We start from the raw sequence: 55,608 nt of genomic DNA on the forward strand, positions 1-55,608 counted from the left end.
CGCCGGTAACCCCGGAGGAACCTCGCCTTTACACGATCCAAACGACGACGGGCGTCCCTTTTTGCCGAGTTCGCTCATATTGGGGATCCCAGGTCACTGCCGACACGGAAAACAACCCTCTTATCGGTCTCCCCAACCAGCACATCGTGGGCTTAACTTATGTGCCATGACCTCCCCCCGCTCCACTTATGGTGGCGGCTACTACTCCGCCTCCTTCCCGGACACCCCGATCTACGACTCGCTCGTGGCCGAGCGTGGCACCCCGCAGATCGCCCCGATCCGGGTCCCCGCCGCCTACGACACGGGCAGCAGCCTGCCGGCCCTGCCGTCGGCTCTCCCCGCCCTCCCGGCGGCCCCGTCCGCGCAGGCCCCTGCCTACGGCTACCCGCAGGCGCAGCAGCCCGCACCGCTGCAGCACGCGCCCACGGCGTACATCCCGCAGCAGGCGAGCGCCCCGCGCGGCTACCCCGGACCGCAGGCCCCGCAGCAGCAGCGGCCGATGGCGGCGGGCAACGGGTACGAGGCCATGCGTCCGGCCGCGCCGCGGCCCGCGCCGGCTCCGTACCAGGATCCGTACAACAACCAGCAGTACCGCGGCTACTGATCGGCGCGCCCCCGGCCGTCGGTGCCACCTGGCACGATGGACGGCATGGGAAACGCCGAAGTGCAGTCGATCCACGTCCATCCGGTCAAGGCGTTCCGAGCCGTGTCGCTCCGGGAGGCCGTCGTGGAGCCCTGGGGCCTGGCCGGTGACCGACGCTGGACGCTGATCGACGACGGGGGAAAGGTCGTCACACAGCGCGAGCAGCCGCGCCTCGCGCTGGCCGCCGCCGAGCCTCTGGCCGGCGGCGGCGTCCGTCTGTCCGCGCCCGGCCGGGCGCCGCTGACGGTCGAGGTGCCGGATCCGGCGGAGACCCTGCCGATGACCGTGTTCGGCACGAAGGTGGAGGCGGTTCTGGCGGCCCCGGCCGCACACGCGTGGTGCAGCGCCTACCTGGGGGCCGAGGTCCGCCTGGTGCACATGGACGATCCGGCCGTCCGCCGCCCGATCGACCCCGAGCACGCCCTGCCCGGCGAGACGGTGAGCTTCGCCGACGGCTATCCCCTGCTGGCCACCACGGTGGCCTCGCTGGACGCGCTGAACTCCCTGATCGCCGGGGGGCGCAACGCCCACGAGGGCCCCCTTCCCATGAACCGGTTCCGGCCCAACCTCGTCATCGCCGGCACGGAGCCCTGGGCCGAGGACCACTGGACGCGGATCGCCGTCGGCGAGGTGGTCTTCCGGGTCCCCAAGCCGTGCGGCCGGTGTGTCGTGACCACCACCGACCAGGAGACCGCGGCACGCGGCCGGGAGCCGTTGCAGACCCTGGCACGCCACCGCAGGATCGACGGGAAGCTGCTGTTCGGGCAGAACCTGGTGCCCCTCTCCCCCGGCACGATCAGAGTCGGCGACCCGGTCCGGGTGCTGGACCGGCCCGCCGGCAGCACGCCGGCGGCGGACCGGCACTGATCCGCCGGACCGGGAACCGGTGGCCGTGGCCCGCTCGTTGAGGAAGCGTGTGGAATCCGTGACAGGCCGCGTACGCCGGACACCGCGGCGCGGGTGAGCCGCCTTCCCCGGGCCGGGCGGGCGAGAGCCGGTGCCGGGGTGGGTGACGGGCCGTGAGGGGGTGGGGGCGTGCGGGCACTGGGTGGGCTCTGGCGCTGGCGGCACAATCCGCTGCGCCGCACGACCGATCTGGCCGAGGCCTGGGTGGCTCTCGTCGCACTGCTCCTGATCACCGTGGCCGCACCGGTGACGGGCTGTCTGGTCGGCGCTTCCGCCCAGGACTCGCTCCAGCGGTCCGCACGGCAGCAGCGGCACACGCGCCATGCCGTCACGGCCACCGTCGTGAGGAAGCTGGGCGGCGCCCTGCCGGAGGCCGACCCCGTGACGACCTCCGGGCGCGAGGCCCACAGCCGTGTCCTCGCCCGCTGGACCGCACCGGACGGCACCCGGCGGCACGGGCCGGTCCTGGCGGACCTCCGGTCCCCGCACCGCGGGGACCGTTTCGAGCTCTGGACCGACCGGCACGGCCGAATAACGACCCGCCCGCTGGACTCCGCCACGGCGACGACGAACGCCGTGCTCGCCGGGATCGGCGCGGCCCTGCTGACCGCGGCCCTGGTCGAGACCGCCCGGCGCCTGACCGTCTGGCGCCTGGTCCGCCGGCGGTACGCGCGCTGGGACCAGGCGTGGGACCGGGCCGGCCCGGACTGGGGCAAGGCGGGCACCGGCAGCTGACGGCCTTCCGGCTCTGGTCAACCGAGCGTCCTGGCACGCGCTACGGTGGACCGGCCGAAGCGCTGCCGGCGACGACCCGCGGGTTCCTCTCTCCGGGAGCGAGCGTATTTTCCGGGAGCGCGGACGCGCTCACGCCCGGAGACCGAGCACGGTCGCGGTCCGGGCGCCGGCGGCAGCGCCCGACGGGCGGCGCGCCATCAGTACGACGAGGTGGGGGCACAGCAACGCCATGGCACAGGGCACGGTCCAGGTGACCCACACCGGTACCTCGCGGTGGCGGCGCCGCACGGGTGAGTACGCTTCGCTCGCCGCCGCCCTGGAGGCCGCCGCCGAAGGCGACGTCCTCACCATCGCCCCGGGCACGTACCGGGAGAACCTCGTCCTCCAGCGGGCGGTGACACTCCGTGGGCCCGAGGGCTCGCCCGGCTCGGTGCGGATCGCGCCCGTGGACGGGGTGCCGCTCGTCGTGCGGGCCTCGGCCGTGGTGCAGGACCTGCACGTGGAGGGCCAGGACGCGGCGGCGCCCGCACTGCTGGTCGAGGAGGGCACGCCCGAGCTGCTGGACCTGCGGATCGTCACCCGGTCCGCCGTCGGCATCGAGGTGCGCGGCGGCGCGCGTCCCACCGTGCGCCGGTGCACCGTCGACAACCCGGCCGGCATCGGCATCGCCGTACTCGACGGCGGCGGCGGGGTGTTCGAGGAGTGCGAGGTCGTCGCGGCCGGACAGGCGGGCGTGGCGGTCCGTGGCGGGGGCCGTCCGCGCCTGGAGCGCTGCCGGGTGCACCACGCCTCGGGCACCGGGCTCACCGCGACCGGAGAGAACTCCGCGCTGGAGGCCGTGGGGTGCGAGATCTACGAGGTGCGCGGCTCCGGGGTGCAGATCACTCAGCGCGCCACCGCGCACCTGACCGACTGCGATGTGCACCGCACCACCGCCGACGGCATCACCCTGGACACCGACGCGGTGCTCACGCTCGCCGACTGCCGCATCCACGACATCCCGGAGAACGCGGTCGACCTGCGTTCACGCTCGGTGCTCACGCTGACCCGGACGACGGTCCGTCAGTTCGGGCGCAACGGCCTGTCGGTGTGGGACCCGGGGACCCGGGTGGACGCCAACCAGTGCGAGATCTTCGACAGCACCGGCGACTACCCGGCGGTGTGGGTGAGCGACGGGGCCACCGCCGTCCTCGACTCCTGCCGGGTGCACGACGTGCCGGACGCGCTGTTCGTGCTGGACCGTGGTTCCCGCGTGGACGTCGTCGACAGCGACCTGTCGCAGGTGCGCAACACGGCGGTGTCGGTCAGCGACGGGGCGACGGCTCAGCTCGACGACTGCCGGATCAGGGAGGCCGCCACCGGTGCCTGGTTCCGCGACCACGGCAGCGGCGGCGCACTCGACAACTGCACTCTGGACGGCACCCAGACCGGAGTGATCGTCACCAAGGGCGCCGACCCGACCATCGAGCGCTGCACGGTCGACTCCCCCTCCGAGGCCGGTTTCTACGTCTCGGCGGGCGGCCGGGGCAGCTTCCTCGGCTGCCGGGTCACCGGTAGCGGTGGTTACGGCTTCCATGTGATCGACGGCTGCCGTACGACGCTGCGCAGGTGCCGTACGGAACGGTGCGCGCGCGGGGGGTACGAGTTCGCCGACGGCGGCCCCGACGCCGGTTCCGGGACGGGACCGGTCGTGGAGGACTGCACCAGCGACGAGAGCGGCGGCCCCCGGACGCCCGCGGCCCGGGAGGCGGCCGTGCAGACGGTGACGCAGTCCGCCGGCCTGCTGGGCGCGTTCCCCGGGCAGCGGGCGGCTGAGCAGGAGCCGCCCGTCGCCGTCGCGGAACCGGCGCCGCAGCGGACGTCGAAGGTCGTGCTCGGAGAACTCGACGCGCTGGTGGGCCTGGAGAGCGTCAAGCGCGAGGTGCGGGCGCTGACCGACATGATCGAGGTGGGCCGGCGCCGGCAGCGGGCGGGGCTGAAGGCGGCCTCCGTCAAGCGGCATCTGGTCTTCACCGGCTCCCCCGGTACGGGCAAGACGACGGTCGCCCGGCTCTACGGCGAGATCCTCGCCTCGCTGGCCGTGCTGGAGAAGGGCCACCTGGTGGAGGTGTCCCGGGTGGACCTGGTCGGCGAGCACATCGGTTCCACCGCGATCCGCACCCAGGAGGCCTTCGAGCGGGCGCGCGGCGGTGTGCTGTTCATCGACGAGGCGTACGCGCTGTCCCCGGAGGACGCCGGGCGGGACTTCGGCAAGGAGGCCATCGACACGCTGGTGAAGCTGATGGAGGACCACCGGGACGCGGTGGTGGTGATCGTCGCCGGGTACACCGCGGAGATGGAGCGCTTCCTCTCCGTCAACCCGGGCGTGGCCTCACGCTTCTCCCGCACGATCACCTTCGGCGACTACGGCCCCGAGGAGCTGCTGCGGATCGTGGAGCAGCAGGCCGACGAGCACGAGTACCGGCTGGCACCGGGCGCGTCCGAGGCGTTGCTGAAGTACTTCACGGCGATCCCGAAGGGTCCCGCGTTCGGCAACGGCCGCACCGCCCGGCAGACGTTCGAGGCCATGGTGGAGCGTCACGCGAGCCGTGTCGCCCAGCTCCCCGACCCGACCACCGACGACCTGACCCTGCTGTACGCGGAGGATCTGCCGGAGCTGCCCTGAGCGCCCGGGCAGCCCGGGCTGCCCGGGCAGCCCGGGCAGCCGCACCGGCTTCCCACTCCTCCGCGCCGCAGGTCCAGGGGGCCGCGGGGCTAGAGGTTGTCGCCCCAGCCGCCCTGGATCATCGTCTGGAACGCCCACTTACCGTCCCGCCGGAGCAGGATGTCGGCGTACCGGAGCCGCTGGGAGTGGCCGTCGACGGTCATGGTCGAGTCCGTGAAGACGACGGCCATGGCGGAGGACAGGAACACCGGTGTCCGGGTGGACTCGAACGCGATGTCCTGGCTTCCCTCGCCCATCACCTGGGTCATGGTCGCGACGAACCGCTCCCGGTCCCACTGCGCCGATCGGCCGTCGCCCGCGGAGTCGTCGCTCACGAGGTTGAGCGGGAAGACCGCCAGGTCCGCCATCCGCTCGACATCCCGCTTGCCGCTCGCCGCGTCGTACGCCGCGAACCAGGCGTCCAGGCTCGCGCGGTCCTCGTCGGTCGGGCTGTATCCGGTGTCGGGCAGGAAGGTCATACGGGCTCCTTCGGTGGGAGGGGAAGCCGAATCGGTCGAGCCAACTAGTCAAGTTTGCCTAGCGGACTCACGTTGTGAGAGTACACCTCTTCGCCTCACTGGTAAAACTTGATTAGTGAAGCCCTCGACGTGACGGGGTCACGTCCCCTGCTCCGGGCGCTGGCCGGGAAGTCCGGGGCACAGACGGGCGAGGAGCAACGCTCGTTCGCGGGTGAAGGCGGGGTCCGACTGGTAGTCGGAGTGGCCGAGGATCGGCGCCGGCAGCGGGTGGTCGGCGGTACGGCCGTAGGCGCGGGGGTCGGGCAGCGGCTCGTGGTCGACTTCCGGGGTCGCGTCGCCGGGGACGCGGACCGGGCCGCCGATGGGATCGGTACGCCGGTAGAGGTTGCGCCAGCAGGCGATGTCATGGTGCAGCGCGGCGAGCGCGGGCGGCCCGAAGTGGGCCGGGAACCAGCGGCCGTACAGGCGCTCCAGCGGGGAGCCGTAGGTGAGCAGGGCGACCCGGCCGCGTACGGACGGCGGCAGTTGCCAGGCCGCCGCGGCGGCGAGGACGCTGCCCTGGGAGTGCCCGGACAGGACCAGCCGGCCTCCGGTGCGCCGGGTCCAGGTGGCCATGCGCCAGGTCAGGTCGGGCACCGCGCGCTCGGCGTAGCAGGGCGGCGCGAAGGGGTGGGCGGCGCGCGGCCAGAAGGTGCCGACGTCCCAGAGGATGCCGATGGTCCGCCGTGCCGAGGCGTCCTTGTAGGCGCGTCTGCCCCAGGTCACGAAGAGCAGGAAGCCGAGTCCGACCAGCCAGGAGCCCAGTGCCTGGGAGGTCTCGGCCACGGCCCGGACGACATGGTGGGTGCGGTGGGCCGCGCCGTCGGGCGTCTTCCCGGTGGCCAGGGCACCGATCAGCGCACCGGTGCCCAGCAGCAGGGTGGTGACGGTGAGGACGGTGACGACGAGGGGCACCCGGTCGGTGAGGGCGGCCATGGCCCGGGCATGCGCGATGGCCCGGGTGCGGGACGGGTCCTCGGGCTCCCCGGGGTGCTCGTGGCGCACACGGTCACGTTCGGCGCGGGCCAGCCGGGCGGTGCGCAGCGCGAGCAGCACGGCCAGGACCGACAGGACCGCGAAGGTCGGCGGGATGGCGGACGCCTGCCAGGTCAGCAGCACGGGCGGCCCGGCCAGGAGGGCACGGGTTCCGTCCAGCCAGTCGGCGACGCGCTGGGCGATCCCGCCGGACATCACACCGCCCAGCGCGCAGGCGAGCAGCGTGACGGCGGGACCGCCGAGGCCCCGCATCCCGGCACGCGGGTCGGGGCGGCGCCGGTACAGGTCCCGGGCCACGGCGCCGAGGGCGACGACGAGCAGGCCCTGGACCAGCATGAGGGCACCGAAGGCCGGGTCGCCGGGCAGCCGTCCGGTGGACCGCCAGCCGGGCCGGGACCAGCCGGCGTACACCACGCTGAGCAGCAGCAGGACGAGCGCGACGAGCGGCAACGAGCGGACGAGGCGCCGGTCGAGCCGCCGGTCGAGCCGGTTCTCGCTGCGGCCCCGGCGGCAGACGACTCCCACCACCGCGACCGCCCAGACGAACAGGGCCGCGACCAGCGGTCGGCCGAGGGCCTCCAGGGCCGCGGGGCCGCCGGGCCGGTGGTCGAACCGGGCCGCCGGGGTGGCGACGGCGGCGGCCACCGTGAGCAGGCCTGCCGCGGTGTGCGCCGCACGGAGCCGGGCGACCAGACGGCGCCCGTACCAGAACCCGGGCCGGATCAGCGCACTGCCGTGCGCGCCCGACTCTGCCTCGTCACCGCCCGGTACAGGGTGGCGAGGACCCGCGCCGGGACCACCGGCACCCGCCCCACAACGGTGGGAACCCGGTCCGGCTCCGCCGCCGCCCGCTCCGGGGGCATCGCCGCCCGGCCCGGGCCCACGGGCGCACGACTCGGGATCGCAGGCAGGGGATCCGGGACCGCGCGCACCCGCGCCCGGGTCGTCGTTGTCCGGCTGAGGTCCTTCGGCGCCCGCCACCGCCCCGGGGTCCTCGGTGTCCGTTCCCGTGGCGGCGGACAGTGGCCGTTGGGACTCGTACGCGTTCCAGGTGCGGTGCGAGAGGTACCAGAGCAGACCGGTCAGCGCGGCCGGCAGCACCGCGGCGAGGGCCAGCCGGCGGCCGGGCGCGCTCCACCAGCCCCCGGACCCGGCGGGCGCTCCGGGGGCCGCGGGCGACAGGAAGCCGAGCCAGGAGTGGCGGCGGACGCAGGCCCGGCTCCCCGCGCACTGCCAGGCCACCAGGTCGAGGGCCACCTCGCAGGCGGCGGCCGCCAGCAGCACGGTCAGGGTGAGGGCCAAGAGCCGGACGAGGAGGCCGTAGAGCCGGACGGTTCGCGGGCGGCCGGGTCCGGCGGGGCGCATCCAGTGGGCGAGGTTGACGACCATGAACGGCAGTAACAACAGCCACAGGGCGCGGCTGCCGTCACCGGAGGTGAGGTTGCACCAGACGTACGCCTCCCGGACCGGCCCGCGCCCGCGCTCCTTCCCGAGGTCCGCCACAGGCGGCCGCCCAAGGTCTCCCCCGGGCTCCTCCCCACGGTCTCTCCCCGGCTCCGTCCTCCCCGGGTCGCTCCCGGGATCGCGCGCTGAACCGCTCTCGGCGCCGGCGTCCGGGGCGGGCCCGGCGTCCTCGGCGCGCCGGAAGACGGCGGCCGTGTCGTCGCCGGTGACCCGGACCGTGCGCGGGTCACCGAGCATCTTCTCGGGCGTGGTCCCGCCGACTCCGTGCACCAGCAGTTCCAGGTCGGCCCCCGGCTCCGTCGGCCGCCCCGTGACCCGCTCCTCATACCGCCCCGCGCGGCGGAGCCGTGCACGTTCCACTGGTTCTCGCACTTCCCCCGTGACGCCCTGACGTCTGTGTGCCGTGCGGGCTCCAGGATCTCCGGTCCGGCGGCCGTGTACACCTCTCGTCACGGAATCTCCCCGATCCGTGTGACGGCGGACGGGTCGGCCGACGGCCCGAGCCGGTGGTGTCCCGGGCCGGCAGGTGGTGGCGCAACCGGCACCGACCCGTGAAAGGATGGGACGCCCGCGCACTGCAGGACGGACGGAATTTCCTGGTCGGAGCCGGTGCGCCGGACGTGTCGGACGGTTGGGCGGCGAAAGGACCGGAGCGTACGTGAGTGAGAATCAGAACCTCCTCGCGGAGCAGCGCCGCGCCCTGATCCTGGACGAGGTCCGGCGCCGGGGCGGGGTGCGGGTCAACGAACTGACCCGCAAGCTCGGCGTCTCGGACATGACCGTGCGCCGCGATCTGGACGCGCTGGCCCGCCAGGGCGTGCTGGAGAAGGTGCACGGCGGTGCGGTGCCGGTGGTCGAGGCGAGCACCCACGAGCCGGGATTCGAGGCGAAGTCGGGGCTGGAGCTGACCGCCAAGGAGGACATCGCCCGCGCCGCGGCCCGCCTGGTCGTTCCGGGGGCGGCGATCGCCCTGTCCGGCGGTACCACGACGTACGCGCTCGCCCAGCAGTTGCTGGAGGTGCCGGACCTGACCGTGGTGACGAACTCGGTGCGGGTCGCGGACGTCTTCCACGCCGCGCAGCGCACGTCGGGGCAGCGCCAGGGCTCGGCCACGGTGGTGCTGACCGGCGGGGTCCGCACCCCGTCGGACTCGCTGGTCGGACCGGTGGCCGACCAGGCGATCGCCTCGCTCCACTTCGATCTGCTCTTCCTCGGCGTGCACGGCATATCGGTGGAGGCCGGTCTGTCCACGCCGAACCTCGCGGAGGCCGAGACCAACCGGCGGCTGGTGCACTCCGCGCGCCGGGTCGTGGTGGTCGCCGACCACACCAAGTGGGGCACGGTGGGCCTGAGTTCCTTCGCCGCGCTGGATCAGGTGGACACGCTGGTGACCGACGCGGGCCTGCCCGCCGAGGCGCGCGCGGAGATCTCCGAGCATCTGCGGGTGGTCGTGGCGGGAGAGCCCGGGGAAGACGCCGCAGACATCTGAGGCACCCTCAGCTATGGTGGCCGCCCGGTCGACCGCGCCACGGGAGTGGCACAAGGGGGTTACGTCCATGGCTCGTCGTCTGCGCCCGGTGGATCTCGGCTTCGTCGCGACCGCGCCGGTGCGGCTGGTCTTCGCGCGGGAGATCTCCGCGTCCCCCGAGCGGGTCTTCCACGCGCTCGCCGACGACGTGCCCGGCTGGCCGCAGTGGTTCTCTGCCGTGAAGCTCGCCCGGGTCACCGACGGCGGCGCCGGGCGGGAGATACGGCTCAGGGGCGGGACGCGCTTCGAGGAGACGGTGCTCGTGGCGAAGGAGCCCGAGGTGTACGCCTACCGTGTCGACACCACCAACGCGCCGGGCGCCCGCGCCCTGGTCGAGGAGTGGCGCCTCGCTCCCCGGGGCACCGGCACCCGGGTGCAGTGGACCTTCGCCGCCGACGGCACGGCACCGTTCCGGGCCGTCCTCGGCCTGGCCCGCCCGGGCCTGGGCCGCGCCTTCCGGGACGCGGTGACGTCCCTGGACCGGCGCGTGGGGGCGCTCTGATCAGCCGGTGCCGCGGGCCTGGTGCGACTCGGCCACGACAGCGGCCATGAGTTCCGCGTCCAGCACGGAGACGTCGGCCAGGCGGGAGGCGGCGGACAGCGAGTTGAGCAGCGTCTTGGTGACGCGCAGTGCGGCCGGGGGGCGGCGGACGATGGGCCGGGCCCAGTCGGCGACGGCCGCGTCGAGCTCATGAGCGGGGACGACCCGCTGCAGGATGGACAGGTACTGGGCCTCCGTCGCGGTGAAGGCGCGGCCGGTGAGGACGAGTTCGCGGACTCGTGCGGCACCGGCCTCGTTGATGAGGCGAGGCAGGAGGCCGCCCCAGGCGGTGGGCAGTCCGAGGGCGAGTTCGGGCAGCCGGAAGGTCGCGTCCTCGGATCCGACCCGCAGATCACAGGCGAGCGCCAGGGCCATGCCGGCGCCGATCACCTTGCCGTGGACACGGGCGATGGTGACGGCCGGGTTCGCGGTCAGGGCGTCGCAGACGCGCTGCGCCTTGATTCCCGACATGCGGATGCCGCTGCCCGTGGGATCGTGGGCGAGATGCCGGGTGAACTCGCCGCGGTCCCCGCCGAGGCAGAAGTCGTCGCCGCTCCCGGTGAGCACGACCACCCGGACCGCCGGGTCCTGGTCCTGCAGCACCGCCAGCAGGTCGTCCAGCATGGTGTCGGTGACCGCGTTGCCCTGCTCGGGGGTGTTCAGCTCGATGGTGAGAACGGGGCCCTCCCGGAAGGTCCGCAGGGTCTGCCGTACGGCACCGGCCGGGAGGGCTCCGAAGGAGAGGGCGGTCATGTCGTCACTTTCAGGGAGGTGATGCGCCGGAAGACCATCCGGTTCGCGTAGGCCGGGCACGCGGCGGGCCGCAGAGTGGGGAATCGGCGCAGCAGCTGGGTGAGCAGGAGGCGGGCCTCCATACGGGCCAGGGCCGTGCCGAGGCAGTAGTGGGCGCCACCGCCGAAGGTGAGGTGGCCGCCCTTGCGCCGGATGTCGAAGACGTGGGGCTCCGGGTTGCGGCGCGGGTCGTGGTTGGCGGCGCCGTAGAGGACGTGGACGGTGGTGTCCTTGGCGATGGGTACGCCGGCGAGGACGGTGTCGTCGGCGGCGAAGCGCGAGTTGAGGTGGATCGGCGGGTCGTAGCGCAACACCTCGTCGACCGCGTCGTCCATGTGGTCGGGGTGCCTGCGCAGCCAGTCGGCCCGGGCGGGATCCCGGGTCAGGAACCACACCGCGTTGGCCAGCATGGTCGCGGTGGTCTCCAGGGAGGCGATGGTGATGAACATCGTCAGGTCGTACAGCATCTGGTCCGCCGCCGCGCGGTCGTCGGGGTACTGGACGTCCCAGTAGCGGATCCATCCGCTGAGGACGTCGTCGCCCGGGTGGGCGCGCCGGTCTGCGACGAGGCCGGTGAAGAAGGCCCTCATCTCCAGCGTGGCCTCGGCCGAGATCGCCAGTTCGCTCTTGGTGGGGAGCAGTTCCTGGGCGTGGACCTGCCGGTGGGTGAAGTCCAGGATGTGCGGGAAGTGCTCGGCCGGGATGCCGAGCCAGTGCCCCACGGTCTGGATCGGCAGCTGGTCGCCGACCGTGGTGGCGAAGTCGGCCTCGCCGCGGAGGCGCAGCTGGAGATCGAGGTCGTCCAGGAGCCGGGTGACATGGGCGTCGACCTGCGGCCGCATGACCTCCAGGGTGTGGCGGTCGAAGAGATTGCCCAGGGCGCGGCGCTGGAAGGTGTGGACGGGCGGGTTGAGGCGGGAGAGCGTCCGCGTCATCTCCCGCGTCGCCGGATCCTGCCAGCGAGCCGCGTCGGGCCGGCGCTCCTGCCAGGCGAAGTCCGGCACGAGCCAGTCCCGGCCGCGGAGGATCTGACTGCAGGCCTCGAATCCCGTCACGAAGTACCCACCCCACGGAGCGGGGACCACTTCGCCGAGCGCGCGCAGATCGTCCCAGACGGGAAGAGGGTTGGCCTGTCCCTCCTGGGAACGGAGCCGGCGGAGGAGGGGGACGACCGCCCGGCGGTCGGTGGTACCGCGTATGACGCCGGCGGCGGTCACGCGAGGCTCCTTTGTGGATGGGTACTGCCGTTACCGCCGGAACCTACCCCTCCCCTCCCCTTGGTCATGCGCCTGACAGTGTTGCTCCCGTCACACACGGCACATCAGACCCGGAAGATGTCCAAAAACGTACTCCAGAAGCCCTTCTTCCTGGCCGGTTCCTGACGTGTCGCGGCGGCCGGAGACATGGGCAACGGCTGCTCCGGCGCCGCGGGGACGGTCCGGCCCTGCAGCGCGGCGGCCATGCGGGTCGCCGGTGTCGGGCTGAAGGCCACGGGCAGCGTGCCCAGCGCGCGGTGGAACGGTCCCGGCCGCCATTCCAGCTCCTTCTCATGGACGGCCAGCGTCAGGTCGGGCAGGGCGTTGAGGAGCTTCTCGATCGCGGTGACGGCGATGACCTGCGCCGGGTCCTTGGCCGGGCACGCGTGCGGGCCCGCTCCCCAGGCCAGGTGGGCGCCCTTGCTGTGCGTCCGGCGGGCCTCGGCCAGCGCGGGATCGCTGTTGGCCGCGGCGAAGCTGATGACGACCGGGGTGTTGGCCTCGGCCACCACCCCGCCGAGGTCCACGTCCTGCACCGGGTAGTGGGTGGCGTAGTTGGCGATCGGCGTCTGGTTCCACAGCACGTGATCGATCGCCTCCTCGATCAGCAGCCCTGAGTCGCGTCCGCTGGAGCCGGGTGACAGCAGCAGAAGCAGCGCGTTGCCGATCAGGTTGCGCTCCGGCTCCACGCCGGCGCCCATCAGCATGACCAACTGGTCCTTGAGTTCCTCGTCGGTCAGCCCCGCCGGGTGCTGGATCAGCCAGGAAGTGACGTCGTCACCGGGCCGGCGCCGCTTCAGGGCGATCAGTTCCATGAGGCAGCCGGTGAGCTCCTCGTTGGCGCGCAGGGCGTCCTTGCCGTCGAAGATCGCCGACATGGAGCTGGTGAGGGTGTCACCGATGTCCGCCGGGCAGCCGAAGAGCTTGTTGAACAACAGCAGCGGCAGCAGCTTGGCGTAGTCGTTGAGGAGGTCCGCCCGGCCGCGCTCGCTGAACTGGTCGATGAGGTAGTCGGCGATGGGCTCGACGTCCCGGCGGATGCGCGTGATGTTGAGCCGGGCGAGGCTGTCCGTGACGGCCTTGCGCAGCCGCAGGTGCACGGCGCCGTCGGTGAACAGGCAGTTGGGCCGGTACATCATCATCGGCAGCACCGGGTGGTCCAGCGCGACCCGTCCTTCGTTCAGCGCCTTCCAGCGGCGGGCGTCCCGGGCGAAGAGCGTGGAATTCTGCAGCACGCGCAGCGCCGTCTCGTGGCCGACGACCAGGGTGGCGTCTATGCCGGGCGCGAGTTCGACCGGCCCTGCCGGACCGTGGGCGCGCAACCGGTCGTACACCTGGTGGGGGTCGGCGGCGAACGAGGCGTCGTGCATGGGGCATCTGGCCCCGGCGGGGGTGGGGGCTGACTGGCGGTCCATGAGGTTCCTTCTGCTGGCACCGGGCCGGAGGTCCGGGCGGATGGGGGTGTCAGGCGGCTCGGGTGAGCAGGTGACGCACGAGCGCGATCAGCGCGTGGGCGGAGGACTGCCGGTCGCGGGCGTCGCAGTAGACGACGGGGGTGTCGGGGAGCAGGTCGAGCGCCTCGCGCACCTCCGCCTCCTCGTACACCGTGCTCGACTGGAAGCTGTTGACCGCGATGGCGTACTCCAGGCCGTACCGCTCGACGAGATCGATGACGGGGAAGGTCTCCTCCAGCCGTGCGGGGTCGACCAGCAGCAGCGCCCCCAGTGCGCCGCGGGCCATGTCCTCCCACAGCTGCATGAAGCGCTGCTGTCCGGGGGTGCCGAACAGGTACAGCACGAGGTCGTCGCTGAGCGTCAGGCGGCCGAAGTCCAGCGCGACGGTGGTCGTGCGCTTGTCCGTCACGCCTCTGAGGTCGTCCACATGGAGGGACGCCTGCGTCATCTTCTCCTCGGTGCGCAGCGGGGCGATCTCCGACAGCGAACCGATGAGCGTCGTCTTGCCCACGGCGAAGTGCCCGACGACCAGGATCTTGGCAGCGTTGGTCACCGCGCTGGAGACGTAGATGGATCCAGGGGGCGTCTCAGCCGATGAGGGATTGGAGTCCATTCAGAACCTTCTCCAGGGTCGCTCTGTCTACGTTCTGAGCCCGGGGCGGCTCGGCGCGGCGCAGGAGGTGTCCCTGCTCGGATAAGTCGGTCAGCAGCAGCCGTGCCACCCCCACCGGCAGTCCCACGTGTCCGGCCACCTCGGCGACCGACAGGTAGCCGCCCGCGCACAGGTTCCAGATGGACATCACCTCGGGACCGGCTCCCAGCGGAGGGGTCCGCTCGGGAGCCAGGGTGACCAGGGTGTGCAGCGCCAGGTCGTCCGCGTCCGGCAGGGTCCGGCCGCCGGTGATGACGTAGGAGCGGACGAAGTCGCTGGTGACGGAGGCTTCCTCGCCGGGCGTCATGCGTGGGCACCGTTGTCCGTGCGCGGTGCCACACTCATCGCCTTGCTCAGGGAGACCACCGTCTTCTGCATGCGGAAGGACATGGCCTCCATGTCGACGTCCAGGGCGGCCGAGACGGCGAGGTACGCGCCCTGGCCCGCGGCGATCAGGAAGATCCAGCCGCCGTCGTACTCCAGCAGCGTCTGCTTCCAGATACCGTGCCCCGCTCCCACGAACCCCGCGACGGCCCGGCTCAGCGACTGCATCGAGCTCATCGCGGCGGCGTTCGTCTCGGCGTCGTCCCGCCCGATGTCGTCCGAGCGCTGCAGCAGCAGGCCGTCGCCCGAGACGAGGATCGCGTGCCGGGCTCCGCGCACCTCGAGCACGTCGTTCAGCACCCAGGACAGGTCGGTCTTCACTGGTCGTCAGATCCTTCCATGGTGTTCGTGGTGCGCCCGAGCTGGGTCCCGCGGGCGAACGCCCCGAGCCGTGACGCCGTCACCTCGCTGGCCGGCTGAGAGGTCCCCTCCTGATCACCGGCGTCGAGCGCCGGGACCACCGTGACGGGGCCGTTGCGGCGCCGGCGCTTGGGCAGACCTCCCGTGGTCGTTCCCACCACGTGCGAGGGGCCCACGACCGGGACCGGCGCGAGGCGCTGGGGCGCGCTCTCCGGGGCCACGGTGCCCTGGGCGTCGGCCGCGGGGGAAGGAGCGTCGGCCGCGAGGAGACTTTCGGGCACACGAATCACTGCACGCACTCCGCCATAGGGGGATACGGAGCCGACGGAGACGGCGAAGCCGTAGCGGGCGGCGAGCATGCCGCACACGGCGAAGCCGAACCGCGGCGGATCGCCGAGCCCGGTGATGTCGACGGGACCGTCGACGGACAGCAGGGACGCCGCCCGGTCCTTGGTCTCCTGGTCCATGCCGAGGCCGGCGTCGTCCACGATGAAGCACACACCGGTCGGTACGGTCTGGATGTTGACCTCGACCGGCGTTCCGGGCGCGCTGTAGTTCGTGGCGTTGTCCAGCAGTTCGGCCAGTACGACGGCCACCGGCTCGACCGCCTTGCCCACGAGCGAGACGTTGACCTGCGAGTGGACGCCGACCCGGTCGAAGTCCCTGATCCTGCCCTGGGCGCTGCGGGCGACGTCGTAGACGGTGGCGGCACCGTCACGCCTGCCCAGCCAGCCGCCGCACAGCACGGAGATGCCCTTGGCGCGGCGGCCGAACTGGCTGCCGGTGTGGTCGACCGCCATCAGGTCGCCCAGGACGTCCGTGGTGTCGCCGTACTTCTTCAACAGGTCGTCGAGGAGTACCTGCTGCTCCTCGGCGAGTGACTGGAGCGTTCCCATGGCGGACTTCAGCACCGCCTTGGTCGCCGCCTCCGCGTCCGCCCGTACGTCGGCGAGGTCGCGCTGGTGCTGCGCGGTCAGCCCGGCGATGTGCCCGTGGAGCTGGCTCACGTCGCCGCGGGCCTCTCCCAGTCCTGTCTCCAGGTCCTTCCTCGTTCTTCGGAGAGCCATGTTGGTTCTCCTGGCCCTCATCACCGCGACGACCGCAACGATGAGCACCACCAGCAAGATCCACAGCAGTGGATCCGTGGTCAATGACGTCATGAGACTCTCTTCAAGTCGCATCGCGCCAGGAGCGTGCGAGCGCGATGGTGCCTTTGACTGCCCCCCAGACGCGTTCATGACACGCCGTCAGCCCACTGAAAGGTGGGATGATCTTATCAGTCACACAGACACAACCAGCTTGCCCCAAGGCCTACTTGAGACGTCACGAAACCCACACACCGTTGTCACGTGCCCGTCGGACGACGGCTGCCGGAGGGTCGGGTGGGCTCAGCCCGGCCACACCCCTGTCACCAGGAACGAGTCGATCGTCGCCGCGTACGGCGCGATGTCCAGGCCCTGCCCGCCGAGCCAGGCGTCCGAGTAGTACTTGTCCAGGTACCGGTCCCCCGGGTCGCACAGCAGGGTGACGACACTGCCCGTACGGCCCTCGGCCACCATCTCGGCGACGATCTTCAGCGCGCTCCACAGACCGGTGCCCGTGGAGCCGCCCGCCTTGCGGCCGATGGCCCCCTCCAGCGCCCGCACCGCGGCGACGCTGGCCGCGTCCGGGACCTTCATCATCCGGTCGATCGCGCCGGGCACGAAGCTCGGCTCCATGCGCGGCCGGCCGATGCCCTCGATCCGGGAGCCGCAGTCACAGGAGACCTCCGGGTCGCCGGTGGTCCAGCCCTCGAAGAAACAGGAGTTGTCCGGATCGGCCACACAGATCCGGGTGTCGTACTGCATGTAGTGGACGTAGCGGGCGAGGGTCGCCGAGGTGCCGCCGGTGCCGGCCGTGGCCACGATCCAGGCCGGCTCCGGGAACCGCTCCAACTGCAGCTGGCGGAAGATGGACTCGGCGATGTTGTTGTTGCCGCGCCAGTCCGTGGCCCGCTCGGCGTAGGTGAACTGGTCCATGTAGTGGCCGCCGGTCTCCACCGCGAGGCGGGCGGACTCCTCGTACATCTTCCGGGAGTCGTCCACGAAGTGGCACCGGCCGCCGTGGAACTCGATCAGGCGGATCTTCTCGGCGCTGGTCGTGCGCGGCATGACCGCGATGAAGGGCACGCCGATCAGCTTCGCGAAGTAGGCCTCGGAGACCGCCGTCGAGCCGCTGGACGCCTCGATGACCGGCCGGTCCGGTCGGATCCAGCCATTGCACAGGCCGTAGAGGAACAGGGAACGGGCGAGCCGGTGCTTGAGGCTGCCGGTCGGGTGGGTGGACTCGTCCTTCAGATAGAGGTCGATACCCCACCGCTCGGGCAACGGGAAGCGCAGCAAGTGCGTGTCCGCCGATCTGTTGGCGTCGGCCTGAACCTTGCGAACGGCTTCTTTCAGCCAGCCACGGTAGGCGGGGTCGCTGCGGTCGACGTCGAGGGTGGCGCCGGTCGTGGTCTGGGGGGTGGTGCTCACGGAGGGGCTCCTTACGCTCGTCGCCGACGGCGCCTCACGCGGGCCGGCACATCGAGCATAGGCACTCTTCACACGCCTTCCCACCTGCATAAACGCATCTTTGAGCCACCCAAAGACCCGCTGGGGCACGCACGTGCGAGCCGACCGGGGGCGCATGGACGCAAGTGCTCCGGGCGGAAGCCGCGGGCGCCCCGCGCACACTGGTGCTCCACGCCGCGCCGGGGCAGACTGCACGCGACGGGACGACCCGTCCCGAACGGGGGCGCACACGCAACCACGGGAACACCCGCAAGGGGGCGGCGAGACATGGCGGAGCCGGAGTTCACGGCCACGGGCGTGCGAATCGGCAAACGCCTGCGTTCGCTCACCCGGGCCGGACAGGTCCGGATCAGCGAGGGCAGGCTGCAGTTGCTCAACAGCTACGGCAGCGAGATCGACAGCGCGCCGGTGCAGGCGGTACGCGCCTCCACGCCCTGGTTCGTGCCGGACGACCGGGCATTGGCCGACGTGAACGGTACGCGGTATCTGCTGACGCTGGGCGAGCGGGATCCCGCCCCCGGCCGGCCGGGGCCGCCCGCGGCACGTCGGTTCGTCGAGGCGGTCCGCCGGGCGGCGGGCGACGGCGGCTGAGCGACGCACCGCCGTGGCGAGTTGCGGGAGCGCATCCACTGCGCCACGCTGGTCTCACGTCACTCTGGGTTTACCGGCGATAACGCTGCGAACCAGCCCGCCGGCCACGACAGCAGGCGGACGTTTGGACGCAAGCACCCTGCTGGATCCGTTGTTCTCCGTGTTTACTCCGGTTCCTCCGGACCTCACATCGGGGAGTCGCAGCCGTGATCAGTCACCCAAGCAGGCAATGCACGGTGGAGCTCCAAGCCCTGCCGTCGCGGATCGGCCAGGTCCGCAGAATCGTATCTGCGCAGTTGCGCTACTGGCATATGGACCCGTTGATAGACCGGGCCGCGCTCGGTGTGACGGAGCTGTTGAGCAACGTCCACCGGCACGCCAGGCCCGACAAGTCGTGCACCGTGGAACTGGAGCTGCTGCCGGACCGGCTCACGGTCTCGGTACGCGACCACGATCCCCGTCTTCCGGTGCCGGCCGACGCCGCGGCCGCGCCGGACTCCACGCCGCTCGCCACGTGCGGGCGGGGCCTGGCGATGGTGGCCGCGGTGAGCGAGAGCTGGGGAGCGCGGCCGGACGGCGAGAACGGCAAGGTCGTCTGGTTCACGCTGCCGGCGGCGGCGCCCGGCCGTCCGGCGCGGCCGCCGCAAACCGTACGCACGGCCACGCCCGCGCCTGTCGCGGCGGCGGCCGCGGTGCCGGCGGGCGTTCCGGCTGAGGCGGTGCCCGCCGGGGCCGTTGCCGTCGGCGCGGTTCCGCCGGGGGCCCCCGTGCCCGCAATGGCTCCCGTGCCCGCAGCGGCTCCCGTTCCGGCCGCGGCCGTGGCGCATGCGGCCTCCGAGCGGGGTTCGGCGCACTCGGGAGTTACGGCCACTGCCGGCGACTCGGTCGCGGTCGGAAACCAGACGCCCGCCGGACACCCGACGGCGGCCGGTGCCGCGACGCCGGCCGCAAGCACGCCGGCCGGAAGCACGTCGCCCGTCGCGACCGCGGTTCCCGCGGCCGTCGTGGCTCCCGCGGCCGTCGTGGCTCCCGCGCCCGCCGCCGCCGGACCCGCCGTGGGGCCCGCCTCCCCCGCGGCCGGGACGCCGGCTCCCGCCCGGTCCGCCGTCTCCGGCTGACCGGGCGGGGACCGGCCCCGTACCGCCCGGCCCGGTTTCCCCGGGTACCGCGGCGCAGGACGGCCCGCGCGGCGCTGCGCGGGCCGTCACCAGCGAACCGGCGGTCTCCCCGGCACGGGCCGGCGCTCCGGACTCCCCGGCGCAGGTCGACGCTCCGGACTCCCCGACCCCCAGCCGACGCTCCGAACCTTGACACCGGCCGACGCTCCGAACTCCCCGGCACAGGCCGGAGCGCCGGGCTCCCCGGCAGGGGTCCGGAGCGCCGGTCACTCCGTCGCGATGGCCCGCAGGATGTCCTGCCGGGCCGCTCGGCGGGCCGGGCGGAGGCCCGCGAGGGCGCCGGCCGTGACGCCGACCAGGGCCACGACCGCGAGGCGGGTGAGCGGAAGGGCGAAGGCGAAGGCCGTGTCGCTTCCGCCGTCGGACGCCCTCACCAGCACCCACCCGAGGAAGGCACCGAGGCCGAGGCCGCCCACCGTGCCGAAGGCGGCCACCAGGACCGACTCCCATCGGACCATGGCCCTCAGCTGGCCCCGGGTCTGGCCGACGGCCCGGAGCAGACCGAGCTCCCGGGTGCGTTCGTGCACGGCCAGCGTCAGGGTGTTCGCGATGCCGACCAGCGCGATGACGACGGCCAGGGCGAGCAGCGCGTAGACGAGGGTCAGCATCATGTCGATGCCACCCGCCGAGGAGCGCGCGTACTCGTCACGGGTCTGCACCTCGGGGTTGCCGTACCGCGCGGCCACCTGCCGGACCGCCGCCCTGCCCGCGTCGGTGGCCACGCCCCGCCGGAGGGTGACGGCGACGAGGGTGTCGGAGTCCTGGGTGCGGTGCGGGGCCCAGGCGGACCGGGTGATGACGTAGTCCCCGGCGAGTTCGGAGCGGTCGTAGACCGCGCGGACGGTGAAGGTGTCCGTCCGCCCGTCGGCGAAGGCCAGCCGCGCCCGGTCGCCGGGACGCAGATGCTGCCGGGCGGCCTCCGAACGGGTGAGCGCGATGCCGTCGTCTCCGAGGCCGCGCAGCGATCCGGTGACGGTGCCGAGGTCGAAGGCGCGGGCCAGCGCGACCGGATCGGTGACCGTCAACGCCCTTCCCCTGCCGTTGACTTCGGCCACCCCGCGGCCTAGCCCCACGGCCGTGTCCACCTCGGGCAGCCGCCGCAGGGCCGGGGCGAGCCGGGGGCTGAGCCCGCTGCCGCCGGCGCCGTAGGACGGGGTGCTGACCGCGATGTCGCCCGCGAAGGACCGGGACACGGTCTGGTCCATCGTGGCCTTCAGGGAGGCGCCGAACACGGTGAAGAGCGACACCACGGCCACGCCGATCATCAGTGCGCTCGCGGTGGCGGCCGTCCGCCCGGGGCTGCGCAGGGCGTTGCGCCGGGCGAGTGCGCCGGTGACGCCGCGCAGCCGGTCCAGGGGGCCGCCGAGCAGTCGTACGGCCGTGGTGGCGGCGACCGGACCGAGGGCCACGAAGGCGGCCAGGGCGAGCAGCGCGCCGGCTCCGGCCGGCCAGACCGACGGGGAGACGAGTACGCCGGTGAGGGTCGCGGCGAGGGCCGCCAGGCCGAGGGCGGTTCCGGTGAGCGCGCGGACACGGGAGGCTCCCGAGGCGTCGATCGCCGGCTCGCGCAGGGCGGCCAGCGGCGCGGTGCGTCCGGCGCGCCGGGCCGGCAGGAGCGCGGAGCCCAGGCAGACCAGCACGCCCACCGCGAGTGGCAGGACCATCGACAGCGTCTTGACCACCAGCCGCCCGTCGGGGAAGGGGAACCCGACCGCCGGGAACAGCGCCTGCAGTCCGGCGGCGACGCCGATGCCGCCCGCGAGTCCGGTGAGGGAGGCGGCGATCGCCACCACCCCCGCCTCGGCGAGCGCGGCGGCGGTGACCTGGCCCCGGGCGGCTCCGAGGGCGCGCAACAAAGCGTTCTCGCGGGTGCGCTGGGCGACCACGATGGCGAAGGTGTTGTGGATCGAGAAGGTGGCGACGAGCAGGGCGACGCCTGAGAAGACGAGCAGAAAGGTCGTGAAGACGGTCAGGAACTGGCTGGAGATCATGTCGGTGTTCTCCCGCGCCGACTGCTGGCCGGTGATGGCCTCGACGCCGTCGGGGAGCACGGGAGCCAGTCGCCGGACCAGTTCCCGCTGGCTGACTCCGGGGCCCGCCCGCACCTGGATGCTCGCCGCCTGTCCTGGCCGCGCGGTGAGGTACCTCTCGGCGTCGGCCCGGGTCATGCCGGTGAAGGTCACCTGTGCCATGCCGTCCTGGCCCCCGAAGGTGGCGAGGCCCACGACGGTCACCTCGACGGGGTCCGGGGTGCGCAGGGTGGTGGTGTCCCCGATCCTCAGTTTCCCTTTCTTCGCGGCACCCCGGTTCACCACGACCTCGCCCGGCCGGGCCGGGGCCCGGCCCTCGGCGATCCGGTACGGGTTGAGCCCGGGGTCGGTGATCCAGTTGCCGGCGAGGGTGGGCGGTCCGTGTCCGCCGACGGGTTCGCCGTCGGCGCCGACGAGCTGGCCGGCTCCCTGGATGACCGGCGCCGCCGCGGCCACCCCGGGGACCCCCTCGACGGTCCGCACCAGCGAGGTGTCCACCGGCCGTCGTACGCCCTGGGCCTCGCCGGGTGCGGTGATGGTGTCGGCGCCGCGGACGACCGCGCCGGTGCCGCCGGTGGCCTCGCCGAACATGCTGCCGAAGCTCGCGCGGAGCGTGTCGCCCATGACGAGGGTGCCGGCCAGGAAGGCGACGCCGAGGAACACCGCGAGGAAGGTGCCGGCGAAACGGCGCGGGTGCGTGCGCAGCGAGGTGAGGCCGATCCGGAGCGGCGCGTTCATGACCGCGCCTCGAAGGCCTTCATGCGGTCCAGGACCTTGTCGGCGGTCGGCGCCTCCATGCGGTCGACCAGCCGTCCGTCGGCGAGGAAGAGCACCTCGTCGGCGTGGGCGGCGGCCACCGGGTCGTGGGTGACCATGACGACCGTGCGGTCCGTCTCCCGTACGGCCCGGGCGAGCAGGCCGAGGACCTCGGCGCCGGAGCGGGAGTCGAGATTGCCGGTGGGCTCGTCGGCGAAGACGACGTCCGGGCGCCCGGCGAACGCCCGGGCGACGGCGACGCGTTGCTGCTGGCCGCCGGAGAGCTCCGAGGGGCGGTGGTGCAGCCGGTCGCGCAGTCCGACGATGTCCACGAGGGCCTCGGTCCACTCCTGGTCGGCGCGCCGGCCGGCCAGGTCCAGGGGCAGGGTGATGTTCTCCGCGACGGTCAGCGTGGGCACCAGGTTGAACGCCTGGAAGACGAAGCCGGCCCGGTCGCGGCGCAGCAGGGTCAGGCGGCGGTCGTCCAGCGCGCCCAGTTCGGTGTCGCCGATGTAGGCGGCGCCGGAGGTGAGCGTGTCGAGGCCGGCCGCGCAGTGCATGAGGGTGGACTTGCCGGAGCCCGAGGGGCCCATGATCGCCGTGAAGCGTCCGGCGGGGAAGGTGACGTCGACACCGTCCAGGGCGCGTACGGCGGTGTCGCCGCCGCCGTAGACCTTCACGGCGTCCACCACGCGGGCCGCGGCCCGCACCTCGGTCGTGGCGGTCATGCCGCACCGCCCTTGCCGAGGCGGCCGAACTGCTCCTCCAGGACGGACAGTCGGCGCCAGTACTCGTCCTCGTCGATCTCTCCGGAGGCGAAGCGGCGGCCGAGGACCGCGAGCGGCGAGTCGCCCGCCGGGCGTCCCGCGACCACCGGCCGCCAGGGGCCGCCGCGCCCGCGCCAGGCGGTGCGGCGCAGGAGCGTGACGGCGCCGATCACGACGACCGCCCAGATCAGCGGGAAGAACAGGATCCACGGGCCGGGCCCCCCGTCCCAGTTCGCCAGGGTCTGCATCTCGGGCTCATCTCCCTTGTGGGTTCGGGTCTTCGGGTGATGTCCCGAGGTTCCCTCCGGCAGGGGGTGCGGGTCGTCGTGCGGCCGGCGGCACCACGCGTACCTCCCGGGGAGTACGGCGCCGCCGCGCGGCTGCTCCCGCGGACTCGCCGGCCGGCCGGCGGACTGGCAGGCTGACGGACTGGCGGACTGTAACTACTAGTATGTACAGTAGGCTCATGAGCACCTCGGAACGACTGATCGAGTCCACCCGCGAGCTGCTGTGGGAGCGCGGGTACGTGGGCACCAGCCCCAAGGCGATCCTGGAGCGCGCGGGGGCCGGCCAGGGCAGCATGTACCACCACTTCAAGGGCAAGCCCGACCTCGCCCTGGCCGCGATCCGGCGCACCGCCGGGGAACTGCGGGCCACCGCCGAGGCCCTTCTCGGCGGCCCTGGCACGCCGTACGAGCGCATCGAGGCGTACCTGCTGCGCGAGCGTGACGTACTGCGCGGCTGCCCGGTCGGCCGGCTCACCATGGACCCGGACGTGATCGCGAGCGAGGAGCTGCGCGCACCGGTCGACGAGACCATCGCCGCCATCCGCGAGCGGATCGCCGGGATCGTCGAAGAGGGCAAGCGTCAGGGGCAGTTCGCGCCGGGGCTGGACGGCGAGGAGATCGCCGCGGCCGTCCTCGCGACCGTGCAGGGCGGCTACGTCCTCGCCCGCGCCTGCGGATCCCCCGCCGCCTTCGACGCCGGTGTGCGGGGCCTGCTCTCGCTGCTCGCACCACCGGCTGCCGGACGGACGTGAGTCACCGCACCGCAACACCGGACAGGAGAACCGAGCCAGTGCACCGCAACACCGGACAGGAGAACTGAGTCAGTGCACATCACCAGACGGCGACCCGACACCTGGCAGGGCCCGGCGGAGAACTTCACCGGCACGGTCTGGCTGGACGAGATAGCCGCCCCCGCCGCCCCCTCCCGGCTGCGCATGTTCAACGTCCACTTCGCGCCGGGCGCGCACACGGCCTGGCACCGGCACCCGCACGGGCAGGTGCTGCACGTCCTGGAGGGCGAGGGACTGGTGCGGCGCCGGGGCGGTGAGGTCGAGGAGATCCGGGCGGGCGACACGGTGTGGATCGAGCCGGACGAATGGCACTGGCACGGCGCCGGGCCCCGCACCTTCATGACCCACCTGGCGGTCGTGGAGGCCGCCGCGGACGGCACCACCACGGAGTGGGACTGCCATGTGTCCGCTGCCGAGTACCCCGCCTGAGCACACCCCGTCGCCACGGAAGGAACGCCCGATGCACGCCATGCAGTACGAGATGACCCTCCCCGCCGACTACGACATGGGCGTCATCCGCGCCCGGGTCGCCCGCGTCAGTCCTCTGCTGGAGGACTGGGAGGGGCTCGGCCTCAAGACGTACCTGGTGCGTGAACGGGGGGTGCACGGCTCGCCGGTGAACCAGTACGCGCCGTTCTACCTGTGGAACACGGTCGAGGGTATGAACCGCTTCCTGTGGGGCGGCGCCTTCCAGGGGCTCGTCGACGACTTCGGCCGGCCGGCCGTACGGCAGTGGACCGGCCTCGCCCACGCCGAAGGCACCGGCACGCGCCCCGCGTTCGCGGTGCGGCGGCGCCTGCCCGTCCCCGCGGGAGCCGAGTTGACGGCGCTGATGGAGGACGCGGTGGCCGAGACCGAGCGGCTGGCCGCGCGGGACGGTGCCGTCCTCGCGGCCGCGGCCGTGGACGCGCACCGCTGGGAACTGGTGCACTTCTCCCTCTGGGAGCAGGAGACCCCCGAGGCCGACGGGGATGTCTACGAGGTGCTGCACCTGTCCGCACCCGGCCTGGACCGACTCCCCCGCGGGCGGCAGTGGTGACACACGTCCGTACGGTGCTCGGCGACGTCCGGTCCGGCGACCTGGGCGTCTGCGACGCGCACGACCATCTCTTCCTGCGCAGCCCGCGGTTGCCGGGACAGGAACTGGACGACGTCTGCGCCGCACGGGCCGAACTGGAGGCGTTCCGCGCGGCGGGCGGGGCGGCCGTCGTGCAGTGGACGCCGCACGGCATGGGACGGCGGGCGGCGGACCTGCCCGCGCTGTCCCGGGCCACCGGGGTGCGGATCGTGTGCGCCACCGGACTGCACCAGGCGGCCCACTACGACCCGGAGTCGCTCGGCCGGCTGCGCGGCGGACGGCTGGCCGGGCTGTTCGTCTCCGAGCTCACCGAGGGCATCGGTACGACCGGGGTCCGGGCCGGCCTGATCAAGGTGGCGGGCGGCTTCCACGGGCTCGACGCGCACGCCCGCTGGACCATGACGGCGGCGGCCGAGGCCCACCACGCCACCGGCGCGCCCATCGCGGTCCACCTGGAGCTGGGCACCGGCGCACTGGACGTACTGGACCTGCTGTGCGGCGAGTTGGGCGTACCCGGCGAGCGGGTGATCCTCGGGCATCTGAACCGCTCCCCCGACCCGGTGGTGCACCGGCAGGCCGCCGCGTCGGGCTGCTGGCTGGCCTTCGACGGGCCGTCCCGCGCCCACCACGCCACCGACTGGCGGATGCCGGAGGCCGTACGGGCCCTGGCGGAGGCGGGGTTCGGGGACCGGCTGCTGCTCGGCGGGGACACGGTGGTCGCCGGGGCCCGCTCGGTCGACGGCGGGCCCGGGCTGCCGTACCTGCTGCGCCGGGTGCGGCAGCGGCTGACCGAGGCGGTGGGCCCGGAGCTGGTGGATCTCATGCTCGGGGAGCATCCGGGGCGGGCGTTCGGGGTCGCCTGGGCATGAGCGGGCCGTTGGCCCGATCGTGCGGATCCTCGTCCCGCCGGAGGGTTACGGCGTCGCGCTCGACCGGGAGGATGGGAGGACCGCCAACCGCTCCCCGGAAGGACGAGGACCATGGCCCTGGAGATGCGCACCCGTTGTGAACGCTGCGAGAGCGCCCCGCTGCCGCCGGACGGCCCGGCCCGCATCTGCTCGTACGAGTGCACGTTCTGCGAGGCGTGCGGAACGGCCATGGGCCAGGTCTGTCCCAACTGCGGGGGCGAACTGGTGGCGAGGCCCCGGCGGGCGGGGTAAGGCGTGGCGTGCGGGGTGAGGCGGCCGCATGCCGAGGGGGAGGCCGCGGTCCCGGCCGAAACGAAGGTGACGACGGGCCGGCCGCGCGCCTGGCCTGACCGGCTGACCTCGCCCGCCTGTCCCCCCTAAGCCGGTGCCTGGCGACCGGAGAGCGATCCTCTCGCCCGCGTCCGGACTGCCGGGACTCCTCCCCCGCCCCCCGAGTTGGGACTCAAGCGCCTGCGAGAGGACTTCGGCCTCCGACCTGTGGAGTACCCCACGACGCCGAACGGCCGGCGATGCCCTGATAATGGCGTGATCCAAGATCGAGAACGGCCCCGGAAGCGCTGTCCCGCCCGCCGTGCGTGAGGGGCAGCGCCATCCGACGTGGTGGGAGCAGTCGTCAGTAGTCGATCTGGCCTGCCGCGCGGGCAGTTCCGCTGAACTGCAGGAAGAACTTGGTGCCGTCCAGCACGTCCTCGGCGGCCAGGCCCCAGCGGCCGGCGCTCAGACTCCGCCAGCCGTTGCAGTTCCAGCCGGACCCCGACTTGAAGCACGTCCGCACCGAGCGCGTCGCGTCCAGCTTCAGGTTGATGTCGTTGCATCGAGTGGTGGTGGTGGCGTAGGTACCCCGGGCGGGCCAGTACGCGGGGTCGTTGGGACCGGTCCCCGCGTAGCTGGTGAAGCGCGGTGCGTCGACCGTGCAGGCCCGCGCAGGGGCGTTGCCCGATGCCGAGGCCGGTCCTGCTGTCGCGGGCGTCCCGTGCTGTCCGACAGCCGAGGTGGTGGCCTCGGCGGTGCCGGCGGCCGAGGCCATGGCGAGCAAGGCGGCCGCCACAAGGGCGGTGCGACGGATCTGGGGACGGCTCGTGGTGAGCCTGGCTGTGTGCCTCATCGCTCTCTCTGCCTTCCAGAGGTTCTACGGTGCGCTTCTGACGTGGCACCGACCCGTCCAGTCTCGGAACACGCACCATGCTTCGCGTTAGCGAGGGGCGCCATGCCGTTAGCACGGAGCGCCAGAGACGAGGGAGCGTTCACAGCAGGCTGAGACACCGGGGAGGGATCAGTCGTGCGAGGTCTTTCCGGCACTCGGGCATTGCAGTGCCTGGTGTCGATAGTCGACTGGCGCAACACCGTAGGCAGCACGGAAGGCACGAGTGAAATCAGCGGGGCGGGGATAGCCCCAGCGCGCGGCGATGGCCCTGATGGGAACGTGGCGTTGCGCCGGATCGCTGAGATCGCGGCGGCAGCGTTCCAGGCGCTGCTCGCGTATCGAAGCGCGGACGCTCGCGCCGTGGGCTTGGAAGAGTCGGTGCAGTGAGCGGACGGAGATGTGGTGGGCCGCCGCCACGCCGTCGACGGTGCACATGGGGTCGCCCAGGTGGTTTTCGATGAACGACGTGACACGGGCGTACAGCGCGCGTTGCCGACTGTCGGCGGGGACCTCGTCCTCACGCTCCAGATGATGGGCGAGAACGGCAGCGGCAAGGTCGAGGCCGATCGTTCCCAGCCGGGCCATGTCCGCGGGCGTGTAATGCATGTAGTTGTCCGTCACGCGGGCCAAGTAGTCGACCAAGAACTGCCCCATCTCTTTGTCGCCGGGCAACCGACAGGCGACCAGCTGGTCAACATGTCGAGCACCCGCCGGCAACAGGGCGATCGGGAACTGCATGAGCGTCGCTTCGCCTATGGCGTACGACTGGAACGGCCGCGAACTGCTCAACAGCACCATTTCCCCGGGCTCGACGGAAGTGCTGCGTCCGTTTTGCTCGATGACATGCGGGCCGGAGCGGGGCATGACGATCTGCAGGATCTCGGGGTCGGACACGCGGATCGATTTGGGCGTCCGGGATGTGACTATCGACGAGTAAGCCACCGAGGAAACCTGCACCGGCCCCAGAGCCATCTCATCGAACCAACCGCGAAACACGTCGCTGTCAACGGCGCGGAATGTCTTCGGCATGATTTCCCGGTGAGCCATCTCCGTCCAGGCGTCCAGAGCCTCTCGTCCCGTGAAGTTCCCGCTGTCGAAAACCCGTTCCATAATCCTCCCTCCGGGCTGACCGACAACGCACACAGGCTTACCGGTCGGTGCCCCTTGCCGACAGGGTCGAATCAGGCAACGTCACGGGTGGGCGCTACTTCTGGCCACCAGCGGCACGCACGATCCCAGCGGCCGAAACTGTTCCGCGCGCTCGCCGTGCCCCCCACTGACCACCCCGCACTCTCAGGCTCTCCAACCTCTGCTGATCCCTGTGAGGCAGAACCCTCGGCACAGCGCGGGAATCATGTAGAGCGAACGCACGAAAGGCAGAATCCACGTCAGAGAAGACGTGTAATCCTTCCAAGTCGAGAAGCGTTCCGAGAGCGGCACGACGTTCTTTCACTCGCCGAATTTCGGCCGCTTCCACGGCAGAGGGCATCGAGTCGTCGCGGCGCCTGGGTCGGCATCGCTGGGTGGTCGAGTGCACGGTGTCGTGACCGGCCGGGTGCCGTCGCCTGCACCGGCGCCACAAACGCAAGGCCGAGCAGCGGTGGACGGCTTGACGGTGCGGTGTCAGGGCCGCACTGGTTGGCGCTAATGAGGCTCCTGTCGCGCTCGCTGCACCGGATCGCGGGCGACCACGAGACACCGCACGGGATCAACGAGCGCATCTCCACCACCTGGTTCGACGCGGCCAACTCCGCGGCCCTGACCAGGGCACTCGACGCACTCCTCGCCGACCTCGGCCAGAGGGTCGTTCCGAGCCGGCCGTTGAGGGTCTGGTCGGTCGGCTCGATGGTCCGCACCGGCGGCTTGTCCAGGTGCGCTGGTCTGCCGCAGCGGCTTGAACAGGTGCGCTCCGGTCCGCGCGGGCTCGCGGGCCATTCCTTCAACTCGCGCATCTCAGGGTGTAGATCGACACAGCAACGGATGGGGGAACGGTGCATTCACCGGACAGCGCGCTCGCGCTCGGCCCGGGCGGGCCGGTCGGTACCGCTTGGATGGCCGGACTCGTCCACGGCCTGCGGCGCCTGGGCGTCGACCTGGGCACGGCGGATCTGGTCGTCGGCACTTCGGCGGGCGCGATCGTGGGCGCCGCGCTGGCCACCGGCCAGGATCTCGCGCACTTCGCCGATCCCGCCGGCAGCCGCGGCGACGGTCCCCGGCCGCCGCAGGCCGATCCGCAGCGCATGGGTGAGGTCTTCGAGGTCCTCGGTGCCGGCCTGCCACCGGAAGAGGCTCGCCGGCGGGTCGGGCGGATCGCCCTCGGCGCGGCAGATCCGGAGGCCGAGCGGGCCTTGGTCGCGGTGCGACGCCGGCTCGTCGGCACGGACACCTGGCCGGCCGAGTGCCGCCTGCTCATCCCTGCCGTGCAGGCGGGCAGCGGCGAGCCGGTGGTCTGGGATCGCGACAGCGACGTCCCGCTGGCGGCTGCCGTCGCGGCCTCGAGCGCGTTCCCGGGCGCGGCGCCTCCCGTATCGGTCGGCGGGCGCCACTACATCGACGGTGCGCTGCGGGCGGGCACCAACGTGGACCTCGCGGCCGGTGCGCGTACGTTGGTCGTCGTGGAGTCGATGGCGCGTCAGGCTCCCGGGGAGGAAGCGTCGGCCGCGCTGGGCGCGGAGACGGTGGTGTCGCTGTTCCCGGACGCGGCGTCGGCGGCGGCGCTCGGCACGGACCCGTCGGACCCGTCGGCGTGGGTGCCTGCGTTCCGAGCGGGGGAGCGGCAAGCCGTCGCCGCGCGGGAGCAGCTGGCCGGAGCCTGGACCGTCGGCTGAATGAGTCGAACGGATTGCCTGCGGGCACGGCGCGAGGGCGTCCGTGATCGTTTTGTGCGGAACGACCTGAACACACGCGCGGTGGCTTCCCGTACCTGCCTCGGCAGTCCGGTGACGACAAGCGTCCGCGCGCCGCGTCCGGCCTGATCACGGCAGCCGTGATCCGGATGCCGGCCGTGGACGCCTCGCTGTGGAGCGACGTTGTGTGGTGGTCGACTCCATCCCGATCGGCTGCGGCTGCTCCCGGGAGGCCGCCTGCGGCTGCACCTGGTGCGCACCCTCGGCGGCCTGCCGGTGCCGTGCGGCGGGTCAGCGCGTCGCCGGTCAGCGCGTCGGGCTTGGCTCGGTCAGGGCGCCCAGTGGATCGTCCAGTACCGGCTGCCAGGCCAGTTCCGCCGCGCCGACCAGGCTGTTGTGGTCCAGGGTGCACGGCAGGATCGGCACGCCGCCGCTCTGCCCCCACAGGCTGCGGTCCGCGACCACCGCGCGCAGCCGGCCGGGGTCCGCGTTCAGCAGCGTGCGGTGCAGGCCGCCGAGGATGATGCGGTCCGGGTTCAGGATGTTGACCAGGCCGGCCAGGCCGAGGCCGAGGCGGTCGATGAGGGCTTCGGCGGCCGTGCGCACGGCCGGGTCGTCGTACTGGGTGCGCAGCAGATCGCCGGCCTGCTGGAGCAGCGACACCTCGGGACCGGGCTCTCGGCCGGCTTCCACGAGCAGCGCCAGCGGGTCCGCCTCCACGTCCAGGCAGCCTCGGCTGCCGCAGTGACAGGGGCGGCCCTCCGGGTTGACCGTGAGGTGGCCGACCTCCAGCGCGAGGCCCGAACTGCCGGTGTGCAGACGGCCGTCCAGGACGAGCGCACCGCCGACACCCCGGTGGCCGGTGGCCACGCACAGCAGGTCGCGCGCGCCCCGGCCGGCGCCGTGCCGGTGCTCGGCGAGCGCGGCGAGATTGACGTCGTTGCCCGTGAACGCGGGCCCGCCGATGCCGGCGGCGCGCACGCACTCGGCGAAGATCCGCCGGACGGGGGCGCCGACGGGCCAGGCCAGGTGCAGCGGGTTGAGGGCGAGACCGTCGGGTTCGGCGACGGCGGACGGCACGGCCAGCCCGGCCCCGACACAGCGTCGTCCGGTGTCGCGCAGCAGTTCCGCGCCCGCCTCGACCACGGAGCCGAGCACCTTCGCCGGGTCGGCGTCGACGGTCTCGCAGCCGGGCGCGGTCGCCACGATCCGCCCGCCGAGGCCGACCAGCGCGGCCCGGAAGCCGTCGGCGTGGACCTGTGCCGCGAGCGCCACCGGGCCGTCCTCGGCCACCTCCAGCCGGTGCGAGGGGCGCCCCTGGGAGCCGGCCGCGGAGCCGGGACGGGCGTCCACCCGGATCAGGCCCAGCGCCTCCAGCTCGGCGGCCACCGCGCCGGCCGTCGCCCGGGTGACACCGAGTTCGGCGGTGAGCACGGCCCGGGTCGGCGCACGTCCGGTGTGCACCAGCTCCAGCGCGGGCCCGAGTGCCCCGCGCCCCCGGTCCAGCCGTGCCCTCGAGGTGGTCCTCTCCCCCGCTGTCCGGGGTTCCGCCTTGCCGCTCATGAGAGCGAGTCTCCCATGATCCGCACCTGGGGTGGCCCGTGCCACCGCCTAGAGGCCACTGACCCGCAAGGTGACGTTCAGCCGCCCGGCGAGGCCCAGCCGGGCCGGCGCCGTACCCGGACGCACACGCGGCACACCGTGGTAGGCGAGGCGGGACGGGCCGCCGAAGACGAACAGGTCGCCGCTGCGCAGCTCCACGTCGGTGTACGGCTTCGCGCGCGTGCCGGTGTTCCCGAAGCGGAACACGCAGGTGTCGCCGAGGCTCAGCGAGACCACCGGGGCGTCCGCCTGTTCGTCGCCGTCGCGGTGCATGCCCATGCGGGCGTCGCCGTCGTAGAAGTTGATCAGCGCGATGTCGTACGGCGCGGCCGGCACGGCGGACGGGCCCAGCGCCTCGGTCACCGCGCGCCGGCCCAGCTCGCCGAGCCAGTCGGGGAAGGGCTTCACGGGGCTGCCGTCGCCGTCGACGACGGTGCGGGCGTAGGCGTACGGGTACCAGTGCCAGCCCAGGCAGACCTGGCGGGCGGTCATGGTGCCGCCGCCCGGGGTGCGGACGGTGCGCAGTCCGGCGGGGGGCCGCGCCCACTCCCGGCAGGCGTCGAGCAGGGCGCGCTGCCGCTCGGGGTCCAGCCAGTCCGGGACGTGCACGGCGCCCGGCGCGACCTCCGTGCGCTCCCGGGGGAACAGCTCGTCCTCCATGCCCCCATCCTGCCCCACGGCCTCTGATCTGCGGCTCCGCTAGCCTGGACGCACGATGAGCGACCGTATGACGACACCGTGGGGCGAGGTCGAGCTGACCCGCTTCCCCGAGGATCCCCGCGACCGGCTGCGTGCCTGGGACGCCTCCGACGCGTACCTGCTGCGCCACCTCGCCGCGGAGAAGGTGCCGCTCACCGGCACGGTCGTGGTGGTCGGGGACCGCTGGGGGGCGCTGGTCACCGCGCTGGCGGAGCACCGGCCGGCGCAGATCACGGACTCCTTCCTCGGCCAGGAGGCGACCCGGGCGAACCTGGCGCGGGCCGGCGTGGAGCCGGGTGCGGTACGGCTCCTCACCACGCAGGACCCGCCGCCCGAGCGGGTGGACGTGCTGCTGGTGCGGGTGCCGAAGAGCCTGGCGCTGCTGGAGGACCAGCTGTCGCGGCTGGCGCCTTCCGTGCACCCGGACACGGTCGTGGTCGGTACCGGGATGGTGAAGGAGATCCACACCTCGACGCTCCGGCTGTTCGAGCGGATCCTCGGGCCGACCCGGACCTCGCCGGCCCAGCAGAAGGCCCGGCTGATCTTCTGCACCCCGGACCCGGCGCTGGAGCGGCCCGCGAACCCGTGGCCGTACAGCTACGCCCTTCCGGAGGGTGTCGGCGCCGTGTCGGGGCACCCGGTGGTCAATCACGCGGGCGTCTTCTGCGCCGAGCGACTGGACATCGGCACCCGCTTCCTCCTCCGGCACCTGCCCGGCCCGGGCGCCGGGCGGGTGGTGGACCTCGGCTGCGGCAACGGTGTGGTCGGTACGGCGGTCGCGCTGGCCGATCCGACGGCGGAGGTCCTCTTCGTGGACGAGTCGTTCCAGGCGGTGGCCTCGGCGGAGGCGACGTACAAGGCGAACGGGGTGCCGGGGCACGCCGAGTTCCGGGTCGGGGACGGGCTGGCCGGGGTCGCGCCCGGCAGTGTGGACCTGGTCCTGAACAACCCGCCGTTCCACTCCCACCAGGCGACCACGGACGCGACGGCGTGGCGGATGTTCACCGGGGCGAAGCGCGCGCTGCGGCCGGGCGGCGAACTGTGGGTCATCGGCAACCGGCACCTCGGCTATCACGTGAAGCTGAAGCGGTTGTTCGGGAACAGCCGACTCGTGGCGAGCGACCCGAAGTTCGTCGTGCTGAAAGCCGTCAAGAGGGGTTGACGCGAAGACCGGCGGCTCGCGGGCGGTGGGGCGAAGCGCAGACCGCCGGCCGTCGGGCCCAGGCCGAGGGAACAGCACGAAAATGGTCGGCTGCCGGGCCCGGCCGAGGAGTCAGCAGCGAGACTGCCGGCTGCTCGGCACGGGCCACGGGCTTCGGCGGCGGACGCGCCAGGCGGGTGCGGTGCCGGGCGCGGGCCGGGGTGTCCGACCACAGTCCGGCCCGGCCCGCGCGGCCGCCCGGTCCGCTCTGCCACCCGGTCCGTCCCGCCGCCCGGTCCGCTCTGCCCGGCCCGACGGCGGCGCCCGGTGGGCGGTGCCGGGCGGTCAGGCACTACGGCGCTGGTCAGGTCGGGGGCGGGAGCGGACGCAACGGCGCTGATCAGGCCGGGGGGCGGGAGAGGACGCCGATGATCCGGGTCACCTCGCGTGCCATCGCCTCCCGGCCGACGCTGAGGTACTTCCGTGAGTCGACGGCCTCCGGATGGGCGGCGAGGAACGTACGGATCGCCATCGTCATGGCGATGTTGAGGGCGGTGCCGACGTTGACCTTCGCGATACCGCCGCCGACCGCCGCGACCAGTCCGTCGTCCGGCACACCCGAGGAACCGTGCAGCACGAGCGGCACGGTCAGCGCGGCGGACAGCCGCCCGAGCAGCCCGTGGTCGAGCGCGGCGGTGCGGGTGGTCATGGCGTGCACGCTGCCGATGGCGACGGCCAGGCCGTCCACGCCGGTACCGGCGACGAAGTCCCGCGCCCGGCCCGGGTCGGTACGGGCGCCGGGCGCGTGCGCGTCGAGCGGAGGGCGGCCGTCCTTCCCTCCGATCTGCCCCAACTCCGCCTCGATCCAGAGCCCTTGGGCATGCGCCCAGTCGGCGGCGGCTCGGGTGGCGGCGAGGTTGGCGGCGTAGGACAGCCGCGCCGCGTCATACATGACCGAGCTGAACCCGGCGTCGGACGCCTGGCGCAGCAGCTCGTCACTCTGCACGTGGTCCAGGTGCAACGCGACCGGCACGGCGGCGCGTTCGGCGGCGGCGACGGCGGCACGCGCCAGGGGAAGAAGCCGTCCGTATCGGTACTTGACGGCGTTCTCGCTGACTTGGAGGACCACGGGGGCGCCGGCCGATTCGGCGCCGGCGACGACGGCCTCGATGTGTTCCAGGGTGATGACGTTGAACGCGGCGACGGCGGAGCGGGCGGCGGCGGCCCGGGTGACCAGCTCGCCGGTGGGTGCGAGAGGCACGTGCGGTGTCCTTCCTGGACGGGACCGGCGGGCTCAGGGGGCGAGGATGACCGAGCGGGTGAGGTGCCGGGGCCGGTCGGGGTCCAGCCCCCGGGCGGCGGCGACGGCGACCGCGAGCCGCTGCGCCCGCACGAGTTCGGCGAGCGGGTCCAGCTCCCCCTCGATCCACAGCCCGCCGGTGGCGCGGACCTGTTCGGCGAGCCCGTCGGGCGCCGCGCCGAGCATCCAGGTGGCCGTGCCCTCGGTGGTGACGCTGATCGGGCCGTGCCGGTACTCCATCGCCGGGTAGGCCTCGGTCCAGGAGAGGGACGCCTCGCGCATCTTCAGCCCGGCTTCGTTGGCGAGTCCGACGGTCCAGCCGCGCCCGAGGAAGGTGAACTGCGAGCAGTCCACGAGCCCTTCGGGCAGCGGAGCGGTGAGGGCGGTGCGTGCGTCGGCGACGACGGCGTCGGTGTGCAGGCCGAGGTGGGTGCGCAGGAGGGTGAGCGCGGTGGTCGCGAACCGGGTCTGCACGACGGAGTGTTCGTCGGCGAAGTCCAGGACGACGAGGTCGTCGGCGGCCGCCATGACCGGGGTGCCGGGGTCCGCGGTGACGGCGGTGGTGCGGGTCCGACCGGCCGACTTGCGCAGCAGTTCCAGCACTTCGGTGGTGGTGCCGGACCGGGTGAGGGCGACGACCCGGTCGTACGACCGGCCGTCGGGGAACTCGGAGGCGGCGAACGCGTCGGTCTCGCCCTGCCCTGCGCCCTCACGCAGGGCGGCGACCGCCTGGGCCATGAAGTACGAGGTCCCGCACCCGACGACGGCGACTCGTTCCCCCGGCTCCGGCAGTGCGCCCCGGTGCCGCTCCGCCTCCTCGGCCGCCCGTATCCAGCACTCCGGCTGGCTGTTCAGCTCGTTCTCGACATGGGTCATGCCCACACCCTCCCCTGCTGATTGTTCCTGCAAGATATAGCGAGCTTTCGAACACAATCAAGCATTCGGGCGCAAGGCCGGGTGCGCTAGGGTCGCCGGGAGGCCGGAGGCGGCCGAAAAGCGAGGAAGAGCGACGAAGAACGACCGGAAGCCGACGCCCGAAAGCGGGCCTGTGGCCGGCCGGAAGGCCCTCCGGGGAACGACCGAAGGGCCGGCCGAGAGGCCGGCCGCGGAACGATCGCGGCCTCGTCCGGCTGATCGTCCGGAAGAAGGGAACGGAGGGCCGCGGATGTCCCGGGACGCCCGTTGGAAGGCACTGCTGGAACTGCTCGTCGAGCGCGGCAGGCTGGAGGTCGAGGAGGCGGCGACCGAGCTCGCGGTGTCGGCGGCGACGATCCGCCGGGACTTCGACCAGCTCGCCGAACAACAGATGCTGGTCCGCACCCGCGGCGGTGCGGTGGTGCACGGGGTGTCGTACGAACTCCCGCTGCGCTACAAGACGGCCCGGCGCGCCTCGGAGAAGCAGCGCATCGCCAAGGCGGTGGCCGAACTCGTCGCCCCGGGCGAGGCGGTGGGGCTGACCGGCGGTACGACCACGACGGAGGTGGCCCGCGCGCTGGCCGTGCGCGGTGACCTCGCCACCGGGTCCCCGGCGCTGACCGTCGTCACCAACGCGCTCAACATCGCCAACGAGCTCGCGGTACGCCCACAGTTCAAGATCGTGGTGACGGGTGGGGTGGCGCGTGCGCAGTCGTACGAACTCATCGGCCCGCTGGCGGACGGGGTATTGAGCCAGATCACGCTCGACGTGGCGGTGCTCGGCGTCGTCGGCTTCGACGCCGAGCACGGGGCGGCGGCGCACGACGAGGCTGAGGCCGCCATCAACCGCCTGCTGTGCGAGCGCGCCGAGCGGGTGGTGGTCGCCGCCGACTCCAGCAAGCTGGGACGCCGGGCGTTCGCCCGGATCTGCGGGGCGGAGCTGGTGGACACCCTGGTGACGGACGCCGCGGTCAGCCAGGAGACGGTACGGCGGTTCGAGGAGGCGGGCGTGCGGGTGCTGGCGGTCTGACGCAGGCCAACTGGCCCAGGGCGCACGACTGCCACGGCTCGGCCGCAGTGGCCGACACGGTTCCCACGAAGGCGGGAACGCCCACGACAACCGTGTCCGAGACCGTGGTGTGAGGCTGCCGAGACGGTCGGCCGGACGAAGCCGGCCGGCCTCAGAAAGCGCCGAGGTCCGCCTTCACGAAACCGGCACCCCGCTGGTCGTTGCAGCCCGCCACCGGCCGGTCGGCCGGGTCGGGCCACATCTGCGGGGCCTGGAGCGCCACGCTGACCAGCGTCAGCAGCAGGTCGACGTCGCTCGCGGCGTCCAGGCGCAGGGTCACCCACTGCGAGCCGGGCACGATCCTGATCGCACCCGAGTTTCCGAAGTCCTTGGCGAACCGCCGGACGGCCCGGTCGGTGAGCCGCAGATCCACATCCCGCTCGGAGTGGAAGTGGACGATCTCACCCTGGGTCGAGCTCAGTGCCTGACCCAGACCGCAGCTGGGGGCGGCCTGTCTCAGATCCGGCCAGGTCGCCAGTTGCGCGAGCGCGCGCGAGGCCAACGTCATGGGCCCATCATGGCGCGCTCACCCGCTCGCAACCAGCTCGTGAGCAAGCATTAACCGTCCCGTATCCGCCACACGCCGCGGACTCCGTACACACATCCCCTCTTCGAACAGGCCCACCCCTGACCCCGATTGCCTCACCACACCATCCCCGGCCGACGGAAACCGCAATTGAGCAGGCACGTTCAGGCCGCCGCGCCGGTCACCCCGTCACCCCTCACCCGCACCACCCGCGCAGCTGTTCCACTCGTCACCGGCACGCACGTCCGATACACCACGTTTGCCGCCGTTTCCCACACCCCCTCACCTCAACCGCCGCACATGACGGCGGTACGAAGCGGCTTGCGGCGTCCCGACCCGGATGCAGCAGGGCCGGTTGGGAGTTCCGCCGGTCACCGCCGACGGTCCACCTGTGTGGGTCGGCGGCCACAGCGACGCCACCCTGCGCCGTGCGCTGCCGTGCGGCAACGGCCGGCACGGCACCGGCGCGAACGCCGCGGAGATCACCACCGTCCGGCGCCGTCGCCGTGACCCGAGCGGCTCCGAGCAAGCCGACCGTCCGACCACGTCGGGGACGCCATGGAGTGGTTCGCGACCGAGGCGGCACCGCAACTCACATGATGGCGCCTGCCTCCCGGCCGCCCGTCGTCCCGGTGCCGGGCCGTCCCGTCTCTTGCCCCTGTGCCGTCCCGAGCTTACGCTGCATTTTGTGCCGACAATGAACAAAACCCGAGCGCACAGCGTCGTGCCAGGTCAGAGGCTTACGGCACTGCGCGTTGCGATCACTGCCTTCTTCGCCCTGGACGGATTCGTCTTCGCCGGATGGGTCGTCCGCATCCCCGACATCAAGGAGCAGACGCACGCCTCCACCGGCGCCCTCGGGCTCGCCCTGCTCGGGGTCTCCGCGGGGGCCGTGCTGACCATGACACTGACCGGGCGGCTGTGCCGTCGCTACGGCAGTCATCCGGTGACCGTGGTCTGCATGGTCATGCTCACGCTCAGCGTCGCACTGCCCCCGCTCACCCGCTCGGCGCCGCAACTGGGGGCCGTTCTGCTGCTGTTCGGCGCGGCCTACGGCGGTGTCAACGTGGCCTTCAACAGCGCGGCCGTCGACCTGGTCGCCGCGCTGCGCAAGCCGGTCATGCCCAGTTTCCACGCCGCGTTCAGCCTGGGCGGCATGGTCGGCGCGGGCCTCGGCGGGCTGGTCGCCGGCGCCCTCTCCCCCACCCGGCATCTCCTCGCCCTCACCGTGACCGGACTGCTCGTCACGGCCGTCGCCGGGCGCACCCTGCTGCGGTACGAGTCGCCCGCTCCGCCGGAGTCCACACCGTCGCCGGCGTCGAGGACGGGCGGGGGTGCCGCGGGCGGGCAGGCGAAGCGCGGACTCGTCGTCGTCTTCGGGCTCGTCGCCCTGTGCACGGCCTACGGCGAGGGGGCGATGGCCGACTGGGGCGCGCTCCATCTGCAGCAGGACCTCGCCGCCTCCGCCGGTACCGCGGCCGCCGGGTACGCGTGCTTCGCGCTCGCCATGACCGTCGGCCGGCTGACGGGCTCGACGCTGCTGGCCCGGCTCGGCAGGGCCCGGACCGTGATCGCGGGCGGCACCGTGGCCACGGCCGGCATGCTGCTCGGTTCGCTCGCGCCCTCGGTGTGGGCGGCGCTGACCGGCTTCGCGGTCACCGGGCTCGGACTCGCCAACCTGTTCCCGGTCGCCGTGGAGCGGGCGGGTGCGCTGGCCGGCCCGTCCGGCGTCGCCGTCGCCTCCACACTGGGCTACGGCGGCATGCTCCTCGGGCCGCCCGCGATCGGGTTCATGGCCGGCTGGTTCTCCCTGCCCACCGCGCTCACCAGCGTGGCCGCGCTGGCCGCCGTGGCCGCCGTCATCGGAGCGGCGACGCGGCGGGTGCTGGGGCACTGACGTTGCGTCGGTTCCGGACCCCGGCCGCGTCGTCACGCGGGTACGGGGTGGTTCCGGGCAGGCACCTCACAGGTGTCACAGATGTTGCTTGGCCGAGCCGACGAGTCGGCTGATGCCGTCACGGGTCCGCCCCCGGGCAATCACGGCGCCGTGACCGGTGGCCCGGCCCGCACCGGGCCACCGCGGCACCCCGAAACCGCCCAGCCACCGCCCGCACCGCCCGCACCGGGCTACCGTGGCCCCGTGACCGGCTTGTCGGAGCGCTCCCGCCCGCTCCTCTTCCTGGACATCGACGGACCCCTCATCCCGTTCGGACCGTCGGCCGGCCGCCGTCACGGGGGTCCTCCCGCCGCCCCTCCGCAGCCGCCCGGCCGGGGAAACCCTCTGCTGGGCCGGCTCGACCCCACGGTCGGAGCGCGTCTGACGGCTCTGCGGTGCGAGCTCGTGTGGGCCTCGACATGGCTGGACGCCGCGAACGAGACCGTCGCCCCACGGATCGGGCTGCCGAGTCTGCCCGTGGTGAGGTGGGCGGACCCACGCGCCGACGAGGGGCCGCGCGGTCTGCACTGGAAGACCCCGCACCTCGTGCAATGGGCCGGGCACCGCCCGTTCATCTGGGTCGACGACGAGATCGGCGCCATGGACCGGCTCTGGGTTGCCGCACAGCATCACGAGCCGTTCCTGCTCCACCGCGTGGACCCGGCGGAAGGGCTCACCGACGACGACTTCGCCGTGCTCGCCGACTGGCTCCGCGCCGCCGTGCCGCACCACCTCGCGTGACCACGCGGGCCCGGATGTCAGTGGCGTGATGTTCACTGAGACCCATGAACGATCGGGCAGTGGTGGCGGCCGCCTGGCAGCTCATCGACTCGGCCGGGGTCCACGGATCACCGGTGATTCTCGAGGCGCCGGAGGACACAGGGCTGAGAGAGCTGATCGCCGAGGTGGGGCGGCGGGCAGGCAGACCCCGCAACCTTGCCATGGGCGGCTTCACCGACCCGTCGCTCACCGAGCACACCGGACTGCCGCTCGTCGAGCCGTTCAGCGACGGACTGTCGGAGATGCGCGGCTGGGCCCACGGAGCGCACTGGATCGGTTGCGGCCGCGTGGCCGGCGCCGGCCGGGAGCGCACGGTCGTGGTCATAGCCCGGCGCGAGGACCCCGCGGTCGGCGGATTCCCCGACGGCGTCTCCTGGGCGGAGAAGCTGCGCATACTGACCGGCTGGGTGCCGGCGCCGCAGCCGGCTGTCGACTGGCCCGCCGTCGAGGCCGGCCTGGGCACCTCACTGCCCGGCGACTACAAGGAGATCGTCGACCTCTTCGGTGGAGGCGGCTTCGACGAGTACGTCGACCTGCTCGTCCCGGGCGCCCCGGGTATGGATCTGGTGGACTGGGCCAAGAGCGACGGCGATGTCACCGTGCTGTGGAAGCCCTATGCGGGCTACCCGGCGCCGGGCGGGCTCCTGCGGTGGGGATCGTCGGAGCAGGAGCTGGACTTCGTCTGGCGGACGGGCCCCGGGGATCCGGACCACTGGCCGGTCATGGTGGGCGAGTTCGGCGACTGGCAGCGATTCGACTGCGGTCTGGGCGAGTTCCTCGTCCGCATGCTCACGGACGTGCAGTTCGGGTTCCCCACGAGCAGACTGCGCGTGCACAGCTTTCGCGCGTACGACCTCGGGTCCGTCGGGGGGTGAACCGGTCGTCGTGCCGCGTTCGAGTGCCGTCCCGCGCACTCCGGCCGCGCGCATCCGGCGTGATCACCGTCGTGCCGTGACGAGGCGGACGGTGCCGCTCCGGGGGTCCGGGTCCATCGAGGCCCGCCCGTCCGGCACACTCAGCGCCATGGAAACCGCCGATTTTCTCGAGACCCTGGACCGCGAGGGCAAGTTGCTGGCGGCGGCCGCCGAGGCCGCGGGAACCGACGCCGATGTGCCGACGTGCCCCGAGTGGCAGGTACGTGACCTGTTGTGGCACACCGGCACGGTGCACCGCTGGGCCGCGGGCTTCGTCGCCGACGGGCACACCGCGCCCCGGCCCCTCGGCGACCCGCCGGAGCTGGACGGCGCCGAGCTGGTGGCCTGGTACCGGGACAGCCACCGCCTGCTGGTGGACACCCTGGCCGCCGCCCCCCACGATCTGGACTGCTGGACCTTCCATCCCGCGCCCTGCCCGTCACCCCTGACGTTCTGGACCCGGCGCCAGGCGCACGAGACGACCGTGCACCGCTACGACGCCGAGGCGGCCCGCGGTGGTACGCCCTCCCCGGTCGCACCCGGCTTCGCGATGGACGGCATCGACGAACTGCTGCGTGGCTTCCACGCCCGCTCGCGGAGCCGGCTGCGCAGCGAGGAGCCGCGGGTGCTGCGGGTGCGTGCCGTGGCCACGGGGCCGGAGGCAGCGGCGGACGCCGTGTGGACCGTACGGCTCACGGCCGGACCGCCGGTGACCGTGCGCACGGCGGACGGCGTGGCCGAGGCCGAACTGTCGGGCCCGGCCGATCAGTTGTACCTGGCACTGTGGAACCGGACAGCCATGCCGACGGCGACCGGCGACCCCGCGCTGGCGACCCTGTGGCGGGAGCGTTCCGGGATCTGAGGCCCGGTCAGCGGACGTCGGCCAGCATCCGGGCCAGCACCGCGCGCTGCACCGGCCGTACCTCGCCGTGCAGCGCGCGCCCCTTCGTGGTGAGCGCCACCCGCACCCCGCGCCGGTCCTCCGGACACATCGCCCGGTCGACGAGGCCGTCCTTCTCCAGGCGGCCGATGAGCCGGGACAGGGCGCTCTGACTGAGATGGACCCGGTCGGAGATCTCCTGCACCCGGTAGCCGCAGCCGTCGTCCGCGGCGGTGCTCTCGGACAGCAGGTCGAGAACCTCGAAGTCGCTCGCGCACAGGCCGTGCCCGTGCAGCGCCCGGTCCAGTTCGCACTGGGTGCGGGCATGCAGGGCGAGGATCCCCCGCCACTGCTCCACGAGCCCCTGCTCGGCCTTCGTCGCCGCCATGGGCGCACCGTAGCAGAGACAGGGGTTCATTGCATCGTAATTAAATGCGCTTGCATCGAATGCATATGCATGTAGTCTCACCGGCATGACCTCTCCGCTCACCACCTCCGCGATCCCGTCCTCGGGGGTTCGCTGGACACCCCGGCTGTGGGGCACCCTGCTGGTGCTGTGCGCCGCGATGTTCCTGGACGCGCTGGACGTTTCGATGGTCGGCGTCGCGCTGCCGTCCATCGGCTCCGACCTCCACCTGTCCACGTCGGCCCTGCAATGGGTCGTCAGCGGCTACATCCTGGGCTACGGCGGCCTGCTCCTCCTCGGCGGCCGGACCGCCGACCTGCTCGGCCGGCGCCAGGTGTTCCTGGTGGCACTGGGCGTCTTCGCGCTGGCCTCGCTGCTCGGCGCACTCGTGGACTCGGGCCCGCTGCTGATCGCCAGCCGCTTCGTCAAGGGCCTCAGCGCGGCCTTCACGGCACCGGCGGGCCTGTCGATCATCACCACGACGTTCCCGGAGGGCCCGCTGCGCAACCGGGCCCTGTCGATCTACACCACCTGCGGCGCCACCGGCTACTCCATGGGCCTCGTCTTCTCCGGCCTGCTCACCGAGGCCAGCTGGCGCCTCACGATGCTGCTGCCGGCGCCGGTCGCGCTGATCGCCCTGTTCGCGGGAATGAAGCTGCTGCAGCGCAGTGAACGCGAACGCGGCCAGGGCGGCTACGACATACCGGGCGCCGTCCTCGGCACCGCCTCGATGCTGCTGCTGGTCTTCACCGTCGTCCAGGCACCCGAGGCGGGCTGGGCCTCGGCCCGTACGGTTCTGTCCTTCGTCGCCGCCGCCGTCATGCTGACCGTCTTCGTGGCCGTCGAGCGGCGCAGCCCGAGCCCGCTGATCCGGCTCGGGGTGCTGCGCTCCGGCTCCCAGGTCCGGGCCCAGCTGGGCGCGTTGACCTTCGTGGGCAGCTACATGGGCTTCCAGTTCCTGGTCACGCTCTACATGCAGCAGGTGCTGGGCTGGTCGGCCCTGCACACGGCGCTGGCCTTCCTGCCGGCCGGTGCGCTGGTGGCGCTCTCCGCGACCAAGGTCGGGACCGTCATCGACCGGTTCGGCACGGCACGGCTGATCGTGGTCGGCTTTGTCCTGATGGCCGCCGGATACGCCCTGTTCCTGCGCATCGACCTCGACCCGGTCTACGCCTCCGTGATCCTGCCGACCATGCTGCTGGTCGGGTCGGGCTTCGCGCTGACCTTCCCGTCCCTCAACGTCCAGGCCACCAATGGCGTGGACGAGCACGAGCAGGGCATGGTCTCGGGGCTGCTCAACACCTCGGTGCAGGTGGGCGGCGCGATCTTCCTGGCCGTCGTGACAGCGGTGGTGACCGCGCACGCCCCCGAGAAGGCCACCCCGCAGGCCGTCCTGGACAGCTACCGGCCCGGCCTGGTGGTGGTCACGCTGATCGCCGTCGTGGGCCTGCTGCTGTCGCTCTCCGGGCTGCGCCGGCCCCGCCCGGGACGGACCGTCCTGGTCGCAAGGTCCACCGTGAAGGAGGCGGACACGGAACGCGTGCCGGTCCGTGACTAGGGTCTTTCGGCTGGATCAGGCCGAGCCCGGTGTGATCCGAGCGAGAGGCCCTGAGGGGGACGCCTCCAGACGTGCGCCCGGCGGGAATTCATTGCCCCGCCGGGCGCACGTCTGTGAAACTGACGGAATGTATACGTACGGGGGCCGCCGCAGCAGGGCGGAGCGGGACGCCGCGACGATCGAGACCGGCTACGCGCTGGTCAGTGCCGCGTTCGCGGCGGCGGTGCTGTTCGGGGCCGTCGCCGGACCGGCGCTCCTGTTCGACCTGCCCGGCCTCCTGTCCACGGTCCTGCTGCGGCTCGGCACGGTGGTCGCGCCGGTCGTGTTCACCGCCCGGGTGGTCAGCGTGCTGGTGCGCTTCAGGAACTCGGCTCAGCCCAGCCAGCCGGGCCGCACCAGCCCCGACTCATAGGCCAGCACGACCAGTTGGGCGCGGTCCCGGGCGCCCAGCTTCACCATCGTCCGGCTCACGTGCGTCTTGGCCGTGAGCGGGCTGACCACCAGCCGCCGGGCGATCTCCTCGTTGGACAGGCCGATGCCCACCAGCGCCATCACCTCCCGCTCCCGCTCGGTGAGCCGGACGAGGGCCCCGGCCGCCGCGGGCTCCTTGGACCGAGCGGCGAACTCGGCGATCAGCCGGCGGGTCACGCCCGGCGACAGCAGCGCGTCCCCCTCGACCACCGCCCGTACCGCGCGCAGGAGTTCCTCGGGCTCGGTGTCCTTCACCAGGAAGCCGGAGGCGCCCGCGCGGATCGCCTCGAAGACGTACTCGTCCAGCTCGAAGGTGGTCAGCATGACGACCTTCACGTCCGCCAGGCCCGTGTCGGAGGTGATGCGCCTGGTCGCGGCCAGGCCGTCCAGCAGCGGCATGCGGATGTCCATGAGGACGACGTCCGGCCGCAGTTCGCGCACCCGGCGCAGCGCCTCCTCGCCGTCGGCCGCCTCACCGGCCACCCCGATGTCCGGCTGCGCGTCGAGCAGCGCCCTGAAACCGGCCCGTACCAACGACTGGTCGTCGGCGAGCAGTACCCGGATCACTGGTCCTCCCTGAGGTCCGACGGCAGGACGGCGAGCACCCGGAAGCCGCCGTCCGGGCGCCGGCCCGCCTCGATGGTGCCACCCAGCGCGGCCGCCCGCTCCCGCATCCCGGCCAGTCCGTTGCCGCTGCCGCCGGCGTCCGCGCCGGTCGCCGGCCCGTCGTCGTCGATCCGCAGCCGCAGTACGCCGTCGCCGTAACCGAAGCGCACGCGCGCGTGCCGCGAACCGGAGTGCCGTACGACGTTGGTGAGGGCCTCCTGCAGGATGCGGAAGGCCGCGAGGTCGGCGCCGGGGGGCAGCCGTGGCGGTTCGCCCTCGGTCTCGACGGTCAGACCGGCCGCCGCGGCCTGTTCCACCAGTTCCGGCAGCCGGTCCAGGCCGGGCGCGGGGGCGCGCGGCGCGGCGCCCGGTGCGCGCAGGGTGCCGAGGACCTGGCGTACCTCGCCGAGCGCCTCCTTGCTGGCGGACTTGATGGTGGTGAGCGCGGCCCGCGCCTGCTCCGGATCGCTGTCGAGCAGCGCGAGTCCCATGCTCGCCTGCACGTTGATGACGGAGATGCTGTGCGCGAGGACGTCGTGCAGTTCGCGGGCGATGCGCAGCCGCTCCTCGTCCGCGCGCCGTCGTGCCGCCTCGGCCCGGTCCGCGCGCTCCCGCACCCACTGCTCGTGCCGCACCCGGGCCAGCTCGGCGAGGGCGACGACGGCCAGCACCCAGGTGGCGATGACGATCTCCTGGCCCAGGCCCGCGCCGCGGTCCCCGGCGGGCGGGAGCCGGCGGAAGAGCCAGAGCGCGACCAGGAGGTGTCCGGCCCACAGCAGGCCGACGGCCGCCCATGCGGCCCGCCGGTGCCCGGCGACGACCGCGCTGAAGCAGCCGACCGCGACGGTCAGGAAGACGGGGCCGTAGGGGAAGCCCAGGGCCAGGTAGACCAGGGCCGCCGCCGCGGTACCGAACGCGACGGGTACGGGGTGGCGGTTGCGCCACAGCAGGAGGAGGGAGGCGGCGAGCAGCAGCACGCGGCCGGAGCCGTCGAGCGGCACGCGGTCCTGCTGGCCGTGCGCGGCGAAGGTGCTGCCGATCAGCACGACCGCGGTGATCAGCACCGTGGAGCGCCAAGGCAGGCGGGCGCGGTGGGCCTCGGGATCGTCCGGGCGGTTCCACCACGGGGGCCCGTACCGCCACCAGTGCGAGGGGCCGCCTGGGTACTGCTCTTCCATGCGGGCCACGCTAGACGCCGCCGGGTCCCGACGGCGTCGGCCGGGCGAGGTGATCACGCGTACTCCCCCGGGAGTACGCGCCTCGGGACTTGCCCGGTCCCCCCGGAAAGCGGGCGGCTCGGGAAGCGCCCCCCGTGAGGCACACGCCTCAGGCCGCGGTCAGGCCCACTCCCTCGGCGAGCCGGCCGGCCGCGTGCCGGAAGAACGCCTCGCGGTCCTCCACCACCCGGTTGAACTGACCGAAGATCTCGAATCCGACCAGTCCGAACAGCTGGGCCCAGGCCGCCACCAGCGCCACCGCGGCCTCGGGGGGCAGGTCGGGGGCGAGGTCGGCGGCCATCCGCTCGGCCTCGGGGCGCAGGCCGGCGGGCACGGACAGCCCGGCCAGGCCCGGGCCCAGGTGGGCGTCCCGGACGATGCCGATGAGGACCAGGCCGACCCGGGCCGCGGCCCGGACGGTGGTGTCGGGGGCGGAGTAACCGGGCACGGGCGAGCCGTAGATCAGCGCGTACTCGTGCGGATGGGCGAGCGCCCAGCCGCGCACGGTCTCGCACACGGCGATCCAGCGGGCCGGCGGCGGGACGTCGCAGGCGGCGTCCCGGGCCCGCTCGGAGGCCGCGCCGAGGGAGTCGTAGGCGTCGATGATCAGGGCGGTGAGCAGGTCGTCCCGGCTGGGGAAGTAGCGGTACAGGGCCGACGAGACCATGCCCAGTTCACGGGCGACCGCCCGCAGGGAGAGTTTCGCCGCGCCCTCCTCCGCCAGCTGTCTGCGCGCCGCCTCCTTGATGGCCGCGGTGACTTCCTGCCTGGCCCGTGCGCGGGCGCCCTGGGGGGTGCTCATACGAGCAAGTGTGCCACGAGCGAGAGCGCTGCACACAACAGAGAGCGGCGAACCAAAAAGAGAGCACCGCTCTTGCACGGGAGTGCCCGTCTGCCCCACACTGGAGTCGAGCGAGAGCACCGCTCTCCCAAACTCTTCCGTGGGGGTCACCATGTCGTCGTCTGCGCCGTACTACCTCAAGGGCAGCCCGCTCAACGTGCGCCTGAACGGCGTGATCGGCTGGCTGGCCCGGCACGGGCTCAGCCTCGCGGGCACCGCCGAGATGTCCGTGCCCGGCCGCAAGAGCGGGCGGATGCAGCGCATCCCGGTCAACCCGCACACCTGCGACGGCGTGCAGTACCTGGTCTCCGCGCGGGGACACTCGCAGTGGGTGCGGAACATGCGCGCGGCCGGCGGCGGCGAACTGCGCGTGGGGCGCAAGGTGCGGACCTTCACCGCGGTGGAGCTTCCCGACGCCGAGAAGCTCCCTGTCCTGCGGACCTACCTGGAGAAGTGGGGCTGGGAGGTCAACCAGTACTTCGACGGCGTGACCGCCAAGTCCTCCGACGAGGAGATCACCGCCTGCGCCCCCGACCACCCGGTCTTCCGCATCACCGTCACCGGCTGACGCCCCGGAGCCGACCGGGTCCTCACGGACCGGCCGGCCCGTCGGCCCGCGGGCACGTCCCGAACCAGCGGGATCCTCTCGGACCGTCGAGTTCCGCCCGAACCAGCGGTTTGTCACGGGCCGGCGGGTTCCCTCCGGACCGCCGGGCCCCTCACGAGTCGGCGGGCTCCTCCGTCGGTACGACGGGCGTCGCCGGAGTTCGGTCCAGCGCGGTCAGTCCACGCTGTGCCAGCGGGTGGGAGCGGACGATCTCGCCCAGCGACGTCGAACCCCGGGTGATGTCCTTGAACGCCCGCCACGCCGGACGGAACCCGGTGAGCGCCGCGTGGAAAAGGCCCGGGCGCCTCTCGAACACGGCCAGCAGCCGCTTCCCGACGCTCATCTCGACGCCGAGCCCCGCCTTGACCGCGAACGCGTAGTTCAGGGCCTGGCGCCGGGTGTCCACGGCGTCGTGCGCCTCGGCGATGCGGACCGCCCACTCCCCGGCCAGCCGGCCCGAGCGCAGCGCGAAGGAGATGCCCTCACGGGTCCACGGCTCCAGCAGTCCGGCCGCGTCCCCGCACACCAGCACCCGGCCGCGGGACAGCGGTGAGTCGTCGGCACGGCAGCGGGTCAGATGCCCCGAGGAGATCGCCGGCTCGAAGCCGGCGAGGCCCAGCCGGGCGATGAAGTCCTCCAAGTAGCGCTTGGTGGCGGCGCCTTCGCCGCGCGCGGAGATCACGCCGACCGTCAGGGTGTCACCCTTGGGGAACACCCAGCCGTAACTGCCCGGCATCGGGCCCCAGTCGATGAGGACGCGTCCCTTCCAGTCCTCGGCGACCGTCTCCGGCACCGGGATCTCCGCCTCCAGGCCGAGGTCCACCTGGTCGAGCTTCACGCCGACGTGGGCTCCTATCCGGCTGGCGCTGCCGTCGGCGCCGACCACGGCGCGGGCCAGCACCGTCTCCCCGCCCTGCAGGACCACGGCGACCGTGCGCCGGTCCGGCACCGCCGAGCCGTGCTGCTCGACGCGCTGCACCGTGACGCCCGTGCGCAGCTCGGCGCCCGCCTTCTGGGCGTGCTCGACCAGCTGCTGGTCGAACTCGGCTCGGTTGATCAGCGCGAACAGCATCTGCTTCGAGCGGCGGGTGCGGGTGAAGCGCCCGTTGCTGGAGAAGGTGATCGCGTGCACCCGGTCCCGGAAGGGCAGCTCGAAGCCGGGTGGCAGCGCGTCGCGCGAGGGGCCGATGATGCCGCCGCCGCACGTCTTGTAGCGGGGCAATTCGGCTTTCTCCAGCAACAGCACGCGCCGTCCCGCGACCGCCGCCGCATAGGCGGCCGAGGCGCCCGCGGGGCCCGCGCCCACCACGACGACGTCCCACACCCGCTGCACGTCGTCCGCCGAAGAGTTCTCGCCGCTCACGATGGTCTACCGCTCCGATCAAGCCGCTGCCAAGTGTCCTGTCGCATCCTACGGCGGCCGTCCGCGTGGGCCGCTGTGGGAGGATCGGTGTACTCACCCCGTACAACGTCGCACCCACGAGGAGCGTGCCCATGTCGTCGAATCCGGTCGCCGAGACCGTAGCCTCGCTGCTGCCCCGGGCCCAGGCGGAGCTGGCCGAACTGGTCGCCTTCAAGTCGGTGGCGGACTTCACGCAGTTCCCGAGGAGCGAGAGCGAGGCCGCCGCGAACTGGATCGCCGACGCGCTGCGCGTCGAGGGCTTCACCGACGTCGCCCTGCTCGACACGCCCGACGGCACGCAGTCGGTGTACGGCTACCTGCCGGGCCCGGAGGGTGCCAAAACGGTTCTCCTCTACGCGCACTACGACGTGCAGCCCCCGCTCGACGAGGCCGGCTGGACCACCCCGCCGTTCGAGCTGACCGAGCGCGACGGCCGCTGGTACGGCCGCGGGGCCGCCGACTGCAAGGGCGGCGTCATCATGCACCTGCTCGCGCTGCGCGCCCTGAAGGCGAACGGCGGGGTGCCGGTGAACATCAAGGTGATCTGCGAGGGCTCGGAGGAGCAGGGCACGGGCGGCCTGGAGCGGTACGCCGAGGAGCACCCCGAGCTGCTGGAGGCGGACACCATCGTGATCGGCGACGCGGGCAACTTCCGCGTCGGCCTGCCGACGGTCACCACCACGCTGCGCGGTATGACCCTGGTCCGGGTCCGCATCGACACCCTCGCGGGGAACCTGCACTCCGGCTCGTTCGGCGGTGCCGCCCCGGACGCGCTCGCCGCGCTGATCCGCGTGCTGGACTCGCTGCGGACCGAGGACGGCTCGACGACGGTCGACGGGCTGGACGCCACCGGGAAGTGGGACGGCCTGGAGTACGCCGAGGAGCAGTTCCGTGCGGACGCCAAGGTGCTCGACGGGGTCGGGCTGATCGGCAACGGCTCGGTCGCCGACCGTGTCTGGGCCCGCCCGGCCGTCACCGTGCTCGGCATCGACTGCCCGCCGGTGGTGGGAGCCACCCCGTCCGTGCACGCGAACGCCCGCGCGCTGATCAGCCTGCGGGTGCCGCCGGGCGTGGACGCCGCGGAGGCGACCAAGCTGCTCCAGGCGCACCTCGAGGCGCACACCCCCTGGGGCGCCCGGGTCAGCACCGAGCAGATCGGCCAGGGCCAGCCCTTCCGCGCCGACGCGACCAGCCCCGCCTACCAGGCGATGGCCGACGCGATGGCGGTCGCCTACCCGGGCGAGACGATGCAGTACGCCGGTGAGGGCGGCTCCATCCCGCTGTGCAACACCCTCGCGGCCCTGTACCCGCAGGCGGAGATCCTGCTCATCGGCCTGAGCGAGCCGGAGGCGCAGATCCACGCCCTCAACGAGAGCGTGTCCCCCCGGGAGCTGGAGCAGCTGTCGGTCGCCGAGGCGCTGTTCCTGCGCAACTACGCGGCGAGCTGAACCGTTCTGCCCGGGGCAGAGGGCCCTCGCCCCCGGGCGGGGGCCCTGTCTAGCGTCGGCGCATGGACGTCATCGAACTGCTGCCCCGTCTGCACCTGCTGCGCTTCCCCGTCGGCCAGGCCTATCTCTGGCACGACGGGGAAGAGTCGACCCTGATCGACGCGGGCGTGATCGGCTCCGGCCGGACCATCGCCGAGGCGCTCCCCGCGCTGGGGCGGGCGCCACGGGACGTACGGCGCATCGTGCTGACCCACTTCCACGAGGACCACGCGGGCGGGGCGGGCGAGTTCGCCGCGCTGAGCGGGGCCGAGGTGCTGGCGCACCATCTGGACGCCCCGTTCATACGGGGTGAACGGCCCGGTCCGCCGCCGCGGTTCGAGGATTGGGAGCGGCCGGTCCACGCCGAGGCGGTCCGGCACCTGCCCGAGGGCACCCCGGTGCCGCCGCCCGCGGTGACCGGCCTGGCGGACGGGGACGTACTCGGCTTCGGCGGCGGTGCGCAGGTGATCCACGTCCCCGGGCACACCGACGGCAGCATCGCGCTGTTCCTGCCCGCGGAGGGCGTGCTGTTCACCGGGGACACGGTGGCGGCCGCACCGGCCGACGGGACGCCGATGCCGGGGGTGTTCAACCTGGACCGGCCGCAACTTCTGGCCTCGATAAGCCGGTTGGCCGAGCTCGGAGCCGAGGTGGCCTGTTTTGGACACGGCGCCCCGGTGATGACGGGCGCCTCCGCCGTGCTCCGCTCCCTCGGCCAGGGGCTGCCGTCCGGATCAGGCCCGCTCCCCGGTCCGGCCTGATCCGGACGAGAGGCGCTGGATCCTTCCGGTCCGCACCCGCTCCGGACGACCGCGCCCCCGTCCGGCCCCGGCGCGACGGAATGGGCCGGACCGGGTGCGATGCGGTACACCGGCCCCGGCACGAGGGGTGGGCCGGACCGGGTGCGATGCGGTACACCGGCCGCGGCACGAGGGGTGCCCCGGCTCCGGGACGACGGATGCCCCGGGACGAGGGGTGGGCCGGACCGGGTGGCCGGTCAGCCGACCGGTACGCCGGCCTCCAGGTAGAGCGCCCTGCCCCGCTCGCGCGCTCGCAGCGCCCAGCGCAGCCGCTCGTAACGGACCGGGGGCAGCATGGCGGCGGCCTCCTGCTCCGTGGCGAACCGCCAGGCGCGCAGCTCCGGCCCGGGCAGCAGCACCCGGGCCGCCTCGCCCGACTCCAGCCGGCCACCGTCGAACAGCAGCCTCAGCCCGCCGAAGCCGGGCGGGACGGGCCGCTCCCAGTCCACCACGAGCAGCCGGGGCACCTCCCGCAGCCGTATCCCGGTCTCCTCGGCGACCTCACGCATCCCGGCGCGGGCCGGTGCCTCACCCCGCTCCACCACGCCGCCGGGGAACTCCCAGCCGGGCTTGTAGGTGGGGTCGACCAGCAGCACCCGGTCGTCCTCGTCGAAGAGCAGCACCCCGGCGGCGAGCGTCTCGGCGGTCGGCTCGGGGGTCTGCACGATGTCGCAGACGGGTACGGCACCGCTGCCCACGGCGTCGGCGATGCGGACGGCGGTCTCGTACGGGGTGAGGGCGCTGGTGTCGAGCGGGTGGGCGTCGGCCGTGAGCCAGGCGGCGAGTGCGGCACGGTAGGGCTCGATGTGGTCGTACGCCCACTGGCGCACGCGTATCTCGCCGTCGAGGGCCTCGGGCGGGATCTCCCGCCCGGCTATCCGCTCGCGCAGGATCGTTTCGGCCGGGGCGAGGAGCAGATGGTGCACCGCGATCCGGCGGGCGGCGAGGCCGCCGAAGATCTCGTCGCGGTACTCCTGGCGGAGCAGGGTCATGGGCACCACGAGGGTGCCGCCCAGTTCGGCGAGCATCGCGGCGGCGGTGTCGACGACCAGCCTGCGCCAGATCGGCAGGTCCTGGAAGTCGCCGGCCTCGGCGAGGCGCTTGGGCGGCAGCAGGTGCGTGAGCGCCCCGCCGATGACCTCGGGGTCGAAGAGCGTGCTGTTCGGGATCAGTTCGATCAGTTCGCGTGCGGTGGTGGTCTTCCCCGCACCGAACGCGCCGTTGATCCAGACGACGGTCACGGACTCCCCCTCTTCTGTTGGCCCCCTGGGGCTTGCCCGCTCCACCCTGCCACGGAAACCCCGTCCCGTTGAGGGCGCCTGTCCGCGCACACGGCTGTGCCGGTGCCCCCTGCCGCGGGAACACCGGCACACACCCCGTACGGCGGAGGGCCTACACCTGCCCGAGGGGGTTCTCGTCGACGGCCAGGGTGCCGTCGTCGACGACCTGGCCGACCGTGTCGAGGGCGGTCGAGACGCCGGGGTCGTCGAGAGGGGTGGCGTCCGCCGCGTGGGGAGGGGTGACGGCGGCCACGACGAATCCGGTGGCGAGAGTGGCGATGGCCAGCATGCTGCGCTTCTTCATGCGCTGACCAACTGTGGTGGGCGGGCGGGGGTCACGCGGATCACCGCGGTTTCGCCGGCCGGCCGTCGCGGCGCGAAACGCCGTGGCCCCGTGATCGGCGGGGCGATGGGGTCCCGGAGGTCCGGCACCGCCCGGACGACCGCCGTCGAACACCGGAAAGGGCGACACCATGACCGGCCCCCGCTCCACCACCACGCTCTGGCGCCCGACGGGCCCCGTGGAGCTGGAGCTGGTCCGGGAACTGGGGTGGCGCGCCTGGCCGCCGCGGCTGCCCGAGCAGCCGATCTTCTATCCGGTGCTGAACGAGGACTACGCGATCCGCATCGCCCGGGACCGGAACGTCAAGCACGACGGCGCCGGTTTCGTGACCCGCTTCGAGGTCGACACGGAGTTCCTCGCCCGCTACCCGGTCCGCCAGGCAGGCGGCGAGACGATACTGGAGCTGTGGGTTCCGGCCGAGGAGCTCGACGAGTTCAACGCCCACATCGTCGGTCGCATCGAGGTCGTGCGCCGTTCCGCGCGGCTTCGGAGCGCGAGTGAACGACCGCGCCGCCCCGGCACCCGGGTGTTGTCGCGCACCGATGACGCGTGAGGAGCGTGTGGGCGCAGGAGCTCGGCGGGGGTGGACGCGTGCGACCGACGACCGGAATGTGCCCTGTATCGCAGATGTGCCGCGCGTGGCAAAATGTCGTATGTGGCCTTTGGTGTTGAAGGCAGGCGAGAGGAGTGCACCATGATCGCCAAGCTGCTCGGCAAGTTGTCCTTCACCCGCCACTACGGTGCGTACGGCGCCCACGAATGGGATGCGTACGCCGGCGACCAGGACTGACCGCACTGCCGGCGGGCGCCCCCGGGCGCCCGCCGGTTCCCCGTCTGCAGACTGCATCGGCCTGGACAGGTGCGAGAGCCAGGGACGGACGGTCTCATGGGCCGAAGGAATGAGCCGCCGCGACTGCCCGAAGGGGGCTTCGCGGCCTGGAGCCGCGACCGGCTGGCAATGGCGCGCCGTGGCGCCGAGGAGTGCGGGGACGTCTGGCAACTGGAGCCGGGTGTCTACGTAGCCGCCGCGGCCGGGCCCTGTGAAGCGGTCCTGCACCGCGCGCAGGACTTCCCCAAGGCACCCTCGCCTCTCTTCCCGCCGTTGAAGCGGTCGAGCGGAGCGCCGACACCCGAGGAGCGTGCGCACGCTCACGCCGCCCGTATGCGCGGACTACGGGCGCAGGCGGTTGCGGCCCGGATCGGTGAGATTGCGCCCCGGACCGCTCGATTCGCCGACCAGTGGCCCACGGACCAGGACGTCGAGATTCTGCCCCCGGTCCGGCACGCCCTGGCGGGGATCGGCCTGAGCTACCTCTTCTCCGAGGACGCTCCCGCCCTGTTGCCCTACGCCTCACAGCTCTTCCTGGCCCGGGAGGCACTCGTACGCCCGTCGCGTTGGGAATGGCCGCGCTGGATCCCCACACCGGCACGGCGGTTCCGCACGCGGCAGCAAGTCGCCTTCACGGACGCTTTGCGGCCCATCGTCCACCGGCGTCGTTCGTCGGGCCGGCTCGGCGACGACATGCTGGGACAGATGCTCCGGCCCTCTCCCCACTACGGCCTGCTGCCGGAAGCGGCCGTCCTCGACACTCTTCCCGGAATCACCGTCGCCACCTTCGAGACCCCTTCCCGGGCAGCCGGATGGATCCTGCTCCACCTGGCCCGGCACCCCCGGGCAGCGGACCGCGTCGCGGCCGAAGCCGCCTCGCTGCCCGCGGACCCGGCCGCGACGACCAGCACCCACCTCGGCAGCCTGCGATACACCCAGGCACTGGTCAGCGAGGTGCTCCGGCTGTACCCCCCGAGCTGGCTCCTGACCCGGCGCGCCCCGCGACAGACCCAGCTCGCCGACTACACCATCGACGCCGGGTCCACCGTTCTCGTCTGCCCCTACACCGCCCACCGCGACGCTCGGGAGTATTCCGAGCCGGACCGGTTCCAGCCCGAGCGCTGGCTGGACGATTCGGGCTCACCGGCGAAACCCGGGGTCTTCCTCTCTTTCGGTACCGGGCCGCACGGCTGCGAGGGAGCCGCTCTGGCCATGGCGATGCTGACGCTCCTGACCGCGCAGACCGCCCGCCGCTACCAGCTGAGCGAGCCGCCCGGACCGGAACCCAGCTACCAGGTCACCACCCTCGAAGGCCTCGCAACCGTCGGCTTGCGCCTGCGCGCCACCTTGCGGGACTGAGGGCCGTCCCGCATTCGGTGACAGGCCGCCTCCACCGGAGAACAGCGAACGCCGATCAAGCCGCGTGCCGTTCACACGCCGGAACGACCGGTTCATGGCCCGCTCATCCCGTGTCGCTGGTCGAACTCGTCGGCGAGCATGCCCGTCATGACGAGGTCGTGGTGCCGGCCTGCGAAGTAGACGTGTTCCCGCAGGCGCCCCTCTTCGGTGAAGCCGAGCCGGCGGAAAAGTGCCAGCGATGGCGCGTTGCGGGCGAGGATCGCTGCTACGCATTTGTGATAGCGCCGCTCGGCGAACATGAAGCGCAGCAGCAGCACCGCGGCATCCGCCGCGTAGCCCCTGCGCCGGTGGTCGGCGCCGATCGTGACATCGAACTCGAACCAGCCTGAACGAGGGCCGGTACGATGCGAGCCGACCATGCCCACCAGCTCTCCCGTGGCCGTCGCTTCGACTGCCAACCGGAAGCGGTCGTCATCGCACTCGGCAACGGCTTGCTCCTTCGCCCAGGCACGGTAGCTCTCGGCGGACCGCGGCAGATCCAGCCGGCTCCCTCGCCGCCCGGCGTCGTCGGCGAAGCGCATGAACGCCGTCCAGTCGTCGGGCTCGATCGCGCGCAGGCGTACCCGGTCACCGGTCCAGGACGAGGCCATGCCCCATTTGACCACGCTGCTGTGCGCACGAGGCCGAGAGGCACACCGAGGCAGGACCTGCGTGTATTCAAGCGCGATGGAGGCGCGCAGGCGTGAGCATGCCGAGAG

At 72.9% G+C, this 55,608-nt stretch carries 53 protein-coding genes and 4 pseudogenes; 29 read left to right on the forward strand and 28 right to left on the reverse strand.

The genetic code is table 11. From position 1 onward, the window contains the following. Positions 1-166: 166 nt before the first annotated feature. From FHS34_RS06805 to FHS34_RS06820, 4 genes are all read left to right on the forward strand, one after another. The gene (locus FHS34_RS06805; protein WP_184962157.1) at positions 167-604 is read left to right on the forward strand and encodes a DUF6643 family protein; all 438 of its coding nucleotides are present in this window, start codon (positions 167-169) and stop codon (positions 602-604) included. A 45-nt stretch (positions 605-649) separates the two neighbouring features. Continuing rightward, complete coding sequence (locus tag FHS34_RS06810) at positions 650-1,510, forward strand: MOSC domain-containing protein (protein WP_184962159.1); 861 nt, start codon at positions 650-652, stop codon at positions 1,508-1,510. A 168-nt stretch (positions 1,511-1,678) separates the two neighbouring features. Beyond that, positions 1,679-2,284, forward strand: coding sequence for an Rv1733c family protein (locus FHS34_RS06815; RefSeq protein ID WP_184962162.1), 606 nt, complete (start codon positions 1,679-1,681; stop codon positions 2,282-2,284). Positions 2,285-2,513: 229 nt separating this feature from the next. Beyond that, complete coding sequence (locus FHS34_RS06820; protein ID WP_184962164.1) at positions 2,514-4,949, forward strand: right-handed parallel beta-helix repeat-containing protein; 2,436 nt, start codon at positions 2,514-2,516, stop codon at positions 4,947-4,949. Positions 4,950-5,038: 89 nt separating this feature from the next. On the opposite strand, the gene FHS34_RS06825 is transcribed toward FHS34_RS06820, so the two are convergent. Further along, on the reverse strand, positions 5,039-5,467 hold the full coding sequence (locus FHS34_RS06825) for a nuclear transport factor 2 family protein (RefSeq protein ID WP_184962166.1): 429 nt from the start codon (positions 5,465-5,467) through the stop codon (positions 5,039-5,041). A gap of 138 nt (positions 5,468-5,605) precedes the next feature. Continuing rightward, the gene (locus FHS34_RS42315; protein WP_184962168.1) at positions 5,606-8,326 is read right to left on the reverse strand and encodes a hypothetical protein; all 2,721 of its coding nucleotides are present in this window, start codon (positions 8,324-8,326) and stop codon (positions 5,606-5,608) included. 298 nt (positions 8,327-8,624) lie between these two features. On the opposite strand from FHS34_RS42315, the gene FHS34_RS06835 reads away from it, so the two are divergent. Together FHS34_RS06835 and FHS34_RS06840 are read left to right on the forward strand one after the other, a co-directional pair. Beyond that, positions 8,625-9,455: a DeoR/GlpR family DNA-binding transcription regulator gene (locus FHS34_RS06835; protein ID WP_184962170.1), complete on the forward strand. Its 831-nt coding sequence runs from the start codon at positions 8,625-8,627 to the stop codon at positions 9,453-9,455. Positions 9,456-9,522: 67 nt separating this feature from the next. Then, complete coding sequence (locus FHS34_RS06840; protein WP_184962172.1) at positions 9,523-9,996, forward strand: SRPBCC family protein; 474 nt, start codon at positions 9,523-9,525, stop codon at positions 9,994-9,996. Here the strand turns inward: FHS34_RS06840 and FHS34_RS06845 are convergent, their stop codons facing one another. The 8 genes from FHS34_RS06845 to cds1 form a co-directional block, all read right to left on the reverse strand. Next, complete coding sequence (locus FHS34_RS06845) at positions 9,997-10,788, reverse strand: enoyl-CoA hydratase/isomerase family protein (RefSeq protein WP_184962174.1); 792 nt, start codon at positions 10,786-10,788, stop codon at positions 9,997-9,999. Then, positions 10,785-12,044, reverse strand: coding sequence for a cytochrome P450 (locus FHS34_RS06850; RefSeq protein ID WP_184962176.1), 1,260 nt, complete (start codon positions 12,042-12,044; stop codon positions 10,785-10,787). The genes FHS34_RS06845 and FHS34_RS06850 overlap by 4 nt, the downstream gene beginning before the upstream one ends. A 104-nt stretch (positions 12,045-12,148) precedes the next feature. Then, on the reverse strand, positions 12,149-13,453 hold the full coding sequence (locus FHS34_RS06855; protein ID WP_184962905.1) for a cytochrome P450 family protein: 1,305 nt from the start codon (positions 13,451-13,453) through the stop codon (positions 12,149-12,151). 94 nt (positions 13,454-13,547) lie between these two features. Further along, on the reverse strand, positions 13,548-14,150 hold the full coding sequence (locus FHS34_RS06860) for a GTP-binding protein (protein ID WP_184962178.1): 603 nt from the start codon (positions 14,148-14,150) through the stop codon (positions 13,548-13,550). After that, a complete protein-coding gene (locus FHS34_RS06865; protein WP_184962180.1) occupies positions 14,125-14,496 on the reverse strand; it encodes a DUF742 domain-containing protein in 372 nt (123 codons plus the stop codon). Before FHS34_RS06865 ends, FHS34_RS06860 begins: the two co-directional genes overlap by 26 nt. Beyond that, positions 14,493-14,894, reverse strand: a complete 402-nt coding sequence (locus FHS34_RS06870; RefSeq protein ID WP_184962182.1) for a roadblock/LC7 domain-containing protein — start codon at positions 14,892-14,894, stop codon at positions 14,493-14,495. Before FHS34_RS06870 ends, FHS34_RS06865 begins: the two co-directional genes overlap by 4 nt. Continuing rightward, the gene (locus tag FHS34_RS06875) at positions 14,891-16,093 is read right to left on the reverse strand and encodes an ATP-binding protein (protein ID WP_184962184.1); all 1,203 of its coding nucleotides are present in this window, start codon (positions 16,091-16,093) and stop codon (positions 14,891-14,893) included. The genes FHS34_RS06870 and FHS34_RS06875 overlap by 4 nt, the downstream gene beginning before the upstream one ends. Positions 16,094-16,321: 228 nt before the next feature. Next, complete coding sequence (cds1, locus tag FHS34_RS06880) at positions 16,322-17,446, reverse strand: L-cysteine desulfhydrase Cds1 (RefSeq protein WP_184962186.1); 1,125 nt, start codon at positions 17,444-17,446, stop codon at positions 16,322-16,324. Between the two features lie 306 nt (positions 17,447-17,752). Between cds1 and FHS34_RS06885 the strand changes: the two genes are divergently transcribed. Further along, complete coding sequence (locus FHS34_RS06885) at positions 17,753-18,076, forward strand: hypothetical protein (RefSeq protein ID WP_184962188.1); 324 nt, start codon at positions 17,753-17,755, stop codon at positions 18,074-18,076. Between the two features lie 206 nt (positions 18,077-18,282). After that, a pseudogene (locus FHS34_RS42320) lies at positions 18,283-18,697 on the forward strand (ATP-binding protein); the annotation flags it as partial. A 763-nt stretch (positions 18,698-19,460) separates the two neighbouring features. Here FHS34_RS42320 and FHS34_RS06895 read toward each other — a convergent pair. From FHS34_RS06895 to FHS34_RS06905, 3 genes are read right to left on the reverse strand one after another with little or no spacing between them, the layout of a single operon-like run. Further along, on the reverse strand, positions 19,461-22,022 hold the full coding sequence (locus tag FHS34_RS06895; protein WP_184962192.1) for an ABC transporter permease: 2,562 nt from the start codon (positions 22,020-22,022) through the stop codon (positions 19,461-19,463). After that, positions 22,019-22,768, reverse strand: coding sequence for an ABC transporter ATP-binding protein (locus FHS34_RS06900; RefSeq protein ID WP_184962194.1), 750 nt, complete (start codon positions 22,766-22,768; stop codon positions 22,019-22,021). Before FHS34_RS06900 ends, FHS34_RS06895 begins: the two co-directional genes overlap by 4 nt. Further along, positions 22,765-23,055 (reverse strand): SHOCT domain-containing protein, encoded by a 291-nt coding sequence (locus FHS34_RS06905; RefSeq protein ID WP_184962196.1) that lies wholly within the window; start codon positions 23,053-23,055, stop codon positions 22,765-22,767. The genes FHS34_RS06900 and FHS34_RS06905 overlap by 4 nt, the downstream gene beginning before the upstream one ends. 203 nt (positions 23,056-23,258) lie before the next feature. Between FHS34_RS06905 and FHS34_RS06910 the strand changes: the two genes are divergently transcribed. The 6 genes and pseudogenes from FHS34_RS06910 to FHS34_RS42325 form a co-directional block, all read left to right on the forward strand. After that, a complete protein-coding gene (locus tag FHS34_RS06910; protein WP_184962198.1) occupies positions 23,259-23,846 on the forward strand; it encodes a TetR/AcrR family transcriptional regulator in 588 nt (195 codons plus the stop codon). Between the two features lie 72 nt (positions 23,847-23,918). Further along, complete coding sequence (locus FHS34_RS06915) at positions 23,919-24,314, forward strand: (R)-mandelonitrile lyase (RefSeq protein WP_184962200.1); 396 nt, start codon at positions 23,919-23,921, stop codon at positions 24,312-24,314. A 31-nt stretch (positions 24,315-24,345) separates the two neighbouring features. Then, complete coding sequence (locus tag FHS34_RS06920; RefSeq protein WP_184962202.1) at positions 24,346-24,924, forward strand: DUF4865 family protein; 579 nt, start codon at positions 24,346-24,348, stop codon at positions 24,922-24,924. Continuing rightward, positions 24,921-25,832: a phosphotriesterase family protein gene (locus FHS34_RS06925; RefSeq protein WP_184962204.1), complete on the forward strand. Its 912-nt coding sequence runs from the start codon at positions 24,921-24,923 to the stop codon at positions 25,830-25,832. The genes FHS34_RS06920 and FHS34_RS06925 overlap by 4 nt, the downstream gene beginning before the upstream one ends. 111 nt (positions 25,833-25,943) lie before the next feature. Next, a complete protein-coding gene (locus tag FHS34_RS06930; protein WP_184962206.1) occupies positions 25,944-26,123 on the forward strand; it encodes a DUF1272 domain-containing protein in 180 nt (59 codons plus the stop codon). 133 nt (positions 26,124-26,256) lie between these two features. Further along, positions 26,257-26,387: pseudogene (locus FHS34_RS42325) on the forward strand (LD-carboxypeptidase); the annotation flags it as partial. Between the two features lie 118 nt (positions 26,388-26,505). Here FHS34_RS42325 and FHS34_RS06935 read toward each other — a convergent pair. Together FHS34_RS06935 and FHS34_RS41895 are read right to left on the reverse strand one after the other, a co-directional pair. After that, on the reverse strand, positions 26,506-26,997 hold the full coding sequence (locus tag FHS34_RS06935) for a hypothetical protein (protein ID WP_225817759.1): 492 nt from the start codon (positions 26,995-26,997) through the stop codon (positions 26,506-26,508). A 168-nt stretch (positions 26,998-27,165) separates the two neighbouring features. Continuing rightward, complete coding sequence (locus FHS34_RS41895; protein WP_221508604.1) at positions 27,166-28,146, reverse strand: AraC-like ligand-binding domain-containing protein; 981 nt, start codon at positions 28,144-28,146, stop codon at positions 27,166-27,168. 881 nt (positions 28,147-29,027) lie between these two features. Here FHS34_RS41895 and FHS34_RS06945 point away from each other — a divergent pair. Together FHS34_RS06945 and FHS34_RS44350 are read left to right on the forward strand one after the other, a co-directional pair. Next, positions 29,028-29,864 carry a patatin-like phospholipase family protein gene (locus FHS34_RS06945; protein WP_221508605.1) on the forward strand — a complete coding sequence of 279 codons (837 nt, stop codon included), beginning with the start codon at positions 29,028-29,030 and terminating at the stop codon, positions 29,862-29,864. Positions 29,865-29,950: 86 nt separating this feature from the next. Next, positions 29,951-30,120, forward strand: a pseudogene (locus FHS34_RS44350) (IS982 family transposase); the annotation flags it as partial. A gap of 68 nt (positions 30,121-30,188) precedes the next feature. Here FHS34_RS44350 and FHS34_RS06950 read toward each other — a convergent pair. After that, positions 30,189-31,445: an ROK family protein gene (locus FHS34_RS06950; RefSeq protein WP_184962208.1), complete on the reverse strand. Its 1,257-nt coding sequence runs from the start codon at positions 31,443-31,445 to the stop codon at positions 30,189-30,191. A gap of 48 nt (positions 31,446-31,493) precedes the next feature. Continuing rightward, a complete protein-coding gene (locus FHS34_RS06955) occupies positions 31,494-32,144 on the reverse strand; it encodes an alpha-ketoglutarate-dependent dioxygenase AlkB family protein (RefSeq protein ID WP_184962210.1) in 651 nt (216 codons plus the stop codon). A gap of 67 nt (positions 32,145-32,211) precedes the next feature. Between FHS34_RS06955 and FHS34_RS06960 the strand changes: the two genes are divergently transcribed. Next, positions 32,212-33,345 (forward strand): methyltransferase, encoded by a 1,134-nt coding sequence (locus FHS34_RS06960; RefSeq protein WP_184962212.1) that lies wholly within the window; start codon positions 32,212-32,214, stop codon positions 33,343-33,345. 379 nt (positions 33,346-33,724) lie between these two features. Here the strand turns inward: FHS34_RS06960 and FHS34_RS06965 are convergent, their stop codons facing one another. Then, positions 33,725-34,585, reverse strand: coding sequence for a class II fructose-bisphosphate aldolase (locus FHS34_RS06965; RefSeq protein WP_184962215.1), 861 nt, complete (start codon positions 34,583-34,585; stop codon positions 33,725-33,727). A gap of 33 nt (positions 34,586-34,618) precedes the next feature. Next, complete coding sequence (locus FHS34_RS06970; RefSeq protein ID WP_184962217.1) at positions 34,619-35,500, reverse strand: SIS domain-containing protein; 882 nt, start codon at positions 35,498-35,500, stop codon at positions 34,619-34,621. 289 nt (positions 35,501-35,789) lie between these two features. On the opposite strand from FHS34_RS06970, the gene FHS34_RS06975 reads away from it, so the two are divergent. Next, a complete protein-coding gene (locus FHS34_RS06975) occupies positions 35,790-36,569 on the forward strand; it encodes a DeoR/GlpR family DNA-binding transcription regulator (RefSeq protein ID WP_184962219.1) in 780 nt (259 codons plus the stop codon). Positions 36,570-36,720: 151 nt separating this feature from the next. Here the strand turns inward: FHS34_RS06975 and FHS34_RS06980 are convergent, their stop codons facing one another. After that, a complete protein-coding gene (locus FHS34_RS06980; RefSeq protein ID WP_184962220.1) occupies positions 36,721-37,116 on the reverse strand; it encodes a luciferase domain-containing protein in 396 nt (131 codons plus the stop codon). 742 nt (positions 37,117-37,858) lie between these two features. Here FHS34_RS06980 and FHS34_RS06985 point away from each other — a divergent pair. The 4 genes from FHS34_RS06985 to FHS34_RS07000 all read left to right on the forward strand — a co-directional run bounded on the left by FHS34_RS06985 (position 37,859) and on the right by FHS34_RS07000 (position 41,626). After that, the gene (locus FHS34_RS06985; protein WP_184962917.1) at positions 37,859-39,031 is read left to right on the forward strand and encodes an MFS transporter; all 1,173 of its coding nucleotides are present in this window, start codon (positions 37,859-37,861) and stop codon (positions 39,029-39,031) included. A 243-nt stretch (positions 39,032-39,274) separates the two neighbouring features. Beyond that, a complete protein-coding gene (locus FHS34_RS06990) occupies positions 39,275-39,811 on the forward strand; it encodes an HAD domain-containing protein (RefSeq protein ID WP_225817760.1) in 537 nt (178 codons plus the stop codon). Positions 39,812-39,855: 44 nt separating this feature from the next. After that, positions 39,856-40,725, forward strand: a complete 870-nt coding sequence (locus FHS34_RS06995) for a hypothetical protein (RefSeq protein WP_184962224.1) — start codon at positions 39,856-39,858, stop codon at positions 40,723-40,725. Positions 40,726-40,873: 148 nt separating this feature from the next. Then, positions 40,874-41,626, forward strand: coding sequence for a maleylpyruvate isomerase family mycothiol-dependent enzyme (locus tag FHS34_RS07000; RefSeq protein ID WP_184962227.1), 753 nt, complete (start codon positions 40,874-40,876; stop codon positions 41,624-41,626). A 7-nt stretch (positions 41,627-41,633) separates the two neighbouring features. On the opposite strand, the gene FHS34_RS07005 is transcribed toward FHS34_RS07000, so the two are convergent. Continuing rightward, positions 41,634-42,032: a MarR family winged helix-turn-helix transcriptional regulator gene (locus FHS34_RS07005; RefSeq protein WP_184962229.1), complete on the reverse strand. Its 399-nt coding sequence runs from the start codon at positions 42,030-42,032 to the stop codon at positions 41,634-41,636. Positions 42,033-42,117: 85 nt separating this feature from the next. Here FHS34_RS07005 and FHS34_RS07010 point away from each other — a divergent pair, with 85 nt between their 5' ends. Continuing rightward, a complete protein-coding gene (locus FHS34_RS07010) occupies positions 42,118-43,608 on the forward strand; it encodes an MFS transporter (protein WP_184962231.1) in 1,491 nt (496 codons plus the stop codon). Between the two features lie 127 nt (positions 43,609-43,735). Next, a complete protein-coding gene (locus FHS34_RS07015) occupies positions 43,736-44,020 on the forward strand; it encodes a DUF6332 family protein (protein WP_184962233.1) in 285 nt (94 codons plus the stop codon). On the opposite strand, the gene FHS34_RS07020 is transcribed toward FHS34_RS07015, so the two are convergent. The 3 genes from FHS34_RS07020 to FHS34_RS07030 form a co-directional block, all read right to left on the reverse strand. Further along, positions 43,981-44,646 carry a response regulator transcription factor gene (locus tag FHS34_RS07020; RefSeq protein WP_184962235.1) on the reverse strand — a complete coding sequence of 222 codons (666 nt, stop codon included), beginning with the start codon at positions 44,644-44,646 and terminating at the stop codon, positions 43,981-43,983. The genes FHS34_RS07015 and FHS34_RS07020 overlap by 40 nt on opposite strands. Then, positions 44,643-45,863: a sensor histidine kinase gene (locus FHS34_RS07025; RefSeq protein ID WP_184962237.1), complete on the reverse strand. Its 1,221-nt coding sequence runs from the start codon at positions 45,861-45,863 to the stop codon at positions 44,643-44,645. Before FHS34_RS07025 ends, FHS34_RS07020 begins: the two co-directional genes overlap by 4 nt. Positions 45,864-46,011: 148 nt before the next feature. After that, positions 46,012-46,704, reverse strand: a complete 693-nt coding sequence (locus tag FHS34_RS07030; RefSeq protein WP_184962239.1) for a TetR/AcrR family transcriptional regulator — start codon at positions 46,702-46,704, stop codon at positions 46,012-46,014. Positions 46,705-46,855: 151 nt separating this feature from the next. Here FHS34_RS07030 and FHS34_RS07035 point away from each other — a divergent pair, with 151 nt between their 5' ends. After that, on the forward strand, positions 46,856-47,311 hold the full coding sequence (locus FHS34_RS07035; RefSeq protein WP_184962241.1) for a nitroreductase/quinone reductase family protein: 456 nt from the start codon (positions 46,856-46,858) through the stop codon (positions 47,309-47,311). Between the two features lie 151 nt (positions 47,312-47,462). Here FHS34_RS07035 and FHS34_RS07040 read toward each other — a convergent pair whose 3' ends face one another. Continuing rightward, positions 47,463-48,713, reverse strand: a complete 1,251-nt coding sequence (locus tag FHS34_RS07040; protein WP_184962243.1) for a geranylgeranyl reductase family protein — start codon at positions 48,711-48,713, stop codon at positions 47,463-47,465. A gap of 131 nt (positions 48,714-48,844) precedes the next feature. Here FHS34_RS07040 and FHS34_RS07045 point away from each other — a divergent pair, with 131 nt between their 5' ends. Together FHS34_RS07045 and FHS34_RS07050 are read left to right on the forward strand one after the other, a co-directional pair. After that, positions 48,845-50,200, forward strand: coding sequence for a dipeptidase (locus FHS34_RS07045; RefSeq protein ID WP_184962245.1), 1,356 nt, complete (start codon positions 48,845-48,847; stop codon positions 50,198-50,200). A gap of 62 nt (positions 50,201-50,262) precedes the next feature. After that, complete coding sequence (locus tag FHS34_RS07050; RefSeq protein ID WP_184962247.1) at positions 50,263-51,000, forward strand: MBL fold metallo-hydrolase; 738 nt, start codon at positions 50,263-50,265, stop codon at positions 50,998-51,000. A gap of 236 nt (positions 51,001-51,236) precedes the next feature. Here the strand turns inward: FHS34_RS07050 and FHS34_RS07055 are convergent, their stop codons facing one another. Next, positions 51,237-52,280 carry an NUDIX hydrolase gene (locus FHS34_RS07055; protein WP_184962249.1) on the reverse strand — a complete coding sequence of 348 codons (1,044 nt, stop codon included), beginning with the start codon at positions 52,278-52,280 and terminating at the stop codon, positions 51,237-51,239. Positions 52,281-52,431: 151 nt separating this feature from the next. Then, positions 52,432-52,623 carry a hypothetical protein gene (locus FHS34_RS07060; protein ID WP_184962251.1) on the reverse strand — a complete coding sequence of 64 codons (192 nt, stop codon included), beginning with the start codon at positions 52,621-52,623 and terminating at the stop codon, positions 52,432-52,434. A gap of 169 nt (positions 52,624-52,792) precedes the next feature. Here FHS34_RS07060 and FHS34_RS07065 point away from each other — a divergent pair. Then, positions 52,793-53,131 (forward strand): annotated as a pseudogene (locus FHS34_RS07065) (hypothetical protein); the annotation flags it as partial. Between the two features lie 417 nt (positions 53,132-53,548). Continuing rightward, positions 53,549-54,850 carry a cytochrome P450 gene (locus tag FHS34_RS07070; RefSeq protein ID WP_225817763.1) on the forward strand — a complete coding sequence of 434 codons (1,302 nt, stop codon included), beginning with the start codon at positions 53,549-53,551 and terminating at the stop codon, positions 54,848-54,850. Positions 54,851-54,942: 92 nt separating this feature from the next. Here FHS34_RS07070 and FHS34_RS07075 read toward each other — a convergent pair whose 3' ends face one another. Continuing rightward, complete coding sequence (locus FHS34_RS07075) at positions 54,943-55,500, reverse strand: GNAT family N-acetyltransferase (RefSeq protein WP_184962253.1); 558 nt, start codon at positions 55,498-55,500, stop codon at positions 54,943-54,945. Positions 55,501-55,608 lie beyond the last annotated feature (108 nt).

Source organism: Streptomyces echinatus, from assembly GCF_014203595.1.
GTDB lineage: Bacteria > Actinomycetota > Actinomycetes > Streptomycetales > Streptomycetaceae > Streptomyces > Streptomyces echinatus.

What these genes read in the sequence shown, in the direction of transcription:
- FHS34_RS06805 (WP_184962157.1), top strand. Translation starts at nt 167, where the DNA reads ATGACCTCCCCCCGCTCCACTTATGGTGGCGGCTACTACTCCGCCTCC.
- FHS34_RS06810 (WP_184962159.1), top strand. Translation starts at nt 650, where the DNA reads ATGGGAAACGCCGAAGTGCAGTCGATCCACGTCCATCCGGTCAAGGCG.
- FHS34_RS06820 (WP_184962164.1), top strand. Translation starts at nt 2,514, where the DNA reads ATGGCACAGGGCACGGTCCAGGTGACCCACACCGGTACCTCGCGGTGG.
- FHS34_RS06825 (WP_184962166.1), bottom strand. Translation starts at nt 5,467, where the DNA reads ATGACCTTCCTGCCCGACACCGGATACAGCCCGACCGACGAGGACCGC.
- FHS34_RS06840 (WP_184962172.1), top strand. Translation starts at nt 9,523, where the DNA reads ATGGCTCGTCGTCTGCGCCCGGTGGATCTCGGCTTCGTCGCGACCGCG.
- FHS34_RS06845 (WP_184962174.1), bottom strand. Translation starts at nt 10,788, where the DNA reads ATGACCGCCCTCTCCTTCGGAGCCCTCCCGGCCGGTGCCGTACGGCAG.
- FHS34_RS06855 (WP_184962905.1), bottom strand. Translation starts at nt 13,453, where the DNA reads ATGCACGACGCCTCGTTCGCCGCCGACCCCCACCAGGTGTACGACCGG.
- FHS34_RS06860 (WP_184962178.1), bottom strand. Translation starts at nt 14,150, where the DNA reads ATGGACTCCAATCCCTCATCGGCTGAGACGCCCCCTGGATCCATCTAC.
- FHS34_RS06865 (WP_184962180.1), bottom strand. Translation starts at nt 14,496, where the DNA reads ATGACGCCCGGCGAGGAAGCCTCCGTCACCAGCGACTTCGTCCGCTCC.
- FHS34_RS06875 (WP_184962184.1), bottom strand. Translation starts at nt 16,093, where the DNA reads ATGACGTCATTGACCACGGATCCACTGCTGTGGATCTTGCTGGTGGTG.
- FHS34_RS06885 (WP_184962188.1), top strand. Translation starts at nt 17,753, where the DNA reads ATGGCGGAGCCGGAGTTCACGGCCACGGGCGTGCGAATCGGCAAACGC.
- FHS34_RS06895 (WP_184962192.1), bottom strand. Translation starts at nt 22,022, where the DNA reads ATGAACGCGCCGCTCCGGATCGGCCTCACCTCGCTGCGCACGCACCCG.
- FHS34_RS06900 (WP_184962194.1), bottom strand. Translation starts at nt 22,768, where the DNA reads ATGACCGCCACGACCGAGGTGCGGGCCGCGGCCCGCGTGGTGGACGCC.
- FHS34_RS06905 (WP_184962196.1), bottom strand. Translation starts at nt 23,055, where the DNA reads ATGCAGACCCTGGCGAACTGGGACGGGGGGCCCGGCCCGTGGATCCTG.
- FHS34_RS06910 (WP_184962198.1), top strand. Translation starts at nt 23,259, where the DNA reads ATGTACAGTAGGCTCATGAGCACCTCGGAACGACTGATCGAGTCCACC.
- FHS34_RS06920 (WP_184962202.1), top strand. Translation starts at nt 24,346, where the DNA reads ATGCACGCCATGCAGTACGAGATGACCCTCCCCGCCGACTACGACATG.
- FHS34_RS06930 (WP_184962206.1), top strand. Translation starts at nt 25,944, where the DNA reads ATGGCCCTGGAGATGCGCACCCGTTGTGAACGCTGCGAGAGCGCCCCG.
- FHS34_RS06935 (WP_225817759.1), bottom strand. Translation starts at nt 26,997, where the DNA reads ATGAGGCACACAGCCAGGCTCACCACGAGCCGTCCCCAGATCCGTCGC.
- FHS34_RS41895 (WP_221508604.1), bottom strand. Translation starts at nt 28,146, where the DNA reads ATGGAACGGGTTTTCGACAGCGGGAACTTCACGGGACGAGAGGCTCTG.
- FHS34_RS06950 (WP_184962208.1), bottom strand. Translation starts at nt 31,445, where the DNA reads ATGAGCGGCAAGGCGGAACCCCGGACAGCGGGGGAGAGGACCACCTCG.
- FHS34_RS06955 (WP_184962210.1), bottom strand. Translation starts at nt 32,144, where the DNA reads ATGGAGGACGAGCTGTTCCCCCGGGAGCGCACGGAGGTCGCGCCGGGC.
- FHS34_RS06960 (WP_184962212.1), top strand. Translation starts at nt 32,212, where the DNA reads ATGACGACACCGTGGGGCGAGGTCGAGCTGACCCGCTTCCCCGAGGAT.
- FHS34_RS06970 (WP_184962217.1), bottom strand. Translation starts at nt 35,500, where the DNA reads ATGACCCATGTCGAGAACGAGCTGAACAGCCAGCCGGAGTGCTGGATA.
- FHS34_RS06975 (WP_184962219.1), top strand. Translation starts at nt 35,790, where the DNA reads ATGTCCCGGGACGCCCGTTGGAAGGCACTGCTGGAACTGCTCGTCGAG.
- FHS34_RS06980 (WP_184962220.1), bottom strand. Translation starts at nt 37,116, where the DNA reads ATGACGTTGGCCTCGCGCGCGCTCGCGCAACTGGCGACCTGGCCGGAT.
- FHS34_RS06995 (WP_184962224.1), top strand. Translation starts at nt 39,856, where the DNA reads ATGAACGATCGGGCAGTGGTGGCGGCCGCCTGGCAGCTCATCGACTCG.
- FHS34_RS07000 (WP_184962227.1), top strand. Translation starts at nt 40,874, where the DNA reads ATGGAAACCGCCGATTTTCTCGAGACCCTGGACCGCGAGGGCAAGTTG.
- FHS34_RS07005 (WP_184962229.1), bottom strand. Translation starts at nt 42,032, where the DNA reads ATGGCGGCGACGAAGGCCGAGCAGGGGCTCGTGGAGCAGTGGCGGGGG.
- FHS34_RS07010 (WP_184962231.1), top strand. Translation starts at nt 42,118, where the DNA reads ATGACCTCTCCGCTCACCACCTCCGCGATCCCGTCCTCGGGGGTTCGC.
- FHS34_RS07015 (WP_184962233.1), top strand. Translation starts at nt 43,736, where the DNA reads ATGTATACGTACGGGGGCCGCCGCAGCAGGGCGGAGCGGGACGCCGCG.
- FHS34_RS07025 (WP_184962237.1), bottom strand. Translation starts at nt 45,863, where the DNA reads ATGGAAGAGCAGTACCCAGGCGGCCCCTCGCACTGGTGGCGGTACGGG.
- FHS34_RS07030 (WP_184962239.1), bottom strand. Translation starts at nt 46,704, where the DNA reads ATGAGCACCCCCCAGGGCGCCCGCGCACGGGCCAGGCAGGAAGTCACC.
- FHS34_RS07035 (WP_184962241.1), top strand. Translation starts at nt 46,856, where the DNA reads ATGTCGTCGTCTGCGCCGTACTACCTCAAGGGCAGCCCGCTCAACGTG.
- FHS34_RS07045 (WP_184962245.1), top strand. Translation starts at nt 48,845, where the DNA reads ATGTCGTCGAATCCGGTCGCCGAGACCGTAGCCTCGCTGCTGCCCCGG.
- FHS34_RS07050 (WP_184962247.1), top strand. Translation starts at nt 50,263, where the DNA reads ATGGACGTCATCGAACTGCTGCCCCGTCTGCACCTGCTGCGCTTCCCC.
- FHS34_RS07060 (WP_184962251.1), bottom strand. Translation starts at nt 52,623, where the DNA reads ATGAAGAAGCGCAGCATGCTGGCCATCGCCACTCTCGCCACCGGATTC.
- FHS34_RS07070 (WP_225817763.1), top strand. Translation starts at nt 53,549, where the DNA reads ATGGGCCGAAGGAATGAGCCGCCGCGACTGCCCGAAGGGGGCTTCGCG.
- FHS34_RS07075 (WP_184962253.1), bottom strand. Translation starts at nt 55,500, where the DNA reads ATGGCCTCGTCCTGGACCGGTGACCGGGTACGCCTGCGCGCGATCGAG.